We start from the raw sequence: 57,671 nt of genomic DNA, 5'->3' as shown, positions 1-57,671 counted from the left end.
AGCATTCTCTCCGGGCGCATGTCACTTACCGCGCCGGGCGCCGCGCAGCCGCTGGTGACCGCGGATAACATGCGTCTTGATGTCGCGCTCATCCCGCTCTTGTCCCATCAGCTCCAGGTCGAACAGGTGATGCTGAAGGGCGCGGTGATCCAGCTTACGCCACAAACTGAAGCCGTTCGTCAGGCGGATGCCCCGGTCGAACCGCATGAAAACACCTTGCCTGACGTCCCGTCTGATGCTGGCTGGTCGTTCGATATTGGTAGTCTGAAGGTCGCTGACAGCGTGCTGGTTTTCCAGCATGAGGACGACGAGCAGATCACCGTACGCAATATCAACCTCAGGATGGAGCAGGACGCCAGCCATCACGCCACCGTGGAGTTCTCCGGGCGGATCAACCGCAATCAGCGCGATCTCAACCTGTCGATGAACGCGAACGTAAACGCTTCGGACTACCCGCATCAGCTGACGGCGGATATTCAGCAGCTCAACTGGCAGCTGACCGGCGCGGATTTACCCACAAAAGGTATCGCTGGCCAGGGTACGATGCAGGCGGTCTGGCATGAAGAGCGCAAACAGCTGGAACTGAACGCGCTAAACCTCCAGGCGAACGACAGTACTCTTAAAGGACAGGCGAGCGTCACGCTTGATGAAAAACCTAAGTGGGTGCTGGATCTGCAATTCGACAGGCTGAACCTTGAGAATCTGCTTCCGTCGCAACCGGTGAACGCAGCAGATGAGGGGGTCACGCAGGTAGGGCAAAGCCAGGTCACGCAAACGCGTCCGGTGATCTCCTCCAATCTCGATCGGCCTGACTACAACGGCCTGCGAGGCTTTACCGCCGACATCCTGCTGAAAGCGAACAGCGTGCGCTGGCGTGGGATTGATTTTACCGACGTCAGCAGCCAGATGTTCAACCACAATGGCCTGCTGGTTATCTCTGAGCTCAGCGGAAAAATGGGGGCCGGGAATATCTCCCTGCCGGGCACGCTGGACGTACGCAAAGACGTTGCCAGCGCCGCGTTCCAGCCGCGTCTGGAAAACGTTGAGATTGGCACCATCCTGAAAGCCTTTAACTATCCGATTGCCCTGACGGGGCAGCTGTCGCTGGCGGGGGATTTCTCCGGCACGAAGATTGATGCGGACGCCTTCCGCCGGAGCTGGCAGGGGCGGGCGCACGTTGAGCTGAAAGATTCGCGCATGGAAGGGCTGAACTTCCAGCAGCTGGTGCAGCAGGCGGTAAAGCGCAGCAGCAGCGTGAAGGCGAATGAAAACTACGACAGCGCCACCCGTCTCGACAGCTTTACCAGCGAGCTTGCCCTCGACAACGGTCAGCTCTCGCTCGACGAGATGCAGGGAGCCTCGTCTCTGCTGGCGCTGACCGGCAACGGTGCGCTGGATCTGGTGAAAGAGACGGCTGACACCCGCTTTAACGTCCGCGTGAAGGCCGGCTGGGAAGGTGAAGGCCAGCTTGTTGAGTTCCTGAAAGAGACGCCAATACCGCTGCGCGTCTACGGAAAGTGGCAGGCGCTGAACTACAGTTTACAGGTCGATCAGATCCTGCGTAAGCATCTTCAGGATGAAGCGAAACGTCGGCTGAATGACTGGGCGGACCGCAATAAAGAGTCCCAGTCAGGTAAGGATGTGAAAAAGCTGCTCGATAAGCTCTGATGCCTGTTGTGCCGGATGGTGGCTTCGCCTTACCCGGCCTACAACAGCCAGACACCGTAGGCCGGGTAAGCGAAGCGCCACCCGGCTTTTTTACACCTCAAAATCCCTCTCATCGTCACCGCGCAGCGGGATCAGCTGCACCTTCTGCACGCGATGGCTTTCCACCTGCAAGGTTTTAATCATGTAATCCCCCACCTGAACCTCTTCGCCCGGCTGCGGAATACGTTGCAGATATTCCATCAGCAAACCGGCGATGGTGTGGTATTCGCGCTTCTCGTCCAGCGGAAGCGGAACGAACTGCACCAGATCTTCAAGCGGCATGTGGCCGTTAGCGGTCCAGCTGCCGTCGGCGTTTTTCTGAATATCGTGGCGCGCGTCGATCTCATCCACCTCATTTGGCAGATTACCGGCGATGGTTTCCATAACGTCGCTGAGCGTCACCAGCCCTTCCACAGAGCCAAATTCATCCACGACAAACGCGAAGTGGGTCCGCGCATTACGGAACTGCTCCAGCGCGGAGAGCAGCGGCAGCGCTTCCGGGAAGACCAGCGGCTGGCGCACCAGCGCGCGCAGGTTGAGCGGCTCACCGTGCAGCTGCTGTTGCAGCAGGTCGATCACGTGCACCACGCCCAGCAGCTCTTCTTCCTCGTCCCCGCCGGTGACGACCACGCGGGTGTGCTGGTTTTTATCCAGCAGGGCGCGGATCTGCTCTTCCGGCGCCGTCAGATCTATATGCTCAATGTCGTGACGGGAGGTCATGATGCTGCTGACGGAGCGCTGGTTGAGATTGAGCACGCGCTCTATCATCCGGCGCTCCTGCGGGTTGAAGATCTGCCCGTCGCTGTGGTCGGCAAGCATCGCCGCGGACTCGGCGTCCAGCTCGGCATCCTCTTTCCTGCCGCTCAGCAGGCGCATCACCGTATCGGCGGTGCGCTGTCGTAGCGTTTGGTTTGCGGAGAGAAAGCGGCGGCGGTTGAAGATGGCCAGCTGGTTCAGGAACTCTATCAGCACCGAGAAGCCAATTGCGGCGTACAGATAGCCTTTCGGGATATGGAAGCCGAAGCCATCCGCAACGAGGCTAAAGCCAATCATCAGCAGGAAGCTGAGGCACAGGATCACGATGGTCGGGTGGCTGTTTACAAATCGCGTCAGGGCCTTGCTGGCGAGCACCATCAGGGTAATGGCGATGATCACGGCGGCCATCATCACGGCCAGGTGGTCAACCATCCCGACGGCGGTGATCACCGAGTCGAGAGAGAAGACGGCGTCCAGCACCACGATTTGCGCGACCACCGGCCAGAATTTAGCGCCGCGTCGCTGGGTGGGGTTTTCGCTGTCTTTCCCCTCCAGCCGCTCGTTAAGCTCAACGGTGGCCTTGAACAGCAGGAACAGTCCGCCGAAAAGCATGATCAGATCGCGGGCGCTAAAGCTCAGGCTTTGAACGGTGAAAAGGGGTTTGGTCAGCGTAACCAGCCAGGAGATAGAGGCCAGCAGCAGCAGACGCATCACCATGGCGAGCAGAAGGCCCGTCACGCGGGCGCGGTCGCGCTGCGAGGGAGGCAATTTATCCGCAAGGATGGCGATAAACACCAGGTTATCAATCCCGAGCACTAATTCAATGACGACGAGCGTCACCAGCCCGGCCCAGATTGATGGATCGGCAATCCATTCCATAGTAAACGCAATACCTTCTGTTATATGACGAATGTCACACTTCGATCATGGATAAAGCCGACCAAAATTGCAATGCCGGGGTGAGATTTCTCTTAATGCTACACTGAGGTAAAACCGATTTAGGGCGCGCTGTAAATAAGTTAATTGCGAAGATTTAATTACAATGAACGATAATTAGGATATATCGCAGGAAATGGTTTGGCGCGCAATTTTGTCAATATAAAGAAAATCCGAAAACCTCAAAACTTTGCTCTTAATATTAATCTTAAAAACGAATATTAGGACGGTTGTCTCCTTGCCTGCTAATAGGTTAGCTGCAACAATTCTCCCAGCATCAAATGTTAAATTTCCTTGTTGCTATTTTTGTTTCGGTCTTTAGTGAAGGTAATTCATTATCAACCGTGCCTTTGACGTGGTTGATATATTCTACAAAAGGCCATGTTCAGAAGGGTGTCTATCCATAACGCATTGTTTAGTCAGTGTATTGGTAACTGAAAGCCAAGGGCGGTAGCGTGCCTGAAAGCGTGTGAATCAGCCTCAATTATTCTGTCAATAGCCAACAGATGAATAAGCTTACTTTAGGACTGATGCCAGTTATATTGCTAAATGATTAACTGCATTCTGATTGTCACCACGACCCGCGCTTATTTAAATTGCACAGGATAATTACTCTGCCAAAGTGATAAATAATCAATGATGAAATCCAAAATGAAATTGATGCCATTATTGGTGTCTGTGACCTTGATGAGTGGTTGCACGGTCTTTCCCGGCAGCAATATGTCAACAATGGGCAAGGATGTGATTAAGCAGCAGGACGCTGACTTTGATCTCGACAAAATGGTGAATGTTTATCCATTAACCCCACGTCTGGTAGAACAATTGCGCCCGCGTCCAAACGTTGCTCAGCCAAATATGTCGCTGGACCAGGAAATTGCCTCTTACCAGTATCGCGTGGGGCCGGGTGACGTTATTAACGTGACCGTCTGGGATCACCCGGAACTGACCACGCCTGCGGGCCAGTACCGCAGCTCAAGCGACACCGGTAACTGGGTCCAGTCCGATGGCACCATGTTCTATCCGTACATTGGTAAAGTGCACGTTGCGGGCAAAACGCTTGCTGAGATCCGTAGTGATATTACCGGCCGCCTGGCGCAGTACATTGCTGACCCGCAGGTGGACGTTAATATCGCCGCGTTCCGCTCCCAGAAAGCGTATATCTCCGGCCAGGTTAACAAATCCGGCCAGCAGGCTATCACCAACGTACCGCTCACCGTTCTGGACGCGATCAACGCCGCGGGCGGTTTAACCGACGGCGCCGACTGGCGCAACGTGGTGCTGACCCACAACGGTAAAGAGCAGCGCATTTCGCTTCAGGCGCTGATGCAAAACGGCGACCTGACCCAGAACCGCCTGCTTTATCCGGGCGATATTCTTTACGTGCCGCGCAATGACGATCTCAAAGTGTTCGTGATGGGCGAAGTGAAGAAACAGAGCACCCTCAAGATGGACTTCAGCGGTATGACCCTGACCGAAGCGCTGGGCAATGCGGAAGGCATCGATCTGACCGCCTCCAACGCCAGCGGCATCTTCGTGATCCGTCCTATCAAAGGCGAGAACGCGAAGGGCAAGATTGCCAATATCTACCAGCTGGATATGTCCGACGCGACGTCTCTGGTCATGGCAACGTCGTTCCGTCTCCAGCCATACGATGTGGTCTACGTCACCACCGCGCCGGTTGCCCGCTGGAACCGTCTGATCAACCAGTTGCTGCCTACCATCAGTGGCGTTCGCTACATGACGGATACGGCGAGCGACATTCATACCTGGTAAGCCGCGATGTTTAACAAAATTCTGGTGGTGTGCGTGGGGAACATTTGCCGTTCCCCCACGGCTGAAAGGCTGCTGAAAAATTACCAGCCTGCGTTAACGGTCGACTCCGCAGGGCTTGGCGCGCTGGTTGGAAAAGGTGCCGACGAGCGTGCATCAAGCGTAGCCCTTGAACATAACCTCTCACTCGACGGGCACGTTGCCCGTCAGGTCTCTGGCCGGATGTGCCGGGAATATGACCTGATCCTCGCGATGGAAAAACGCCACATTCACGCGCTGTGCGATATCGCACCGGAGATGCGCGGCAAGGTGATGCTGTTTGGTCACTGGGATGGTGAGCGCGAAATTCCCGATCCGTATCGCAAGAGCCGCGAGGCCTTTGAGGCGGTATACACCTTACTAGACCAGTCTGCCCGCCAGTGGGCGCAGGCACTGAAAGCTCAGCAGGGATAACAATGACAGAAAAAACAAAACCTTCTGCCGCCCCGACGTCGGGCAGTGATGAAATCGATATCGGTCGCCTTGTCGGGACCGTTATTGAAGCGAAATGGTGGGTGCTGGGTATTACCGCCGTTTTTGCCGTGGCGGCGATCGTTTATACGCTGTTCGCGACGCCGATTTACAGCGCCGATGCGCTGGTGCAGATCGAACAAAATACCGGTAACTCACTGGTTCAGGATATCGGCTCGGCGCTGGCCAATAAGCCACCGGCGTCGGAAGCCGAAATTCAGCTGATCCAGTCGCGCCTGGTTCTGGGCAAAACGGTTCACGATTTGGGGCTGGATATTGCGGTCACCAAAAATACCTTCCCGGTGTTTGGCGCAGGCTGGGATCGCCTGATGGGGCGCAGTAACGATACGGTAAAAGTTACCGACTTCGTGATTCCAAAAGGGGCAGGGGATCAAACCTTTACCCTGACCGTGCTGGGACCGAAACAGTATCAGCTGACCAGCGACGCGGGCTTGAGCGTGCGCGGAGAGGTGGGGCAGATGCTGACCAAAGACGGCGTGAGCATCCGGGTTGGCGCCATCCACGCGCACGAGGGCGGTGAGTTTACGGTCACCAAGTACTCCACGCTCGGGATGATCAACAATCTGCAAAACAACCTGACCGTTACCGAAAACGGCAAGGACACCGGCGTTCTGAGCATGACCTTCACCGGTGAAGATAAAGATCAAATTCGCGACATCCTGAACAGCATCGCCCGCAACTATCTTGAGCAGAATATCGAGCGCAAGTCTGCGGAGGCCGCGAAAAGCCTGGCGTTCCTCAGTAAACAGCTGCCGGAAGTGCGCGCCCGTCTGGACGACGCCGAAAATAAGCTGAACGCGTACCGTCAGGATAAAGACTCCGTCGACCTGCCGCTGGAGGCGAAATCGGTTCTCGACTCCATGGTCAATATCGACGCGCAGCTGAACGAGCTGACCTTCAAAGAGGCGGAAATTTCCAAGCTCTATACCAAGCGTCACCCGGCGTACCGCACGCTGCTGGAGAAACGCCGCACGCTGGAAGAAGAGAAGGCGAAGCTGAACGACCGCGTGACCGCGATGCCGAAGACGCAGCAGGAAATCGTGCGTCTGACGCGTGACGTGGAATCCGGCCAGCAGGTGTATATGCAACTGCTGAACAAACAGCAGGAGCTGAAAATCACCGAAGCCAGCACCGTCGGCGACGTGCGTATCGTTGACCCGGCTATCACCCAGCCGGGCGTGCTGAAGCCGAAGAAGGCGCTGATTATCTTCGGCAGCATTATTCTCGGCCTGATGCTCTCCATCGTCGGCGTGCTGCTGCGTTCCCTGTTCAACCGCGGTATCGAAAGCCCGCAGGTGCTGGAAGAGCACGGTATCAGCGTTTACGCCAGCATCCCGCTTTCCGAGTGGCAGAAGTCGCGTGACAACGTCAAAACCGTTAAGGGCGTGAAGCGTTACAAACAGAGCCAGCTGCTGGCCGTGGGTAACCCGACCGACCTGGCGATTGAAGCGGTGCGCAGCCTGCGTACCAGCCTCCACTTCGCCATGATGCAGGCCAAAAACAACGTCCTGATGATGACCGGCGTGAGCCCGTCAATCGGTAAAACCTTCGTCTGCGCCAACCTGGCGGCGGTGGTGAGCCAGACCAACAAGCGCGTGCTGCTGATCGACTGCGATATGCGTAAGGGCTACACCCATGAGCTGCTGGGGACCAACAACGTTAACGGCCTGTCCGAAATCCTGCTCGGGAAAGGGGAAATCAGCGAGAGCGCCAAGCCGACGTCGATTCCGAAATTTGACCTGATCCCGCGCGGCCAGGTGCCGCCAAACCCGTCTGAACTACTGATGAGCGAGCGCTTCACGCAGCTGATCGAGTGGGCGAGCAAAAACTATGACCTGGTGCTGATCGATACCCCGCCAATTCTGGCCGTCACCGACGCCGCCGTCGTGGGGCGTCATGCGGGCACCACGCTGATGGTTGCACGCTATGCGGTGAACACCCTGAAGGAAGTGGAAACCAGCCTGAGCCGCTTCGAGCAGAACGGCATCGAGGTGAAAGGGGTCATCCTGAACTCCATCTTCCGCCGCGCGACCGGGTATCAGGATTACGGCTATTACGAGTACGAATACAAGTCTGACTCTAAATAACAAAACACACCCCACACCCCACACCCCTCACCCCGGTCCTCTCCCCTCAGGGGGGAGGGTTAGGGTGAGGGGTGGGGGCAGGAGGAATACATGAGCACACAACGCCCTTTGATTTCTATCTATATGCCGACATGGAATCGTCAGCAGCTGGCGATCCGCGCGATTAAATCGGTCCTGCGTCAGGATTACGATAACTGGGAACTGATTATCGTGGATGACTGTTCCTCCTCTTACGAACAGCTGCAAAAATTTGTTGAAGACCTGAACGATCCGCGCGTGGTGTACACGCACAACGCCATCAACTCCGGGGCGTGCGCGGTGCGCAATCAGGCGATTATGCAGGCGAAAGGGCAGTATCTCACCGGTATCGACGACGATGACGAATGGACGCCAAACCGCCTGTCTATTTTCCTGTCGCACAAGGCGCAGCTGGTGACTCACGCGTTTCTCTATGCCAACGACTACGTCTGTCAGGGCGAGGTGTATTCGCAGCCGGCCAGCCTGCCGCTGTATCCGAAATCACCCTATTCCCGCCGCCTGTTCTACAAGCGCAACATTATCGGCAATCAGGTGTTTACCTGGGCGTGGCGCTTTAAGGAGTGCCTGTTCGATACCGAGCTGAAGGCCGCGCAGGATTACGACATCTTCCTGCGCATGGTGGTGGAGTACGGCGAGCCGTGGAAGGTGGAAGAGGCCACGCAGATCCTGCACATCAACCACGGAGAGATGCAGATCACCTCGTCACCGAAAAAATTCTCGGGCTACTTCCATTTTTACCGCAAGCACAAGGACAAGTTTGACCGTGCCAGCCGGAAGTATCAGCTCTTTACCCTCTATCAGATCCGCAATAAGCGCATGAACTGGCGCACGCTGCTGACGCTGCTGTCGGTGCGTAACGGCAAGCGTCTGGCTGACGGGCTTCGGGGGAAATAATGTTTCTGGAAGATTGCCGCGCAAACAGCTGGAGCCTGCGTCCGTGCTGCATGGTTCTGGCCTACCGTATTGCGCACTTTTGCTCGGTGTGGCGCAAGAAAAACGTACTGAACAATATCTGGGCCGCGCCGGTGCTGGTGCTGTATCGCATCATCACCGAATGCTTTTTTGGCTATGAAATTCAGGCCGCGGCCACCATTGGTCGCCGCTTTACCATTCATCACGGCTATGCGGTCGTCATCAACAAATTCGTGGTCGCGGGTGATGATTTCACCATTCGCCACGGGGTGACGATCGGCAACCGCGGGCCGGACAGCCTGGCCTGCCCGGTCATCGGCAATAACGTCGAGCTGGGGGCGAACGTGGTGATGATTGGCGATATTAGCGTAGGCAATAACGTGACGATTGGCGCAGGCAGCGTGGTGCTGGACAGCATTCCGGACAACGCGCTGGTGGTGGGTGAAAAAGCCCGCGTGAAGGTGATTAAATGAACATTCTGCAATTTAACGTGCGCCTCGCAGAGGGCGGGGCGGCAGGCGTAGCGCTGGATCTGCACCAGCGCGCGCTGCAAAAAGGACTCCAGTCGCGCTTCGTTTACGGTTACGGCAAGGGCGGCAAGAAAAGCGTCAGCCATGATAACTATCCGCAGGTGCTGAAGCAGACGCCGCGTCTGACCTCCATCGCCAATATTGCGCTGTTCCGCCTGTTTAACCGCGATCTGTTTGGCAACCTGAATAATCTTTACCGCACCGTCACCCGCACCAGCGGCCCGGTTGTGCTGCACTTCCACGTGCTGCACAGCTACTGGCTGAATCTGGATGAGGTGGTGGCGTTTTGCGGCAAGGTGAAGGCGCACAAGCCGGATACCCGGTTCGTCTGGACGCTGCACGACCACTGGAGCGTGACCGGACGCTGCGCGTTCACCGACGGATGCGAGGGCTGGAAAAACGCCTGCCAGAAATGCCCCACGCTCAGCAACTACCCGCCGGTGAAGGTGGATCGCGCGCATCAGCTGGTTGAGGGCAAGCGTCAGCTGTTCCGCGACATGCTTTCGCTCGGCTGCACGTTTATCTCTCCAAGCCAGCACGTGGCGGATGCTTTTAACAGCCTTTACGGGGCAGGGCGCTGCAAGATCATCAACAACGGTATTGATGTGGCGACGGAAGAGATCCTGGCCGAACTGACGCCCGTGGCCGTTACCGCCGGCAAGCCGAAAATTGCGGTCGTCGCCCATGACCTGCGCTACGACGGCAAAACCAACCAGCAGCTGGTGCGCGACATGATGGCGCTCGGCGACAAAATTGAACTGCATACCTTTGGCAAATTCTCGCCGTTCGAAGGCGCTAACGTGGTGAATCACGGGTTTGAAACCGACAAGCGCAAGCTGATGAGCGCGCTCAACGGCATGGACGCGCTGGTGTTCAGCTCTCGCGTGGACAACTATCCGCTGATCCTGTGCGAAGCGCTCTCTATTGGCGTGCCGGTGATTGCCACCCACAGCGACGCGGCGCGGGAAGTGCTGGAGAAATCGGGCGGTAAAACGTTCGCCGAGCAGGAGGTGCTGCCGCTGGTGCAGCTGTCGAAGGCCGATATTGCGCAGGCCGTTTTTGGCACGGACCTGGAATCGTTCCGCAACCGCAGCCGCAAAGCATACAGCGGACAACAGATGCTGGAGGAGTATGTCTCGTTCTATCAGAATCTGTAGTTATCTGCTGCTGCCGCTGATTTACCTGCTGGTCAACGTTAAGATTGCCCAGCTCGGTGAAAGCTTCCCGATCACCATCGTCACCTTCCTGCCGGTTCTGCTGTTGCTGTACGTTGACAAGCTTAACCTCAAAAAGCTGATGATTGCGCTGGGGATCGGGTTTGGCCTGACGGCGTTTAACTACATCTTTGGTCAGTCGCTGGATGCCAGCAAATATGTCACCTCCACCATGCTGTTTGTTTATATCGTTATCATTATTGGCATGGTATGGAGTATTCGCTTTAAAACTATTTCTCCGCACAATTATCGGAAAATCCTCAGGTTCTTTTATATTGCCGTTGGGCTGATTGTTATGCTTGCGGCAATGGAGATGGCGCAAATTATTCTCACGGGCGGCAGTAGCCTGATGGAAATAATTTCGAAATATCTTATATACAGTAACAGCTATGTACTGAACTTCATTAAGTTTGGTGGCAAGCGTACTACCGCGCTCTATTTTGAACCGGCGTTTTTTGCTCTGGCATTAATCTCAATTTGGCTCAGCATCAAACAGTTCGGTATCAAAACCCCCAAGACCGATGCTATGATTCTTGCAGGAATCGTTCTGTCTGGGTCGTTCTCAGGGGTAATGACGTTTATCCTGTTTTACCTGCTTGAATGGGCGTTCCAGTACCTGAACAAAGAGGCGATTAAGAAAAAACTGCCGCTGGCGATAATCTCTCTGACGGTATTTTTAGTGGGCGTCATATTCGCGTTTCCGTACATTTCAGAACGTCTGGGTGATTTGGGAACGGAAGGTTCTTCGTCCTATTATCGCATCGTGGGTCCACTGGTGATGGTGGGTTATTCCTTAACCCATATTGATGGCGTAGTAAGATTCGGCTCACTTTACGAATATGTTGCATCATTCGGAATCTTTAACGGTGCGGACGTCGGAAAAACCATAGACAATGGTCTGTATCTGTTAATTATTTATTTTTCCTGGTTCGCCGTACTATTGACACTGTGGTATCTGTTTAAAGTTTTCAAAATGATGATTAACGCGTTTGGTGATAACCAGAACTTTCGCGTGCAACTTTATCTGTTCACACCGGTGTCGCTGTTTTTTACCGGGTCAATATTTAGCCCGGAATATGCTTTCTTAATTGTCTGTCCGTTTATTTTGCGCAAAGCGCTCAATATTACGCGCGTATGACGAAATGAGGTGATTTATGTTTCTTAGCGTCATTACTGTCGCCTTTCGTAACTACGAAGGGGTGGTAAAAACCTGGCGCTCGCTGCGCAACCTGGCGCGCGATCCGAGCCTCACGTTTGAGTGGATCGTGGTCGATGGCGGCTCGAACGACGGCACGGCGGAGTTCCTGGAAAAACTCAACGGTGAGTTCAACTTACGTTACATCAGCGAGAAAGATAAAGGCATTTACGATGCGATGAATAAAGGCATCAGCATGGCGCAGGGGCGCTACGCCATCTTCCTCAATTCCGGCGACGTGTTCCATGAGGATGTGGCGCTGTTTGCCCGCCAGCTGGCGCGCCAGAAAGAAGATGCGATGTTTATCGGCGATGCGCTGCTTGATTTCGGTGAAGGGAAAAAAGTGCTGCGCGGCGCGAAGCCAGGCTGGTATATCTACCACAGCCTGCCGGCCAGCCATCAGGCTATTTTCTTCCCGATGAGCGGCCTGAAAAAACAGCCTTACGATTTGCGCTATAAAGTGTCATCAGATTATGCCCTGGCCGCCAGCCTGTACAAATCCGGCTACCCGTTCCGTCGAATTAAAGGACTGGTATCTGAATTTTCAATGGGCGGCGTGTCAACTTCAAATAATCTGGAATTGTGTCAGGATGCCAAAAACGTGCAGCGTAAAATATTACGCGTGCCGGGGTTCTGGGCGGAATTATCTTATTTCTTACGTCTGAAAACGACGGGTAAAGCGAAAGCCTTATATAACAAAGCCTGAGATATAAGGAAACGTAATGCAGGAATTAAATGGATTCTCCGTGCCGAAAGGTTTTCGGGGCGGGAGCGGTATTAAGGTTCAACTGTGGTGGGCCGTTCAGGCAACGTTATTTGCCTGGTCCCCGCAAATACTGTACCGCTGGCGCGCATTTTTACTGCGCCTGTTTGGGGCAAAAATAGGAAAAAACGTAGTCATTCGTCCTTCGGTGAAAATTACTTATCCCTGGAAATTAACGCTTGGGGATTACGCCTGGGTAGGGGATGACGCAGTGTTATATACCCTTGGCGAGATTACGATTGGCGCAAATTCGGTGGTGTCACAGAAGTGTTATTTGTGCACCGGCAGCCACGATTTTATGAGCCCGCATTTTGATATTACCGCTACGCCTATTGTAATCGGTGAAAAATGCTGGCTGGCAACGGATGTTTTTGTTGCACCCGGTGTTTCTGTTGGCGATGGCACGGTAGTCGGTGCCCGCAGCAGCGTTTTTAAATCGCTACCGGCAAATAAAGTTTGCCGTGGCAACCCCGCAGTGGTGATACGCGAACGCGTTGAAACTGAAAAACTTTGATAAGTACAGAGGAATATAAACATGTCTAAAGTCGCTCTCATCACCGGCGTTACCGGACAAGATGGTTCTTACCTGGCAGAATTGCTGCTGGAAAAAGGGTATGAAGTTCACGGTATTAAGCGTCGTGCCTCTTCATTCAACACCGAGCGTGTCGATCACATTTACCAGGATCCGCATGCGGCAAACCCGAAATTCCATCTGCACTACGGCGACCTGACCGATACCTCCAACCTGACCCGCATCCTGCAAGAAGTGCAGCCGGATGAAGTGTACAACCTGGGGGCGATGAGCCACGTTGCGGTTTCTTTCGAGTCCCCGGAATACACCGCCGACGTGGATGCGATGGGTACGCTGCGTCTGCTGGAAGCGATTCGCTTCCTCGGTCTTGAGAAGAAAACCCGCTTCTACCAGGCATCCACTTCCGAGCTGTACGGCCTGGTGCAGGAAATCCCGCAGAAAGAGACCACACCGTTCTACCCGCGTTCCCCGTACGCTGTGGCGAAACTGTACGCTTACTGGATCACCGTGAACTACCGTGAATCCTACGGCATGTACGCCTGTAACGGCATTCTGTTTAACCACGAATCTCCGCGTCGCGGCGAAACCTTCGTGACCCGCAAAATCACCCGTGCGATCGCCAACATCGCTCAGGGCCTGGAGTCTTGCCTGCACCTCGGCAACATGGATTCCCTGCGTGACTGGGGCCATGCGAAAGACTACGTGAAAATGCAGTGGATGATGTTGCAGCAGGAGCAGCCAGAAGACTTCGTGATTGCGACCGGCGTGCAGTACTCCGTACGTCAGTTCGTTGAGATGGCTGCGGCACAGCTGGGCATCAAGCTGCGCTTCGAAGGCACCGGCGTGGAAGAGAAGGGTATCGTTGTTTCCGTGACCGGCCACGACGCACCGGGCGTGAAGCCTGGCGACGTGATTGTCCAGGTTGATCCGCGCTACTTCCGTCCTGCTGAAGTGGAAACCCTGCTGGGCGACCCAACCAAAGCGCACGAGAAGCTGGGCTGGAAACCAGAAACCACCCTGCAAGAAATGGTATCCGAGATGGTGGCCAAAGATCTTGAAGCAGCGAAAAAACACTCCCTGCTCAAGTCTCATGGCTACGAGGTTGCCATCGCGCTGGAGTCCTGAGAATGACAAAACAACGTATTTTTGTCGCCGGTCATCGCGGAATGGTGGGTTCCGCGATTGTTCGCCAGCTGGAACAGCGCGGCGACGTCGAGGTGATTGTTCGCACGCGCGACGAGCTGAACCTGCTTGACAGCAAAGCGGTGGAGGATTTCTTCGCCAGCGAACGTATCGACCAGGTGTATCTGGCGGCGGCGAAGGTGGGCGGCATTGTCGCTAACAACACCTACCCGGCGGATTTCATCTACGAGAACATGATGATTGAGAGCAACATCATTCACGCGGCGCATCTGCACAACGTGAACAAGCTGCTGTTCCTCGGCTCATCCTGTATCTACCCGAAGATGGCGAAGCAGCCGATTGCCGAAAGCGAACTGTTGCAGGGCACGCTGGAAGCCACTAACGAGCCGTATGCGATTGCGAAAATTGCCGGGATCAAGCTGTGTGAATCCTACAACCGTCAGTATAACCGCGACTATCGCTCGGTGATGCCGACCAACCTGTACGGACCGCACGATAACTTCCACCCGAGCAATTCCCACGTGATCCCGGCGCTGCTACGTCGCTTCCACGAGGCGACTGCCGAAAACGCCCCGGATGTGGTGGTGTGGGGCAGCGGGACGCCAATGCGCGAATTCCTGCACGTGGACGACATGGCGGCTGCCAGCATTCACGTGATGGAGCTGGATCGCGAGGTGTGGCAGGAAAACACCGAGCCGATGCTGTCGCACATTAACGTCGGGACCGGCGTGGACTGCACCATTCGCGAGCTGGCGCAGACCATCGCGCAGGTGGTGGGCTACAAGGGCCGTGTGGTGTTTGACGCGACCAAACCGGACGGCACGCCGCGCAAGCTGCTGGACGTGACCCGTCTGCATCAGCTGGGCTGGTATCACGAGGTCTCACTGGAGCAGGGGCTGGCCAGCACCTACCAGTGGTTCCTGGAAAACCAGCACCGCTTCCGGGGGTAATGATGTTTTTAAGTCAGGAAGATTTTGCCACGGTGGTGCGTTCCACTCCGCTCATCTCAGTTGATTTGATCGTGGAGAACGAACGCGGCGAGTTCTTGCTGGGGAAACGAACCAATCGTCCTGCACAGGGCTTCTGGTTCGTGCCCGGCGGGCGCGTGCAGAAGGATGAGACGCTGGCAAATGCCTTCGAGCGTCTCACTCTGGCGGAACTGGGCCTGCAACTGCCGATGGCAGCGGGCCAGTTTTACGGGGTCTGGCAGCACTTCTATGACGACAACTTTTCAGGCACCGGCTTCACCACGCACTACATCGTGCTGGGGTTCCGCCTGAAGGTGAGTGAGGCAGACCTGCGTCTGCCTGATTCTCAGCATGACGATTACCGCTGGTTAACGCCAGAGGCGCTGCTGGCAAGCGACAACGTCCACGACAACAGTCGGGCGTACTTCCTCGCGGAACGTCAGGCCGAGGTGCCAGGCCTATGAAAATCCTCGTCTACGGAATTAACTACTCGCCGGAATTAACCGGTATCGGGAAATACACCGGCGAGATGGTCGAGTGGATGGCGAGCCAGGGACATGACGTGCGGGTGATTACCGCCCCGCCGTACTACCCGGAGTGGAAGGTAGGCGAACGCTATTCCAGCTGGCGCTATCGCCGCGAAGAGGGGGCCGCGACCGTCTGGCGCTGCCCGCTCTACGTGCCGAAACAGCCCTCGACGCTGAAACGTTTAATTCATCTGGGCAGCTTTGCCCTGAGCAGTTTCTTCCCGCTGATGGCGCAGCGTCGCTGGAAGCCGGATCGCATCATCGGCGTGGTGCCGACGCTGTTCTGCACGCCGGGCATGCGCCTGCTGGGAAAACTCTCCGGCGCGCGCACCCTGCTGCACATTCAGGATTATGAAGTGGACGCCATGCTCGGTCTGGGGATGGCCGGGAAAGGCAAGGGCGGCAAGGTGGCGAAGCTCGCCAGCGCCTTTGAGCGCAGCGGCCTGCACAACGTGGATTATGTTTCGACCATCTCGCGCTCGATGATGAACAAGGCGCAGGAGAAGGGCGTTCCGGCGGAAAAGGTGATCTTCTTCCCGAACTGGTCCGAAGTGGCACGCTTCCGCGATGTAACAGAACACGATGCGCAGGCGCTGCGCGCGAAGCTCGGCTTGCCTGCGGAACAAAAAATTATTCTTTACTCAGGCAACATCGGTGAAAAACAGGGGCTGGAGAGCGTGATTGACGCCGCGCTTCAGCTGAGCGAACACCCGTGGATGTTTGTGATTGTCGGTCAGGGCGGCGGTAAGGCGCGGCTGGAGAAAATGGCCAGCGAGCGCGGACTGACCAACATCCGCTTCTTCCCGCTTCAGTCTTATGACGCGCTGCCCGCGCTGCTGAAAATGGCGGATTGCCATCTGGTAGTGCAAAAACGCGGCGCGGCGGATGCGGTGCTGCCGTCCAAGCTGACCAATATTCTGGCAGTGGGCGGAAACGCGGTGATTACGGCAGAAGCCGGAACCGAATTAGGCCAGCTGTGCAACAGCTACCCGGGCATTGCCGTTTGCGTGGAGCCGGAATCGGTCCCTGCGCTGGTAACCGGAATTGAGCAGGCACTCGCCATGCCAAAAGAGAACACGGTGGCACGTGAATATGCCGAACGCACGCTCGAGAAAGAGAACGTGCTGAGCCAATTTATTGCAGATATACGGGGATAAATCATGAGTCAAACCACTTTGTATCCGGTCGTAATGGCGGGTGGATCCGGGAGCCGGTTGTGGCCACTGTCCCGCGTGCTTTATCCAAAACAATTTCTGTGTCTGAAGGGCGACCTCACCATGCTGCAAACGACGGTTAACCGTCTGCACGGCGTGGAGTGCGAAAGCCCGGTGGTGATCTGCAACGAACAGCACCGCTTTATCGTTGCCGAGCAGCTGCGCCAGCTGAACAAACTGACCGAAAATATCATTCTGGAGCCTGCCGGACGTAACACTGCGCCCGCTATCGCCCTTGCAGCGCTGGCGGCAAAACGCAGCAGCCCGGACTGCGATCCGCTGATGCTGGTGCTGGCGGCTGACCACGTTATCCAGCAGGAAGACGCCTTCCGCGACGCGGTTCGGGCGGCCATTCCTTATGCAGAAGACGGCAAGCTGGTGACCTTCGGCATCGTGCCGGACCTGCCGGAAACCGGCTATGGCTACATTCGCCGCGGCAGCGTAACGCCGGGCGAGGGCGACAGCGTGGCCTTTGACGTGGCGCAGTTTGTCGAGAAGCCTAATCTGGAAACCGCGCAGGCGTACGTGGCCAGCGGTGAATACTACTGGAACAGCGGCATGTTCCTGTTCCGCGCCGGGCGCTATCTGGAAGAACTGGAAAAATACCGTCCGGATATCTTAAGCGCCTGCGAAAAAGCGATGGCGGTGGTGGACCCGGATCTCGATTTTATCCGCGTGGATGAAGAGGCCTTCCTCGCCTGTTCGGAAGAGTCCATCGACTATGCGGTGATGGAACGCACGGCAGATGCGGTAGTGGTGCCGATGGATGCGGGCTGGAGCGACGTTGGCTCCTGGTCATCACTGTGGGAGATAAGCGCACACACCCCGGAGGGTAACGTCCATCACGGTGATGTCATCAGCCACAAAACGGAAAACAGCTACGTTTACGCCGAGTCTGGCCTCGTCACCACGGTCGGGGTGAAAGATCTGGTGGTGGTGCAGACCAAAGACGCGGTGCTGATTGCCGACCGTAACGCCGTGCAGGACGTGAAAAAAGTGGTGGAGCAGATCAAGGCCGACGGCCGTCACGAGCACCATATCCACCGGGAAGTGTACCGTCCGTGGGGGAAATATGACTCCATCGACGCGGGCGAACGTTACCAGGTGAAGCGCATCACCGTGAAGCCGGGTGAGGGGCTGTCGGTGCAGATGCACCACCACCGCGCCGAACACTGGGTCGTGGTGGCGGGTACCGCCAAAGTGACCATCGACGGTGAAGTGAAGCTGCTCGGCGAAAACGAGTCCATTTATATTCCGCTGGGGGCAACGCACTGCCTGGAAAACCCGGGGAAAATTCCGCTCGACTTAATTGAGGTGCGCTCCGGCTCCTATCTGGAGGAGGACGACATTATCCGCTTCCAGGATCGCTACGGGCGCGTGTAGCACTCCGCAACATGCCCGGTGGCGCTGCGCTTACCGGGCCTACGAATGACAAAAATAAATTTGGCCATTAATTGGTCAGGGCCAACTGTTGCCTGAAAAAGGGGTCATCATGGAAAAATTAACCTGTTTTAAAGCCTACGACATTCGCGGCAAGCTGGGCGAAGAGCTGAATGAAGACATCGCGTGGCGCATTGGCCGCGCGTACGGCGAATACCTGAAGCCACAAACTATCGTGCTGGGCGGCGACGTGCGTCTGACCAGTGAATCCCTGAAGCTGGCGCTGGCGAAAGGGCTACAGGACGCGGGCGTGGATGTCCTGGACATCGGCCTTTCCGGTACCGAAGAGATCTATTTTGCCACCTTCCACCTCGGCGTGGACGGCGGTATCGAAGTGACGGCAAGCCATAACCCGATGGACTATAACGGCATGAAGCTGGTGCGCAAGGGCGCGCGTCCTATCAGCGGCGACACCGGCCTGCGCGACGTGCAGCGTCTGGCCGAGGCCAACGACTTCCCGCCGGTGAATGAAGCCAGCCGCGGCAGCTATAAGCAGATCAACCTGCAAAAAGAGTACATCGACCACCTGCTGGGCTACATCAACGTGGCAAACCTCAAGCCGCTGAAGCTGGTGATCAACTCCGGCAACGGCGCGGCAGGCCCGGTTGTCGATGCACTTGAAGCCCGTTTTAAGGCGCTGAACGTGCCGGTAACGTTCGTCAAAGTGCACAACACGCCTGACGGCAACTTCCCGAACGGTATTCCTAACCCGCTGCTGCCGGAGTGCCGCGACGACACCCGCAACGCGGTGATCGAGCACGGTGCCGATATGGGTATCGCCTTTGACGGCGACTTCGACCGCTGCTTCCTGTTCGACGAGAAAGGGCAGTTTATCGAAGGCTACTACATCGTTGGCCTGCTGGCGGAAGCGTTCCTTGAGAAAAACCCGGGCGCGAAGATCATTCACGATCCGCGTCTTTCCTGGAACACCGTCGACGTGGTGAAGGCCGCGGGCGGCGAGCCCGTGATGTCCAAAACCGGCCACGCGTTTATCAAAGAGCGTATGCGCGAGGAAGACGCCATCTACGGCGGCGAGATGAGCGCACACCACTATTTCCGTGATTTTGCCTACTGCGACAGCGGGATGATCCCGTGGCTGCTGGTGACCGAACTGCTGTGCCTGAAAGGGCAGAGCCTGGGTGAGCTGGTGCGCGACCGCATGGCGGCATTCCCGGCCAGCGGCGAGATCAACAGCAAGCTGGCACAGCCCGCCGAGGCCATCGCCCGCGTTGAACACCACTTTGCCCTTCACGCGCTGGAGATAGACCGTACCGACGGTATCAGCATGGCGTTCCCGCAGTGGCGCTTCAACCTGCGCTCCTCAAACACCGAGCCGGTGGTGCGCCTGAACGTGGAGTCCCGGGCCGATACCGCGCTGATGGAAGCGCGAACGAAGGACATTCTGGCGCTGTTGAATCAGTAAAAACTGCCCCTCACCCCAGCCCTCTCTCCAAAGGGGAGAGGGTATTCAAGTTCCCTCTCCCCTTTGGGGAGAGGGGTAGGGTGAGGGGAAAGGTTTAGAACTAAAGGAACAACGATGACAAATCTAAAAAAGCGCGAACGAGCGAGAACGAATGCATCGTTAATCTCAATGGTGCAGCGTTTTTCTGATATCACCATCATGGTCGGCGGACTGTGGGCGGTGTGTTGGGTCAGCGGGCAGTCGTTCTTCTACATGCATTTGCTGATGGCGTTGATCGCGCTGGTGGTGTTTCAGATGATTGGCGGCATGACCGATTTTTATCGTTCATGGCGCGGCGTCAAAATGACCACCGAACTGATGCTGCTGCTCCAGAACTGGACCTTAAGCCTGATTTTCAGCGCAGGCCTGGTGGCGTTCAGCCATGATTTTGATAACCGCCTTGTGACTTATCTCTGCTGGTATCTGTTGACCAGCGTTGGCATGGTGGTTTGCCGTTCGCTGATCCGCTTCGGCGCAGGCTGGTTGCGCAACCGCGGCTATAACCGCCGCTTCGTTGCCGTGGCGGGGGATCTGCCGGTCGGGCAGGTGCTGCTCGACAGCTTCCGCAAAGAGCCGTGGTTAGGTTTTGAAGTGGTCGGGATTTATCACGACGCGAAGCCCGGCGGCGTGCCGTCCGACTGGGCGGGCAACTACGAACAGCTTATCGACGACGCCAAAGCCGGCAAAATTCATAACGTCTACATCGCCATGCAGATGAAAGATGAATCCCGCATCAAGAAACTGATGCGCGAGCTGGCGGATACCACCTGCTCGGTGATCCTCATCCCGGACGTGTTCACCTTCAACATTCTTCACTCCCGTATTGAAGAGGTAAACGGGGTGCCGGTTGTTCCGCTGTACGACACGCCGCTGTCGGGGATCAACCGCGTGCTGAAGCGCGTGGAAGACATTGTGCTGTCGTCCCTGATCCTGCTGCTGATCTCCCCTGTGCTGTGCTGCATTGCGCTGGCGGTGAAGATCAGTTCGCCGGGGCCGATCATCTTCCGTCAGACCCGCTACGGCATGGACGGTAAGCCGATCATGGTGTGGAAGTTCCGCTCCATGAAGGTGATGGAGAACGACAAGGTGGTGACCCAGGCGACGCAGAACGATCCGCGCGTCACCCGCGTGGGCAACTTCCTGCGCCGTACCTCGCTGGATGAGCTGCCGCAGTTCATCAACGTATTCACCGGCGGGATGTCCATCGTCGGGCCACGTCCTCACGCCGTTGCCCATAACGAGCAGTACCGTACCCTGATTGAAGGCTACATGCTGCGCCATAAGGTGAAGCCAGGCATTACCGGCTGGGCGCAGATCAACGGCTGGCGCGGCGAGACCGACACGCTGGAAAAAATGGAAAAACGCATCGAGTTCGACCTGGAGTACATCCGCGAGTGGAGCCTCTGGTTCGATATCAAGATTGTTTTTCTGACCATTTTCAAAGGTTTCGTGAACAAAGCGGCGTACTAAGATGAGCTTACGAGAAAAAACCATCAGCGGCGCAAAATGGTCAGCCATGGCCACCATCGTCATCATCGGCCTCGGGCTGGTGCAGATGACGGTGCTGGCGCGCATTATTGATAACCACCAGTTTGGCCTGCTTACCGTCTCGCTGGTGATTATCGCGCTGGCCGATACGCTGTCTGACTTCGGTATCGCCAACTCCATTATCCAGCGCAAAGAGATCAGCCATCTGGAGCTGACCACGCTCTACTGGCTGAATGTCGGGCTGGGCATCTTCGTTTTTGTGCTGGTGTTCCTCCTGAGTGACGTGATTGCCAGCGTGCTGCATAACCCGGACCTGGCGCCGCTGATGCGCACCCTGTCGTTTGCTTTTGTGGTGATCCCGCACGGGCAGCAGTTCCGCGCGCTGATGCAGAAAGAGCTGGAGTTCAACAAAATCGGCATGATTGAAACCAGCGCCGTGCTGGCGGGCTTTACCTTCACCGTGGTTAGCGCCCATTTCTGGCCGCTGGCGATGACCGCCATTCTTGGCTACCTCGTTAACTCTGCCGTGCGCACGCTGCTGTTTGGCTTCTTTGGCCGCAAGATTTATCGCCCGGGGCTGCACTTCTCGCTGGCGTCTGTTTCGTCCAACCTGCGTTTTGGCGCATGGCTGACGGCAGACAGCATCATCAACTACGTGAATACTAACCTCTCCACGCTGGTGCTGGCGCGCATTCTGGGCGCAAGCGTCGCGGGCGGCTATAACCTGGCGTACAACGTCGCGGTTGTCCCGCCGATGAAGCTTAACCCAATCATTACCCGCGTGCTGTTCCCGGCGTTTGCCAAGATTCAGGACGATACCGAGAAGCTGCGCGTAAACTTTTACAAGCTGCTCTCTGTGGTGGGGATCATCAACTTCCCGGTGCTGCTGGGGCTGATGGTGGTCTCCAGCAATTTCGTGCCGCTGGTGTTTGGCGAGAAGTGGAACAGCATCATCCCGATCCTGCAACTGCTGTGCGTTGTGGGGCTGCTGCGTTCGGTGGGGAACCCGATTGGTTCTCTGCTGATGGCGAAGGCGCGCGTGGATATCAGCTTCAAGTTCAACGTGTTTAAAACCTTCCTGTTTATTCCGGCAATTATTGTGGGCGGCCACACGGCGGGCGCCATTGGCGTGACGCTCGGCTTCCTGCTGGTGCAGATCGTCAATACCGTGCTGAGCTACTTCGTGATGATCAAACCGGTTCTGGGCTCCAGCTACCGTCAGTACATTCTCAGCCTGTGGCTGCCGTTTTATCTCTCATTACCGACGCTTGCGGTGAGCTACGGTCTGGGCGTGGTGCTCAACGGGCATCTGCCGCTGGCGGCGCTGCTGGCGGTGCAGGTGGCGGCCGGCGCGCTGGCGTTCGGCGTGATGATTGTGCTGTCCCGCAATGCGCTGGTGGTCGAGATGAAGCGCCAGTTTTGCCGTAACGAAAAAATGAAAACGCTGCTTCGCGCAGGCTAATTTTACGAGGCCATTATGAAATTACTTATTCTTGGCAACCATACCTGCGGCAACCGTGGCGACAGCGCCATCCTGCGCGGTTTACTGGATGCAATTAACACCCTTAAGCCTGAGACAGAAGTGGATGTGATGAGCCGTTATCCGGTCAGCTCATCCTGGTTACTCAACCGCCCGGTGATGGGCGACCCGCTCTACAGCCAGATGAAACAGCACAACAACGCTGCGGGCGTGATGGGGCGCGTGAAGAAAGTGCTGCGTCGTCGCTACCAGCATCAGGTGCTGCTTTCCCGCGTCACCGATACCGGCAAGCTGCGCAACATTGCCATCGCGCAGGGCTTTACCGATTTCGTGCGTCTGCTGTCCGGTTATGACGCCATTATTCAGGTGGGCGGCTCGTTCTTCGTCGACCTGTACGGCGTGCCGCAGTTTGAGCATGCGCTTTGCACCTTTATGGCGAAAAAGCCGCTGTTTATGATCGGCCACAGCGTCGGGCCGTTCCAGGATCCGCAGTTCAACCAGCTGGCGAACTATGTCTTCGGCCACTGCGACGCGCTGATCCTGCGTGAATCGGTCAGCCTCGACATGATGAAGCGCAGCGAAATCGACACCACCAAAGTGGAGCACGGCGTAGACACCGCCTGGCTGGTGGATCATCAGGATGACAGCTTCCAGGCCAGCTACGCGGTACAGCACTGGCTGGACGTGGCGGCACAGCAGAAAACTGTCGCCATTACCCTGCGTGAACTCGCTCCGTTCGATAAACGCCTCGGCACGACCCAGGCGGCGTACGAAAAAGCCTTTGCCGACGTAGTCAACCGCGTGCTGGACAGCGGTTACCAGGTGCTGGCGCTCTCAACCTGTACCGGTATCGACAGCTACAACAAGGATGACCGCATGGTGGCGCTGAACCTGCGCAACCTGGTGAACGATCCGTCCCGCTACCACGTGGTGATGGACGAGCTGAACGACCTGGAGATGGGCAAGCTGCTCTCCGCCTGCGACCTGACCGTGGGCACGCGTCTGCACTCTGCGATTATCTCGATGAACTTCGGCACGCCGGCCATCGCCATCAACTACGAGCACAAGTCCGCGGGCATTATGCAGCAGCTCGGTATGCCGGAAATGGCCGTCGATATTCGTCATCTGCTGGACGGATCGCTGGGTGCAATGGTGGGCGACACGCTCGGCCAGCTGCCTGCGATCAACGAGCGTCTGGCGGTGGCGGTAAAAGCCGAACGCGAAAAGGGCATTGGGATGGTGAAATCCGTCCTCGACCGCGTCCGGGAGGGGAAATGAAGGTTGGTTTCTTCTTACTGAAATTCCCGCTGTCGTCTGAAACTTTCGTGCTGAACCAAATCACCGCGTTTATCGATATGGGATATGACGTGGAGATTATCGCCCTGCAAAAGGGCGATACGCAGAACACCCATGCGGCGTATACCCAGTATGGGCTGGAGGCGAAAACCCGCTGGTTACAGGACGAACCCGCCGGACGGATGAACAAACTGCGCCATCGCGCCGGCCAGACGCTGCGCGGCCTGCATCGCGCGTCGACCTGGCGGGCGCTGAATATGTCGCGCTACGGGGCGGAGGCCCGCAACCTGATCCTCTCCGCCATTTGCGGGCAAACGGCCCAGCCGTACCGCGCCGACGTCTTTATCGCCCACTTCGGACCGGCAGGCGTAACCGCCGCGAAACTGCGTGAGCTGGGGGTGATTGAGGGCAAAATCGCAACCATTTTCCACGGTATCGATATCTCCAGCCGGGAAGTGCTGAACCACTACACGCCAGAATATCAGCAGCTGTTTCGCCGTGGCGACATGATGCTGCCGATAAGCGATCTGTGGGCCGGACGCCTGAAAACTATGGGCTGTCCGGGCGACAAAATCACCGTTTCCCGCATGGGCGTGGACATGGAACGCTTCACCCAGCGACCGGTCAAGGTACCGGGCAAGCCGCTGCAAATTATCTCTGTGGCCCGCCTGACCGAAAAGAAAGGGCTGCACGTGGCCATCGAGGCCTGTCGCCAGCTGAAGGCGCGCGGCGTGGATTTCCACTACCGCATCCTGGGTATCGGACCGTGGGAGCGTCGTCTGCGCACGCTGATTGAGCAGTATCAGCTGGAAGACGTGGTCGAGATGCCCGGCTTTAAGCCGAGCCACGAAGTGAAGGCCATGCTCGATGACGCCGATGTGTTTCTGCTGCCCTCCGTGACGGGCGCCGACGGCGATATGGAAGGCATTCCCGTGGCGCTGATGGAGGCGATGGCGGTCGGCATTCCGGTTGTTTCGACGCTGCACAGCGGGATCCCGGAGCTGATCACCTCTGAACATTCCGGCTGGCTGGTCCCCGAAAACAACGCGCTGGCGCTGGCGGACCGTCTGGCCGCGTTCAGTGACATCGATCGGCAGACGCTGATCCCCGTGCTGCAAAATGCGCGGCAAAAAGTTGAAGCAGAATTCAATCAGCAGGTGATTAATCGCCAGTTAGCGAGCCTGCTGCAAACGCTGTAACGCTGAGGTTGTATGCTGAAAAAGATTACCCGACGCCGATTTGTCTCTTCATTATCCGTCCTGGCCGCCATGCCGCTGTTGTCGCCCCGCGCTGCGCGGGCGGCGACCGGGAAGACGGTTTCTGTCGATCGCTACAACAATCACGACTGGATCGCCGCCTTTAAGCAGGCCTTTACCGAGGGCGATACCGTTGTTGTTCCCGCCGGGTTAACCTGTGAAAACATCAATACCGGCATTTTTATTCCTGATGGCAAAACCCTGCTGATCCGCGGCGCGCTGAAGGGCAACGGACGCGGGCGGTTTGTGCTCCAGGAAGGCTGCAAGGTCATTGGGGAAGGAGAAGGGCGCACGCATAACATCACGCTGGACGTGCGTGGCTCCGACTGCGTCATTAAAGGGCTGGCGATGAGCGGCTTCGGCCCCGTCACCCAGATCTACATTGGCGGCAAAAAACCGCGAGTGATGCGTAACCTGCTTATCGATCGCCTCACCGTCAGCCAGGCCAACTACGCCATTCTGCGCCAGGGATTCCATAATCAGGTGGACGGCGCGCGCATTACCAACAGCAAGTTCAGCCATTTGCAGGGTGACGCGATAGAGTGGAACGTGGCGATTAACGACCGCAACATCCTGATCTCTGACCACGTCATCGATAACATCAACTGCACCAACGGCAAGATCAACTGGGGCATTGGCATTGGGCTTGCTGGCAGCACCTACGATAATGACTATCCGGAAAAGCAGACCGTTAAAAACTTCGTTGTGGCAAATATCACCGGCAGCAACTGTCGGCAGCTGGTCCATGTCGAAAACGGTAAACACTTTGTGATCCGTAATATCAAGGCCAGCAATATCACTCCTGACTTCAGTAAAAAGGCCGGAATTGATAACGCGACGGTAGCTATTTATGGCTGTGATAATTTCGTTATTGATAATGTCGATATGGTAAACAGCGCCGGAATGTTAATCGGGTATGGCGTGATTAAGGGCGATTATCTGTCGATACCGCAAAACTTCAAGCTTAACGATATTCATCTGGATAACCGACAGCTTGCCTATAAGCTGCGCGGAATTCAGATTTCTTCAGGCAATGCCACGTCGTTTGTCGCCATTACCAACGTCAACATGCAGCGGGCCACGCTGGAGCTGCACAACAAGCCGCAGCACCTTTTCCTGCGTAATATCAACGTGATGCAGGAGTCCACAACGGGCCCCGCGCTGAAGATGAACTTCGACCTGCGCAAAGACGTGCGCGGGAAGTTTATGGCTAAAAACGAGACGCTGCTGTCGCTCGCGAACATAAAAGCGGTTAATGAAAAGGGGCAGAGCTCGGTGGATATTGATCGGGTCGATCAACACGTGGTGAATACGGAACGGTTGAATTTTGCGCTGCCGCACAGGTAATCACACAGACTATTTTGCGACTATTCCTGGAACATAATCGCGATCTATTCAGATTACAACTACTGTAATTTGTGGTGGGGTGACCTAGGATTACGTCATATTTACGGCAAAACATGCTGGCGAAAACAGGTTTAAAAGCTATAATTCGTCAACCATTTTAAGGTGGAAGAAATAATGATTAATTTGAAAGCAGTCATACCGGTAGCGGGTCTGGGCATGCACATGTTGCCAGCCACAAAGGCCATTCCTAAAGAGATGCTGCCGATCGTTGACAAGCCGATGATTCAGTACATCGTCGACGAGATTGTTGCTGCGGGTATCAAAGAAATCGTTCTGGTAACGCACTCTTCAAAGAATGCGGTAGAGAACCACTTCGACACCTCTTATGAACTCGAAGCGCTGCTTGAGCAGCGCGTTAAGCGTCAGCTTCTGGCGGAAGTTCAGTCTATCTGCCCTCCTGGCGTGACCATCATGAACGTGCGTCAGGCACAGCCGCTGGGCCTGGGACACTCCATCTTGTGCGCGCGCCCGGTGGTGGGTGACAACCCGTTCATCGTGGTTCTGCCGGATATCATCATTGATACCGCCTCTGCCGATCCGCTGCGTTACAACCTGGCGGCAATGGTTGCACGCTTCAACGAAACGGGCCGTAGCCAGGTGCTGGCGAAACGTATGAAGGGCGATCTCTCTGAGTACTCTGTCATCCAGACTAAAGAGCCGCTGGAGACGGAAGGGCAGGTGAGCCGTATCGTTGAGTTTATCGAAAAACCCGATCAGCCGCAGACCCTGGACTCCGACCTGATGGCGGTAGGCCGTTATGTGCTGAATGCGGATATCTGGGCTGAGCTGGAAAAAACCGAGCCGGGCGCCTGGGACCGTATCCAGCTGACCGATGCGATTGCTGAGCTGGGGAAAAAGCAGTCGGTTGATGCCATGCTGATGACCGGTGACAGCTATGACTGCGGTAAGAAAATGGGGTATATGCAGGCGTTTGTGAACTACGGTCTGCGTAACCTGAAGGAAGGGGCGAAGTTCAGAAGCCGGATTGAGAAGCTGCTTAAAGAGCACTAAACCTTCGGTATACACCCGCATAGTATCAATCTAAGGTGGTAAGCGTTCACAATGGATAGAACGCTACCGCCTTTTAATGTTTCTGACACAGGCAAGGGCGTTTTAGTACGATCGTCTATAACTTTTTGCTTGTTTCTAAACGAGATACGTCAGACAATTATCCGCATATTTTAGGAACCGGAACTGCGTATTCGGCGTTCAAAAATTTGTTATAGAATATAAGCATGTTGGTAGCTTAGGAGCCAAGGGCGGTAGCGTGGCCCGACCATGTTGAGCGCTGTGGCTCATTCCCTTTATTAGTAATGCTAATATTTTACCTAAAGGCAGATTGATGGCATCTCTGTATTTTTTACTTCCTCTTTTATATATTATTTGCACCATATACTTTATAAAAGGCGTATATATTCGCGTTTTTACTATTTTCTACTTTGTGGTGAATTTTGTATATTATCTATCTGTCTGGATACAGGGTATTCCGCTAGAGGAGGGATATACTCAGGTATTCTGGTTCTCATTCTTAAGCTTATTCGCAATCCATTTATCGTATTTTATAACACCAATAAAAGTGTCCTCACGGTATAATCATTCAGATGATTTATCTAACTTATGGTTCAGAAGTATTAACTCAAGAATATTTGTCGTTTGCGGTCTGATTTTATATATTTTTGCTTTGATGATCTATGTAAAAAATAATGGTGTGGCATTTGGCGGTGGTTACGAAGCTCGTCTTGAACAAAATTCTGGTGGCGGCCTTTCGATTATTCTAATGTACGCATTTGTGCCTTCCTCAATTGTATTCTTTCTTCGTAAACCAACTAAGCTACGCTTTATATTGGCAACCGCATTGGCTATTTTCTGTGGTTCTGTTTACTATTATGTTATAGGCGGCTCAAGAAATGTAATGGGCGCGGCGGTTCTTGCTATAACTTATTTTGCCTATGAGAGAAAAGTACTTCGTATAAATGAAATAGCAATCCTATCAGCATGTTGCTGTGTAGCTTTAATTGTATTAGGTGCTTTACGTTATGGGTCCAGTCTTGATGACGTCATTAGTATGATCCTGTCTGGTTCATCGGTCATGATTTCATTCGCCCTGGATTCTTTCTCTCCGATTTATGCAATAAAAGATATTATTGAATATATTGATAAAACAGGGAATATTCAGTACTTTTCTACCTTCTTCAATGAGTTTGCGATTATTGTTCCTCGTTTTTTATGGGAGTCAAAACCGATTAACTTTTTGAATAACGGCTATTTTTATACAACCTATATCCTAAATATGGATACGCAGTTGACCATATCACCAACGATTGTAGGTAGCTTTATCATTATGTTTGGCACAACTTGGTTTTGGCTTTGGGGACTTATTACAGGAAGTACATTAAAACTCATTGACGCAGTAACCAAAAAAACCAGGATGATTACGATAAAGATTACCTTTATAACCTGCATTGGCTACTGCTTCTTTTGGGTGCGTGACGGTTTAGAAGTGTTTATGTATATCTCATTTAAATTCTTTTTATGCGTAATGATCATTAAAGCGATTAGCACGATAGTTGGTTGTTTATTGAAAAGGCCTTCGAATGAAAATTTTGCTCATAAGTAATATGTATCCAGGTCCGGATACGCCACATCTGGGCGGGTTCGTTAAAAACGCAGCTGATTCGTTGCGTAATAATGGACATGAAATTGAATTGTGTGTTCTTAATAAAATTTCTAAAAGCAAAGTTACTAAAATTTATAACTACCTTGTTTTTTATATCTCCATTTTGGCTAAAGTTCTTTTGACCAAAAGTGATTGTCTTTATTTACACTATGCGTCTCATTGCTATCTGCCGGTAAAAATTGGAAATTGCGTAAGAAGAAAAAAAATTGTGGTGCACGTACACGGTGGTGACGTTAAGCGGCTTAACGGAACCAGCGGCATGTTCTTTCGTATAAAAAAGGCTATTGTGTCCAACGCGTTGAAAAACGCAGTAAAAATAGTGTTTCCCTCAAAGTCTTATCTGGACTTTACCAAAAAAGAGTATCAACTCGATGAACTTAAATGTGCAATAAGCCCCTCTGGCGGCGTTAATACCCAACTCTTTACGTTCAAAAACCGTGAATTCGGTGTTCCGCTTAAACTGCTTTTTGCTGGACGACTCATCAAGAGTAAACGTGTGGATCTGGCAATACAGGCAATTGAAAACCTGTCCGACCACGATAAAAGTAAAATTCATTTAACTATTGTTGGTGATGGTCCAGAACTGAGTTCGTTAGTTAAAAGTGCAGCTCATTTACCAAATATTCAATTTTCTCCTGCCGTAGGGCACGTTCGCTTGGCTGAAATTTTTCAGGAACATGATGTGCTAATCTATCCTTCAGAAAGTGAAAGCCTCGGACTGGTTCCTTTAGAGGCGATGGCTACGGGGATGATTCCACTTTTAAGTAATATCCCCTCTTTCAACGAGTTTGTCGATAATAACCAAAACGGTTTTATTGTTTATGAGGATGGACACTATAAAAATAAAATTGAGCAAATGCTCAATATGTCATCACAAACGCTTCAAGCGATGTCTCATCAGGCTCAGCAAACGGTCTTGAACAGCTATACGAATGAAATAGCGCAAACAAAGCTGCTTGAGGCGTTTAAATGTCTATAATTAATAAATTGATTTGGCTTGGATATACTGTATCTTCTGGAGCAGCAAGGGTTGTGATCTTCTTCTTATTGACTCTTGTGTTTGTCCAAAAAGACATCGCGCTCTTTGCTGTTTATTATTCATTTTTAACTGTTGCAGTGATTTTCCTCGGCCAGGGACTTGGTACAACGCTTATTAAAGACGGCTCTGAAGTGAGCATGAAATACTTTAATTACGTTTTACTCCTTAGTATTGCAGCAGCCTCGATTATTACCTTAGCGTTGGCGACTCCAACGCTAGACTTAAATTCAATTGATACTTTAATATTCGCCGGCTCTCTTGCATGCCTGGCTATCAACCAAATCTTTCGTTATTATTATATTTATTATAAAAAAGCACTGCCCGGCTTAATTTATGATTCGCTTGCGTTGGTTCTTTTCGCGGTAGGTATGCTGCTATGCAAACTACATCTTGTCTCTTTAAAACCTCTTGATATTTTCTTCCTGGCTTACTTTATCGCGACAATCATTAATCAAATTATTTACCATGTATATGTTAAGCGAGCGTGGATAACCGTATCTGATAGCAAGGCTTTTAATAGACTGGATTGGAAGTTCTCCCTAAATGTTGGCTTCGTGGGGCTCATTTCTACAGGGATCGTTTTTCTTTTACCTTACTTTTCGCGAGAGATACTTTCCGATGAATCAATGTCGGTTCTGGGGCTCACTATTAGCATAATTGGGATTATATCTGTCTTCTCACGTGCATACATGAACTACTTTTATCGAGAGTTGGTAGAGTGTGCTAAGTCCAAAGAAGAAAAAGTTTATCGCGCGATCAATAAAAAAGTTATCATCATATCAGCGCTTGTATGCTTTGGTAGCATTCTGCCATTAATCTTTTATGTTAAAATGTCGCTTTCCTACGTTACCTTTAATGAAATAATGGCAATCGTCGTGCCTGTAATGCTTTTTACTCTCTCTTCGCAACTATCATTAGTGCAGTCAAATATAATCTTATTCCTTGGCAAAGAAAAAATCTCACTGATATTTAACTTTTTTGTATTTATTGTGGTTTTGTCATTGTTTTTAGTATGGCAATACTTCATTACTATTTCGGTGATATATCTTATCCCAGTAATGTCTTTATTCCTGATGGTTTTATATTTAATCAGATACGCTTATTTTAGAACCCTGATCAGGACGGCTTTTAAGAATGGAGAAGCAGTTTAACATGAACAAAGAGGATAGCGCTTTATTCATTTACGGCGAGGGAGGACACCGAGCCCAGATGAACAGATTGATGAAAAGAATTGGTGGAGATATAAATAAAAATAAAATCAGTCTCTCAGATTATAAAATTAAGGAAGAGTGGTCTGATAAGCATTATGTCACTCGTGAATTTAGAAATAAATACTCAACGTTTACTAGTGTGCTTCGCTTCAATCAGTTACATCAGATCAAGGTCTGTCTACAGATCCACAAAACTCATCGAATAAAAGTGGTGGTTTCAACTGGACCCGGTGTAGCTCTTATTCCCGCTTTTTATTTTAAATATATCGTCGGCGCAAAAATAATCCATCTCGAAACATGGTCCAGATTCGAAACGAAGTCCTTCACTGGTAGAATCATGTCTTTAATTGCGGATGAGTTTTATGTTCAGCATAAGACGCTTTTAAAACAGTATAAAAAAGCCAAATTTTCCGGAGTGCTATGAAAATTTTAGTGACCGTAGGCACCACTCGGTTTGATAAACTTATCAAGCAAATTGCATCACTTTCAGCGCTTCCACATATGGCCAACCATTTTTTTATGTGTCAAAAGGCGAATGGCCTGTCAAACCCGGAAACGAAAAATTACAAGGAAGTTGAATTTATTCAATCTATTGAAAATGAATATTCTAAATATGATCTTGTAATCAGTCATGCAGGCGCTGGATCAATATTTTCTCTATTAGATCACGAGAAGAAAATCATCATTGCCCCAAATTTAGATCGTTTAGATAAGCATCAGTCTGATATTGCTAAGTATATGGGTGAAAAAGAGTTTGCAATGATTTGTTGGGATATCGACGATCTCGAAAATCTAATCATTAATGCAAGTTCCTTCCAGCCAAAGAAATTTGAGCTAGTGCGATTTTTCAAAAATGATGAGTTTATTGACCATATAAATAACGCGTGATAGTGCTCGTTCGCTACAGTCATTTAATAAAATTTGCAGGTAACTTTTGATCATAAAAAATAGTTAATGCTTTTTGAAATTATTTGATAACGACTTTAGTATTGTTTAGAGTTATGAGAAGTGATTCCCAAGCCGCTATCATTCGCGGCGACCACACCTGACAGGAGTATGTAATGTCCAAGCAACAGATCGGCGTTGTCGGTATGGCAGTGATGGGGCGCAACCTGGCGCTCAACATCGAAAGCCGTGGTTATACCGTCTCCGTTTTCAACCGCTCCCGTGATAAGACCGAAGAAGTCATTGCTGAGAATCCAGACAAGAAACTGGTTCCTTTCTACACGGTTAAAGAGTTCGTTGAGTCTCTGGAAACACCTCGTCGTATCCTGTTAATGGTGAAAGCGGGCGCAGGTACCGATGCAGCCATCGACTCCCTGAAACCGTATCTGGATAAAGGCGACATCATCATTGATGGCGGTAATACCTTCTTCCACGACACCATCCGTCGTAACCGTGAACTGTCTGCTGAAGGCTTCAATTTTATTGGCACCGGTGTATCCGGCGGTGAAGAGGGTGCCCTGAAAGGTCCATCCATTATGCCTGGTGGACAGAAAGAAGCGTACGAACTGGTCGCGCCAATCCTGACCAAAATCGCAGCCGTTGCTGAAGATGGCGAGCCGTGCGTGACCTACATCGGTCCTGACGGTGCTGGTCACTATGTGAAGATGGTTCACAACGGCATCGAATACGGCGATATGCAGCTGATTGCTGAGGCATACTCGCTGCTGAAAGGCGGCCTGAACCTCTCTAACGAGGAACTTGCAGAGACGTTCACCGAGTGGAACAAAGGCGAGCTTAACAGCTACCTGATCGACATCACCAAAGATATCTTCACCAAGAAAGATGAAGAGGGTAAATACCTGGTTGATGTGATTCTGGATGAAGCCGCGAACAAAGGCACAGGTAAATGGACCAGCCAGAGCTCTCTGGATCTCGGCGAGCCGCTGTCCCTGATCACTGAATCCGTTTTCGCGCGTTATATCTCTTCTCTGAAAGAGCAGCGCGTTGCGGCATCCAAAGTGCTGTCCGGCCCGCAGGCTAAACCAGCCGGTGACAAAGCTGAATTCGTTGAAAAAGTCCGTCGTGCACTGTACCTGGGTAAAATCGTCTCTTACGCGCAGGGCTTCTCTCAGCTGCGCGCAGCGTCAGACGAGAACAACTGGGATCTGAACTACGGTGAGATCGCGAAGATCTTCCGTGCCGGCTGCATCATTCGCGCTCAGTTCCTGCAAAAAATCACCGATGCCTATGCTGAAAATGCGGGTATCGCCAACCTTCTGCTGGCGCCTTACTTCAAGCAGATTGCAGACGACTATCAGCAGGCGCTGCGTGATGTCGTTGCCTACGCCGTGCAGAACGGTATCCCGGTTCCAACCTTCTCCGCTGCGGTGGCGTATTATGACAGCTATCGTGCTGCCGTACTGCCAGCAAACCTGATTCAGGCACAGCGTGACTACTTTGGCGCGCATACCTATAAGCGTACCGATAAAGAAGGTGTGTTCCACACCGAATGGCTGGATTAATATACGGTTAGCCATGCCATCAAGCCCGGTAGCGATACCGGGCTTTTTTATCTTGCCCGTCCACCTACTGTTTAATGGAATAGATTGCGTGAAAATTCTAGTTACTGGCGGCGCCGGTTTTATCGGTTCCGCGGTTATCCGACATATTATTAGCAATACTCGGGATAGCGTTGTTAACGTTGATAAATTGACCTATGCCGGTAATCTGGAATCCTTGCGCGAAGTGAGTGATAGCGAGCGCTATGTTTTTGAGCATGCAGATATATGTGATAAAGAGGCAATGGCGCGTATTTTTGCTACCCATCAGCCTGATGCGGTAATGCACCTGGCTGCCGAGAGCCATGTCGATCGTTCTATTACCGGGCCCGCTGCGTTTATTGAAACCAATATCGTTGGCACGTATATCCTGTTAGAAACAAGCCGTGCTTACTGGTCTTCACTGGACGAGGCAGCAAAATCTACCTTCCGTTTCCATCACATTTCAACTGATGAAGTTTACGGCGATCTGCCTCATCCCGATGAATGTCATGATTCTTCCCCTTTACCACTGTTTACCGAGAAAACAGCGTACCAGCCAAGCAGCCCTTATTCAGCGTCAAAAGCGTCCAGCGATCATTTAGTTCGTGCCTGGATACGCACCTATGGTTTACCCGGGATTGTAACGAATTGTTCAAATAACTACGGACCCTTCCACTTTCCTGAAAAGCTGATTCCTCTCGTCATTTTGAATGCGCTGGAAAATAAATCATTACCGATTTACGGTAAGGGCGAACAAATCCGTGACTGGTTATACGTTGAGGATCATGCTCGTGCGTTGTATACGGTTCTCACCAAGGGTAAACCGGGAGAAACGTATAATATCGGCGGTCATAACGAGAAGAAAAATATTGAGGTCGTCCAGACCATTTGCGATCTGTTAGATGAAATGGTACCGAAAGAAACATCTTACCGCGCGCAAATTACTTATGTGGCGGACCGTCCTGGACACGACAGACGTTATGCAATTGATGCCCATAAAATTAGCGACGAACTCGGATGGACTCCTCTGGAAACCTTTGACAGCGGTATTCGTAAAACAGTTGACTGGTATTTGAATAACCAGGAATGGGTTTCGAACGTGAAAAGCGGCGCCTATAAGAGCTGGATTGAGCAAAATTATGGGGAGCGGAACTGAATGACGAAACGTAAAGGTATTATATTAGCTGGTGGATCGGGTACACGTCTTTATCCCGTCACAATGGCCGTAAGTAAGCAATTGTTGCCAATTTACGATAAGCCAATGATCTATTATCCACTCTCTACGCTCATGCTGGCAGGTATACGGGATATTCTGATTATCAGCACGCCTCAGGACACTCCCCGATTTGAACAACTGCTCGGAAACGGTAGCCAGTGGGGATTGCATATCCAGTACAAAGTGCAGCCGAGCCCGGATGGCCTTGCTCAGGCGTTTATTCTGGGTGAAGAGTTCATCGGTGAGGATAATTGTGCGTTGGTATTAGGCGATAACATTTTCTACGGACACGATCTTCCTCGCCTGCTTGAAGGCGCAGCAAGCCAGCAAGAAGGGGCGACCGTCTTCGCCTATCACGTCAGCGACCCCGAACGCTATGGCGTCGTTGAGTTTGATAAAGACGGTACCGCGATTGGCCTTGAGGAGAAACCTCAACAGCCCAAGAGTAATTATGCAATAACCGGTCTCTATTTTTACGATAACGATGTTATTGAGATGGCCAAAAGTTTAAGCCCGTCCGATCGTGGTGAACTGGAAATTACCGACATCAACCGCATCTATATGCAGCAGGGGCGATTGTCCGTCGCGATGATGAGACGCGGTTACGCCTGGCTGGATACCGGCACGCACCAAAGTATGATCGAGGCGAGCAATTTTATTGCCACTATCGAAGAGCGACAGGGTCTCAAGGTTTCTTGCCCTGAAGAGATCGCATTCCGTCGAGGCTTTATCGATGCTGAACAACTTCGTGTGCTTGCTGAGCCACTGAAGAAGACCGGATATGGTCAATATCTGCTGAATCTTACCAAGGGATTAGTCTGATTTGACGCAGTAAGCAGTATTCATTTGCGGACTGGCGAGTGCCCTTTAAGGTCTTATTGTCGCTGAAAAACAGGTACTTTGCTTAGTGTGGCGATAAGCCGTTATGATGAGCAAAAACATTTTTCAAAAATCCTGAAACCTTGACAGTGAATGAGTATTAGCGCTAAAAAACTCCTAGTTAATCATTGTGGTGGCCGGAATAAGGCCATCAAAAACTCAAACGTGTAAAAGTCAAACAAATGAAAATAACCATCTCCGGAACAGGCTATGTTGGTCTTTCAAACGGTATCCTGATTGCACAAAACCATGAAGTGGTTGCGCTGGATATCGTGCAGGCAAAAGTGGACATGCTTAACCAGAAGAAGTCCCCAATCGTCGATAAAGAGATTGAAGAATACCTGGCGACCAAATCGCTGAACTTCCGCGCTACCACGGACAAAGAAGACGCATACCGCGATGCGGATTTCGTCATCATTGCCACCCCAACAGACTACGATCCTAAAACCAACTACTTCAATACCTCTACCGTTGAAGCGGTGATTAAAGACGTTACGGCAATCAACCCTAACGCAGTGATGATCATCAAGTCGACGATTCCAGTGGGCTTCACCAAATCTATTAAAGAAGAGTTGGGTATTGATAATGTCTTCTTCTCGCCGGAATTTCTCCGCGAGGGCAGGGCGTTATACGATAACCTGCACCCATCCCGTATCGTGATTGGCGAGCGTTCCGAGCGTGCGGAGCGTTTTGCTGCACTGCTTCAGGAAGGCGCAATCAAAAAAGACATTCCGGTGCTGTTCACCGATTCCACTGAGGCTGAGGCGATTAAGCTTTTCGCTAACACCTATCTGGCCATGCGCGTGGCTTACTTCAACGAGCTGGACAGCTATGCGGAGAGCTTAGGGCTGAACACCCGTCAGATCATCGAAGGCGTGTGTCTTGACCCGCGTATCGGTAACCATTACAACAACCCGTCATTTGGCTACGGCGGTTACTGCCTGCCAAAAGATACCAAGCAGCTGCTGGCAAACTATCAGGCGGTGCCGAACAACCTGATTTCCGCCATTGTGGACGCGAACCGCACGCGTAAAGACTTCATCTCGGATTCCATTCTGGCGCGCCAGCCGAAAGTGGTGGGCGTGTATCGCCTGATCATGAAGAGCGGTTCCGATAACTTCCGCGCCTCTTCCATTCAGGGGATCATGAAGCGTATTAAGGCGAAGGGCGTGCAGGTCATTATTTATGAACCGGCAATGCAGGAAGATGAGTTCTTCCACTCTCGCGTCATTCGCGATCTGGATGCGTTCAAGAAAGAAGCGGACGTCATTATCTCCAACCGCATGGCGGAAGAGCTCGCGGACGTGAAGGATAAAGTCTATACCCGCGATTTGTTCGGCAGTGACTGATTTAAACTGTGATATAAAAACCCGGCAATTAGCCGGGTTTTTTATTTTAAACGTTATAGAAGTTGCGGTACCAGTCGACGAAGTTTTTCACGCCTTCTTTCACGGAGGTCTGTGGTTTAAACCCAATGACGTCGTACAGCGCTTTAGTATCCGCGCTGGTCTCCAGTACGTCACCCGGCTGGATCGGCATCATATTTTTCACGGCTTCTTTGCCCAGCGCCTCTTCGAGCGCGGTGATGTAATCCATCAGTTCGACAGGTGAACTGTTACCAATGTTATACACGCGATACGGGGCAGAGCTGGTTGCCGGCGAACCGGTTTCGACTGTCCAGTCGGCATCAGCCTGAGGAATGACGTCCTGCAAGCGAATAATTGCCTCTGCAATATCATCGATATAGGTGAAGTCACGTTTCATCTTACCGTAGTTGTATACGTCGATGCTGTTGCCTTCAATCATGGCTTTAGTGAATTTGAACAGCGCCATATCCGGGCGTCCCCACGGGCCATAGACGGTAAAGAAGCGCAGGCCAGTGGTCGGCAGGTTGTACAGATGCGAATAGGTATGCGACATCAGCTCATTGGCTTTTTTGGTTGCCGCATACAGGGATACCGGATGGTCCACGGAGTCGTCAGTAGAAAACGGCATCTTACGGTTGAGGCCGTAAACGGAACTGGATGACGCATACAGAAGATGCTGAACCTTGTTATGGCGACAGCCTTCCAGCACGTTCAGGTGACCTACCAGGTTAGCATCCGCGTAGGCATGCGGGTTTTCCAGCGAGTAACGCACACCCGCCTGTGCAGCAAGATGGATCACGCGGTCAAACTTCTCATCAGCGAAGAGGTTTGCCATGCCCTCGCGGTCCGCTAAGTCCAGCTTATGGAAGGTGAAATTCACGGATTTGAGCAGTTCGAGGCGAGCGAGCTTGAGGTTCGGATCATAGTAATCATTCAGGTTATCAATCCCAACAACCTTATGTCCTGCATCAAGCAGGCGCTTGCTGACATGAGAACCGATAAAGCCCGCCGCGCCAGTTACCAGAAATTTCATAGCTTCCCTCATTCACAGTGTTCTTGTTGATGCTCCAGAGCATCAGAATGCGACTATGATAGCGCGTCGCCTTGAACTTACATAACCCATCTTTCCGATATAACTCATCGGATTCTTATAGAAAATTCTTCAGCAACAGATACACTAAGGGAACAAGATTATTTTTGCCCTTTTTTCATCTGTTAGGGATTGTATGACGCAAAACAACAATAACCTGGTCGCACGTAACAATGACCCGGAGCAAATTGATTTACTTGATGTAATGTTACAGCTGTGGCGTGGTAAGTGGATGATAGGGGCTTTTATTGCTGCTTTTATCGTTCTTGCTGGCGTTTACATCACTGTAGCCAAAGAGAAATGGACGTCATCTGCCATCATAGCCCAGCCTGATGCGGCTCAAATTGCCACCTATTCCAATGCATTGAATATCCTCTATGGCGGGGCAGCACCTTCCATGTTGGACATTCAGAATCGTGCTATTGGACGTTTTAATTCCTCCTTCTCAGCATTAGCTCAGGCGCTGGAGAATCAGGAAGATCCGGAAAAACTGACTATTGAGCCTACCGTTAAAGGACAAAGTTTGCCTTTAACCGTTAGCTATCAGGGCGAATCCGCTGAAGCCGCTCAAAAGCAATTAGCGCAATACATCCAGCAGGTTGACGAGCAGACGGCAAAAGAACTGACGCTTGACCTCAGAGACAATCTCAAGCAGCAGATTACAACCCTGAACGACTCTCTCCAGAACCAGGAGAAGGTCGCACAGGAACAAAAAGACCTGCGTATCAAGCAGATTACCGAGGCGCTGAAGAATGCAGAAGCTGCGAAGATCAGCACCCCGCAGCTTCAGCAGACTCAGGATGTTACTCAGGAAACCATGTTCCTGTTGGGTACCGTAGCGCTGAAATCAATGGTTGATAACGAAGCGTCTCGCCCCCTGGTGTTCTCAGGCGCTTACTACCAAACGAAACAGAATTTGCTGGATATTCAGAACCTCAACGTTAACCCAGAGACTATTCACGTCTATCGTTACGTTATGAAGCCAAATCTGCCTATCCGACGCGACAGCCCGAAAATTGCTATTACCCTTATCCTTGCCGTTCTCCTCGGTGGGATTATCGGTTCTGGTGTCGTCCTCGGCCGTAACGCGCTGAGAAACTACAAGCCAAGATCCTGATTTACAGACAAAAAAAGACCGGGTTTCCCCGGTCTTTTTTATTTGTGCCGTTTCCGCAAGTTCTCAATCACCGTCGTTAAATCCAACTCCTGATCCTGAAGCAGCACCAGCAGGTGATACATCAAATCAGACGCTTCGTTCGTCAGCTCCTCCCGGTCATGCACGGTGGCCGCCAGCGCCGTTTCAACGCCTTCCTCACCCACTTTCTGCGCAATCCGTTTGGTTCCGCTGGCGTAAAGCTTCGCCGTGTACGAGCTCTCAGGATCCGCTGATTTACGCTCTGCCAGCAATTGTTCCAGCTGATAGAGGAACAGCCACTGGTGGCTCGCCTCGCCGAAGCAGCTGCTGGTGCCTTTATGGCAGGTTGGCCCAATCGGGTTGACCAGCACCAGCAGGGTGTCGTTGTCGCAGTCTGGCGTAATGCTGACCACGTTCAGGAAGTGACCCGAGGTTTCCCCTTTTGTCCACAGGCGCTGTTTGGTGCGCGAGAAAAACGTCACCTTGCCGCTGTCGATGGTTTTCTCCAGTGCCTCCTGGTTCATGTATCCCAGCATCAGCACTTCGCCTGAGACGGCATGCTGTACAACCACCGGCAGTAATCCGTCAGTTTTTTCCCAGTCCAGCTGCGCCTGTTGTTGTTCTGTTAACATACCCTGATCTCCACGCCCTGGTCGGCCAGGTACGTTTTTAACTCACCAATATTGATAATCTGTTTGTGGAACACGGAAGCGGCCAGCGCGCCGTCCACGTTCGCATCTCGGAAGGCTTCCAGGAAGTGTTCCATGGTGCCCGCGCCGCCGGAGGCAATCAGCGGCACCTGGCACACCGTGCGCACTTTTTTCAGCTGTTCCAGGTCGTAACCGCTACGTACGCCGTCCTGGTTCATCATATTCAGCACAATCTCACCCGCGCCGCGTTTTTGCACTTCCTGTACCCAGTCCAGGGTCTCCCACTGGGTTACGCGCGTGCGGCTTTCGTCGCCGGTGTACTGGTTGACGTGATATTTGCCCGTCGCGGCATCAAACCAGGTGTCGATCCCGACGACGATGCACTGCACGCCGAAGCGATCCGCCAGACGCGTAATCAGATCCGGGTCGGCCAGAGCAGGGGAGTTAATGGAAATTTTGTCTGCACCGAAAGAGAGAATTTTCGCCGCATCGTCAGCAGATTTAATTCCGCCCGCCACGCAGAAGGGAATATCAATCACCTCTGCCACGCGCGCCACCCAGCTTTTGTCCACCACGCGGCCATCGCTGGAGGCGGTGATATCGTAAAATACCAGCTCGTCTGCGCCTTCATCGGCATAGCGTTTAGCCAGCGGAACAATGTCGCCAATGATCTCATGGTTGCGGAACTGCACGCCTTTCACAACCTGACCGTCGCGCACGTCCAGGCAGGGAATTATCCGTTTTGCCAGCATTGAATCGCCTCCTTCACCGTAAATTTGTCTTCAAGCAGCGCACGGCCTACGATCACGCCGCGCACGCCGGTTCCGCGCAGAGCGGCGATATCCGCCAGGTCGCCGATACCGCCAGAGGACTGAAACGCCACCTGCGGATAACGCGCGCAAACCTCGTCATACAGCGAGACGTTAGAGCCTGCGAGCGTACCATCGCGTGAAATATCCGTGCACAGCACGTGCTTCAGCCCCACGGGGAGATAAATTTCGACCAGCTCTTCCAGCGTGACGCCGGAGTTTTCCTGCCAGCCGCTGACCGCGACCTGCTTGTTACCCTGCTCGTCGATGCGCACATCCAGCGCCAGCACCAGCGCATCCGCGCCGAAGCGGCGGAACCAGCCCTTGACCATTTCAGGTTCTTTTACAGCAGTCGAGCCGACCACCACGCGCGCCACGCCCGCCTCCAGTAGGGCTGCAACATCGGCTTCCGTACGCACGCCGCCGCCCACCTGCACCGGGACGTCCACGCCAGCCACCAGCTTTTTAAGCAGTGGGATCTGGCGCTTCGCCGGATCTTTCGCGCCGGTGAGATCGACCAGGTGCAACACCTCAGCCCCCTCGGCAGCATAAGCCTGTAAGCGCGGCAGCGGATCGTTACCGTAGTCGCGCTGCTGCCCGTAATCGCCCTGATGGAGACGAACAACCGTGCCGTCAATTAAATCTAAAGCGGGAATTATCATCACATCTCCAGGAAATTTTTCAGCAGCTGCGCGCCGGCGGCGCCAGAGCGTTCCGGGTGAAACTGCACGCCGTAAAAATTATCTTTTTGCACCGCGGCGGTGAACGCCTCGCCGTAATTGCACTGGGCGATGGTGTAGGTATTCACGGGCATGGCGTAGCTGTGGACGAAGTAGAAGTACGCGCCGTCTTCAATACCCTGGAACAGCCTGTTGCCCGCTTTGGGATAAACGCGGTTCCAGCCCATGTGCGGCAGCGGCAGGCCGTGGTCGGTCATTTTCGGCACGTCTTCTTCTATAATGCCCAGCAGATTGACGCCGTTGCTCTCTTCGCTGCGGCGGCCAAGCAGCTGCATGCCGAGGCAAATGCCCAGCACCGGTTGAGTACAGGCTTTGATGAGATCCACCAGCTCGCGCTCATGGATCTGATCCATTGCCGCCTGAGCGGTGCCCACGCCCGGCAGAAAGAGTTTATCCGCGCGCAGCACCACGTCCGGGTCGCGGCTCACTACCGGCTCGTAACCGTGGCGCATAATCGCCGACCGTACGGAGTTCAGGTTGGCGCATCCGGTATCCAGAATCACCACGTTCATTACAGCACTCCTTTCGACGAGGGAAGGGCATCACCTTCAACGCGGATCGCCTGGCGCAGGGTACGGCCAAAGGCTTTGAACAGGCTCTCAACGCGGTGGTGATCGTTTTTGCCTTTCGTTTTCAGGTGCAGCGTCAGGCCCATGGTGTAAGAAAGCGAGCGGAAGAAGTGCTCCACCATTTCGGTGCTGAGATCGCCCACGCGCTGGTAGGTAAAGTCGGCTTTGTATTCCAGGTGCGGACGCCCGGAGATATCCATCGCGCAGCGCGCCAGGCACTCGTCCATCGGCAGGACAAATCCAAAACGGTTGATGCCGCGCTTGTCGCCGAGCGCCAGCTTCAGGGCTTCGCCCAGCGCCAGGCCGGTATCTTCTACGGTGTGGTGATCGTCGATATACAGGTCGCCCTTAACGGCGATCTCCATGCGGAAACCGCCGTGGGTGGCGATTTGATCCAGCATGTGGTCGAAGAAACCGACGCCGGTGTGGATCTTGCTGCCGCCTTCGCGATCGAGCCAGACCTTCACGTCGATCTGCGTCTCTTTCGTGTTGCGTTCCACGTGGGAATAACGGTCGCGTTTGGTCAGCTGCTCGCCAATCATCGCCCAGTTAAGCGCGTCCCGGCTGTAGCGCAGGCCCGCAATGCCCATGTTTTCCGCCAGCGTGATGTCCGTGACGCGATCGCCAATCACATAGCTGTTGCCTTTATCCAGCGCCTCTTCCGCCAGATAGCGTTCAACAAGCTTCACTTTTGGCTTACGGCAGTCGCATTCGTCGGCAGGCATGTGCGGGCAGATCAGCACCTCGTCGAAGACGATGCCCTGAGAGGTCAGCACCTGCATCATCAGGTTGTGCGGGCCGTCAAAGTCTGCCTGCGGGAAACTGTCGGTGCCCAGACCATCCTGGTTGGTGATCATCACCAGCTTATAGCCCGCTTGCTGAAGCTTCAGCAGCACCGGGATCACGTCGGGCTCAAACGCCAGTTTGTCGAAACGATCGACCTGAAAATCGCTGGGTGGCTCCGATATGAGGGTGCCGTCACGATCGATAAAGAGATACTTCTGACTCATACTTTCTCCGCTTTCAGGGCGTCAATCACGCGCTGGCTCTCCGCGCGGGTGCCGACGGTAATACGCAGGCAGCCGCTCAGGGTAGGTTGTTTATTCTGGTCTCGTAAGATAATGCCCTGATCCCACAACGATTTAAATATCGCGCTTGAGGCGGTGAAGCGCACCAGGATGTAGTTGGTTTCCGAGTCGAACACCTGCTCCACACACGGAATTGCTTTCAGGGCCTCGACAAGATACTGACGCTCTTCCAGGATTTGCGCCACGCGCTCGCGCATCGCGCTGATGCCCTGCGGAGCCAGCGCCTGTGCCGCAATATCGGCAACCGGCGTCGAGAGCGGATACGGGGCGATCACTTTCAGCAGCAGGTCGATAACCGCTTTATTTGCCAGCGTAAACCCGCAGCGAAGGCCGGCGAGGGCGAACGCTTTCGACAGGGTACGCAGCACGACGAGATGCGGATACTCTTCAAGCCAGCCGGCAAGCGTGGCCTGCGGGCAAAACTCAATATAGGCTTCGTCGGCCACGACCAGCGCTTTGCCGCGCGTCATTTCCAGCAGGGCACGAATATCCTGCGGATTGATCATCTGCCCGGTCGGGTTGTTCGGGCTACAGACAAACACCACTTTCACCCCGTCGAGGTTATCGGCGATGCCCTGCAAATCCAGTTGCCAGTTATCGAGTGCCTGCACGTTGCGGCAGGCCACGCCGAAGGTTTCGGCGCTGACGCTGTACATGCCGTAGGTCGGCTGGCAGTACATCACCGCATCTTTACCCGGCTCGCAGAACGCGCGGATCAGCAGCTCAATCCCTTCATCCGCTCCGCGGCTGACCAGCACCTGCTCAGGCTTCACGCCCGCGTACTGCGCGTAGTTCTCGATCACCGCTTTTGGCTGACACTCCGGGTAGCGGTTCAGAGTCTGCTGCGACAGCTCAAAGGCCACTGCCGTGGGATATTCGTTGGCGTTCAGCCAGACGTCGCCGTTCCCGCCCAGACGACGCGCAGACTGATAGGGCGTCAGGCGACGGACATTTTCGCGGGCTAATTCTTCGATGTTCATGCTTGCTCCTTCAGGGCGGCAACGCGCAGCGTCACGGCATTTTTGTGGGCAGTCAGGCGCTCGGCGGCGGCCAGAGTTTCAATGGTCGACGCCAGCGAGGCAAACCCTTCGCGGGTGAGCTCCTGCACGGTCATGCGCTTCTGGAAATCCGCCAGCCCCAGGCTGGAGCAGGTTGAGGTATAGCCATACGTCGGCAGCACGTGGTTAGTGCCGGAGGCGTAATCCCCGGCGGATTCTGGCGACCAGTCGCCGAGGAACACCGAGCCTGCGCTGGTGATGCTGTCGACCAGATCGCGCGCGTTGCGGGTCTGAATGATCAGGTGCTCGGGGCCGTACTGGTTAGAGATGGCGATGCACTGGTCGAGATCGCGGGCCACGATCAGGCGGCTGGCAGACAGCGCCTGACGTGCTGTTTCCGCGCGCGGCAGGTCGGCCAGCTGACGCTCAACGGCTTCGCCCACGCGTTTTGCCATGTCGGCATCCGGCGTCAGTAAAATCACCTGCGAGTCCGGCCCGTGCTCGGCCTGCGAGAGCAGGTCAGAGGCGACGAAATCCGGCGTGGCGCCGCTGTCGGCAATCACCAGCACCTCAGACGGCCCGGCAGGCATATCAATGGCCGCGCCGTCCAGACGCTGGCTGACCTGGCGCTTCGCTTCGGTCACATACGCATTACCCGGACCAAAAATTTTGTCGACTTTGGGAATGGACTCGGTCCCGAACGCCAGGGCGGAAATCGCCTGCGCGCCGCCGACTTTATACACCGCCTGCACGCCGCAGAGTTTTGCCGCGTAGAGGATCTCATCGGCGATCGGTGGCGGAGAGCAGAGCACCACGTTCTGACAGCCGGCAATGCGCGCCGGGGTGGCCAACATCAATACGGTCGAAAACAGCGGGGCGGAGCCGCCGGGAATATACAGGCCGACGGACGCCACCGGGCGCGTCACCTGCTGGCAGCGCACGCCGGGCAGGGTTTCCACATCCACCGTCTGCAATGTCTGCGCGGTGTGGAAGGTATCAATATTTTTCACCGCGACGGCCATCGCCTGCTTGATGTCATCACCCAGACGACTGCTGGCATCAATGATTTCCTGCTCGGTAACCCGTAAAGCGCCGACTTCGGTTTTATCAAACTTCGCGCTGTATTCACGCAGGGCGTCATCGCCACGGGCCTTGACGTTATCAAGGATCTCCGCCACGGTGCGGGTGATGCTCTCCGAGGCGGAGATTGCCGGGCGCATCAGCAGTTCGCGCCGTTGCGCGTCGCTACAGGTATTCCAGTCGATGATTGTGTTAAAGCTCATGGTCGTTACTCCATCATCTTCTCAATTGGCAGCACCAGAATGGAGCTTGCGCCCAGCGCCTTCAGTTTTTCCATGGTTTCCCAGAACAGGGTTTCGCTGCTGACCATGTGCATCGCCACGCGCTGCTGGTCACCCGCCAGCGGCAGAATGGTGGGGCGCTCTGCGCCCGGCAGAAGGGCAATGACTTCCTCGAGACGCTCGGTTGGCGCATGCATCATGATGTATTTGGATTCACGCGCCTGAATCACGCCCTGAATGCGGGTCAGCAGTTTGTCGATGAGCTGCTGTTTGGCCTCGGCCATCTCACCGTCGCGCTGGATAAGGCACGCTTTGGAGCGGTAAATCACCTCCACTTCGCGCAGGCCGTTCGCTTCCAGCGTGGCGCCGGTCGAGACGAGGTCACAGATGGCATCGGCCAGGCCCGCGCGCGGCGCCACTTCAACGGAGCCGTTCAGCAGACAGGATTTAAACTGCACGCCTTTTTGATCGAGGTAACGCTTCAACAGGTGAGGGTAAGAGGTGGCGATACGTTTGCCGTTCAGCGCGGCCGGGCCGTCCCAGGCTTCATCGACCGGCGTGGCCAGCGACAGGCGGCAGCCGCCGAAGTCCAGACGACGCAGGGTAAAGTAGCGCGGATCTTCGCCCTGCGCGCGGCGGGTTAATAGCTCTTCTTCCAGTACGTTTTCGCCGATGATGCCGAGGTCAACGACGCCATCCATTACCAGGCCCGGGATATCGTCATCGCGTACGCGCAGAATGTCGATCGGCATATTTTCAGCCAGGGCAATCAGGCGCTGGGTGTGCAGGTTGATTTTAATCCCGCAGCGGGCCAGCAGTTCGCGTGAATCGTCGCTTAAACGGCCTGATTTCTGAATAGCTATGCGTAAACGTGAGTTATCTAACATTCTGTGTTCCTCGTTAACCTGTTTTAACCTGTCTGAATGCGGTCCAAAAAAAAGCCCCCGGAAGATGATCTTCCGGGGGCTTTTTCATGCGTTCATGCACCACTGGAAGATCCAAATGTCTTCCAGCACACATCGCCTGAAAGACTAGTCAGGATGATGGTGATGATGGTGGTTTTTAAAAGGAACGCGTGTCATATAAATTCTCGTTGAATGCTTATGCATTTGATGTCTTTTAACCTAAACCAGTTATACGCCATAAAGCAAGGGCTTTTTTTGATCATTAATTCATTTCATATTGATGGTATGAATTGTGCGTTCCACCAGGCTGGCGTAGCCTTATAACAGGGGTAGTTAAGCGGAGAATGTACATGAAAAAGGTCGCGATTGTCGGGTTAGGGTGGTTAGGAATGCCGCTGGCGATGTCATTAGCCGCGAAAGGCTGGCAGGTGACAGGGAGTAAGACCACCCGAGATGGGGTTGAAGCGGCACGCATGTGCGGCATTGACGGTGTCGAGCTGCGCCTCGAACCCGAGCTTATCTGCGATACCGACGAGCTGGACGAACTGATGAATGTGGATGCGCTGGTCATAACCTTACCGGCGCGACGCAGTGGGCCGGGCGAGACGTTTTACTTGCAGGCGGTGCAGGAGATTGTCGACAGCGCCCTGGCGCATCATATTCCGCGTATCATTTTTACCAGCTCGACCTCCGTCTATGGCGATATCGACGGTACGGCGAAGGAGAACACCGAGCGCCGTCCGGTGACCGCCAGCGGTCGGGTACTGAAAGAGCTGGAAGACTGGCTGCACAATCTGCCCGGCACGCAGGTGGATATTTTACGTCTGGCCGGGCTGGTGGGGCCGGGGCGCCATCCGGGGCGCTTCTTTGCCGGTAAATCCGCGCCGGATGGTCAGCACGGGGTTAACCTTGTGCATCTTGAAGATGTTGTCGGCGCAATAGAACTGCTTTTACAGGCTCCGAAAGGGGGGCACATCTATAATATATGTGCGCCTTCGCACCCGGCGCGCAGCACCTTTTATCCGCTGATGGCACGCCAACTTGGCCTGGCGCCGCCGGTGTTCAGTGATGCGCAGGGGGAACGCAAAGGCAAAATTATTGATGGCAATCGTATTTGCCATGAACTGGGATTTGAGTATCAGTATCCCGATCCGCTGGTTATGCCCATGGAATAACTGCATCAGCGGAGACAATCGCACACCGCAAGGGGGCGAAGATGAAACCGCTGCTGGATGTTCTTGTTATTCTGGATGCGCTTGAAAAAGAAGGGAGCTTTGCCGCCGCCTCGGCGAAGCTCTATAAAACGCCTTCAGCTCTGAGCTATACCGTGCAAAAGCTCGAGAGCGATCTTAATATCCAAATCCTTGACCGTTCCGGGCATCGCGCGCGATTCACCCGTACAGGGCAGATGCTGCTGGAAAAAGGGCGTGACGTGCTGCATGCGGTGCGCGAGCTGGAAAAGCAGGCCGTTAAGCTTCACCAGGGCTGGGAAAATGAGCTGGTGATTGGAGTTGATGATACTTTCCCTTTTTCACTGCTTACCCCGCTTATCGAGGCGTTTTATCAGCGCCATAGCGTCACGCGCCTGGTTTTTATCAACGGCGTGCTGGGCGGTTCATGGGACGCCCTGACCCAGGGCAGGGCGGATATTATCGTTGGAGCCCTGCACGAGCCTCCTCAGCTGAGTGAATTTGGTTTCGCCCGGCTGGGTGTGCTGGAGCAAATTTTTGCCGTTGCGCCTCATCATCCGCTGGCGAATGAACCGGAGCCAGTTTCAAGACGCGTCATCAAAAACCATCGCGCCATTGTGGTGGGAGACAGCTCGCGTCCCGAGTGCGGTATTTCATCGCAGCTTCTGGATGAGCAGGAGGCCATCACCGTTTTTGATTTTAAAACCAAGCTGGAGCTGCAAATAAGCGGCCTCGGGTGCGGTTACCTTCCCCGTTATTTAGCTCAGCGGTTTATAGACAGCGGCGCGCTGGTGGAAAAACAGGTTTTAGCGCAGAGCAGTAACGAATCGGTATGGGTAGGCTGGAATGAACAGACCGCCGGGCTTGCCAGCGCCTGGTGGCGAGACGAAATTTTAGCAAATAGTGCTATCGCGACAGTTTACACTCAGGCAGATGATGGTAAATCAACCAGTTAGAAAAATTATTTTATGGGCACGTTTCTCAATGTATTGCCTTTTGTATCTTGAATAGGGCAAAATGCCGCCGCTGCAAACAAATAAATAATCGACGATATAAAAGGCGTCGGTTATTTTTTTTTGCATGTACGAAACGAAACTAAAAACCAAGAGGCCGGGCTTCGTACCGGATAGATACTTACTAAAATCCGACAGTTGTTGTCGCTGAGGAAGAAAGAAATGGGGCAATTTTTCGCTTACGTGGCGGTTATCACCGTAAAGGAGAATAACTATGTCGCATAACGCAACTCCAAACACCTCTCGCGTGGAATTACGTAAAACGCTTACGTTGATTCCGGTTGTCATGATGGGCCTTGCCTATATGCAACCGATGACGCTGTTCGATACATTCGGTATCGTATCAGGCCTCACGGACGGTCATGTGCCGACGGCTTACGGCTTTGCACTGGTTGCGATCCTCTTTACCGCGCTCAGCTACGGTAAACTGGTGCGCCGCTATCCGTCTGCCGGTTCCGCCTACACCTATGCCCAGAAATCCATCAGCCCGACGGTCGGCTTTATGGTGGGCTGGTCTTCGCTGCTCGACTATCTGTTCGCGCCGATGATCAACATTCTGCTGGCAAAAATCTATTTTGAAGCGCTGGTGCCATCGATTCCATCCTGGATGTTCGTCGTGGCGCTGGTGGCCTTTATGACGGCCTTTAACCTGCGCAGCATCAAGTCCGTTGCCAACTTTAACTCCGTTATCGTTGTGCTTCAGGTTGTATTGATTGCCGTGATCCTCGGCATGGTGATTTACGGTGTGTTCCACGGCGAAGGCGCGGGCACTCTGGCGAGCAGCAAGCCGTTCTGGTCTGGTGATGCGCATGTGATCCCGATGATTACCGGGGCGACGATTCTGTGCTTCTCCTTTACCGGTTTTGACGGTATCAGCAACCTGTCTGAAGAAACGAAAGATGCAGAGCGCGTGATTCCGCGTGCAATCTTCCTGACGGCGCTGATTGGTGGCCTGATCTTTATTTTCTCGACCTATTTCCTCCAGCTGTACTTCCCGGATATCTCTCGCTTCAAAGATCCGGATGCTTCTCAGCCGGAAATTATGCTCTATGTGGCGGGTAAAGCGTTCCAGGTCGGCGCGCTGATCTTCTCCACCATCACCGTACTGGCGTCCGGTATGGCCGCGCATGCAGGCGTTGCGCGTCTGATGTACGTTATGGGTCGCGATGGCGTATTCCCGAAAAGCTTCTTCGGCTACGTGCATCCAACATGGCGTACCCCGGCGATGAACATCATTCTGGTCGGTGCGATCGCGCTTCTGGCGATTAACTTTGACCTGGTGATGGCAACGGCGCTGATTAACTTTGGTGCGCTGGTGGCGTTCACCTTTGTTAACCTGTCGGTGATCTCTCAGTTCTGGATCCGTGAAAAGCGTAACAAGACGCTGAAAGACCACTTCCAGTATCTGTTCCTGCCGATGTGTGGTGCTATGACCGTGGGCGCGCTGTGGGTTAACCTGGAAGAGAGCTCAATGGTGCTTGGCCTGATTTGGGCAGGTATCGGCCTGGTTTACCTGGCCTGCGTGACGAAGAGCTTCCGCAACCCGGTTCCTCAGTACGAAGACGTCGCGTAAGACTGTGTCGGGAGGCGGCTACGCCTTACCCGACCTGAATACCCCGTAGGCCCGCGTAAGCGAAGCGCCACCGGGCAAAAAAAACCGGAGACGATGGTCTCCGGTTTTTTTATCTCTGCATTTCAGATGAGCTCTTGCGCATACTGGTATAGCGCTTTCAGCAGCGCCTGTTTCTCGGCATTCCCTTCATACTGGCCGTAAAGCATCTCCAGCTCCTGAGCGTAGCTGTTGAGAAATTCCGGGGTAAAGACGTTGCGTCGATGCTGTAGCCAGCGCTCCTGCTCAGCCTCATCCAGCGTGCCGGGATAGTTGCGCGCCCGGTAGTTAAACATCAGCTTCTCAATGCGCGTGTCCGCAAAGGTGATATCCAGCGCGGGCAGATTCCGCGGGTCGGTTTGCAGCACGATATTCATCGCCGCGCGGTCGGCGTCGCTGAAGAAGCCGTTATAAAGCTGCGCATCCACGTTTTCAGACGGCACGAACGGCTCTGCTTCGGCAAAAATGGCGACGACTTTCTCACGCACCTGCGGGTTGTCGCGCAGCACTTTCAGGTTATCGAGGCAGTGCTGACGGTTAATCCCCAGCCGGTCGGCGTCTTCCGGGCGCAGCGTATTGGCCTGGGCCAGCACCGGACATTTATTGATGTGCACCAGTTTAACCGGTACAGCGGGCAGGTCACCCAGCGCCTCTTTCGGCGTATACAGCCGTTCACGCAAGGTGTCGCTGTCAAGCTCAAGCAGCGGGGAGATATCCCCGGCAAGATCCACCATGATGACGGCGTTACGGTTATCCGGGTGCCAGGCGAGGGGCGCTACCCAGCTCGTGTTCCCGCGCCACGCCCCGAACATCCCTGAAATATGCACCAGCGGTTTCATCTGCGGCACATCAATCAGCGTCATCAGCTTCTGCTTGCTGCGGTGGCTTAACAGATACTCAAACAGGCGCGGCTGCGCGGTTTTAACGAGTTTCGCCATAGCGATGGTCGCGTAAACGTCTGCCATCGCGTCGTGGGCATTGCTGTGCTCGATGCCGTTGGCGCGCGTCAGGTGCTCAAGCCTGAAGCTCGGCAATACGTCGTCGTTCTCCGGCCAGTTAATCCCTTCCGGGCGCAGCGCATAACAGGCGCGCATAATATCCAGCAAATCCCAGCGTGAATTGCGGTTCTGCCAGCTCCAGGCGTACGGATCGTAGAAGTTGCGGTAGAAGATATTACGCGTCACTTCATCGTCAAAGCGGATGTTGTTGTAACCCACCACGCAGGTATTGGGCACCGTGAACAGATCGTGGATGCGACGGGCAAATTCCGCTTCGCTAACGCCTTTATCCCGCGCTTCCTGAGGCGTGATGCCTGTCACCATCACTGCGCCCGGCTGCGGCAGATAGTCATCGGCAGGCTTGCAGTAAAACACCTCGGGTTCGCCGATGATGTTAAATTCGTCATCGGTACGGATAGCCGCAAACTGCGCCGGTCGGTCCAGCGCCGGATGGGTGCCAAAGGTTTCGTAATCGTGGAACAAAAAAGTCGGGCGCGCGGCAGAGTCAGACACCAGTAATCTCATCCTGTTAAAAATTGACGTCTCTATGGTAAACGATTGGGGTGAGCAGTCCGAATAAAAAGCACGGTCAGGCAAGAAATTTGCGAGATCTGTTCCAGAAAATTTTGCGCAGTGTCACATTTTTTTGCAATTAAGGCAGGTAACGACATCAGAACTGCCGTAAAAAGGTCATCGATTTTTACTGACCTGAGGATATACCGTTGAAACGCCGTCTGTTTATTGCTGTTTCTTTACTCGCTTCGAGTATTTCATCCGCGCTGGCCGCCGAGCCGCTGGATTTTTCACCTCAGCCGCCTGCTATTCAGGCAGGATCCTGGGTATTGATGGATTACACCACGGGTCAAATCTTAACGGCGGGCAACGAACATCAGCAGCGCAATCCGGCGAGCCTGACCAAACTGATGACGGGGTACGTTGTCGATCGCGCCATTGATAGCCACCGTATCAGCCCCGATGACATTGTGACGGTCGGACGTGACGCCTGGGCAAAAGGCAATCCGGTCTTTGACGGTTCATCGCTGATGTTTCTGAAGGAGGGCGATCGGGTTTCCGTGCGCGATCTCAGCCGCGGCCTGATTGTTGATTCCGGCAATGACGCCTGCGTAGCGCTGGCGGATCACGTGGCGGGCGGTCAGCCGCAGTTCGTCAGAATGATGAATGACTACGTCGAAAAGCTGAACCTGCGCGATACCCACTTCGAAACCGTACACGGGCTGGATGCTCCGGGTCAGCACAGCTCCGCTTTCGATCTCGCCGTGCTTTCCCGTGCCATCATTCACGGCGAACCTGAGTTCTACCACATGTACAGCGAGAAAAGCCTGACCTGGAACGGCATCACCCAGCAGAACCGTAACGGGCTGCTGTGGGATAAGACCATGAACGTGGATGGCCTGAAAACGGGGCACACGTCGGGCGCGGGCTTCAACCTGATTGCCTCCGCGGTGGACGGTCAGCGTCGGCTGATTGCGGTGGTGATGGGCGCAGACAGCCCGAAAGGGCGTGAAGATCAGGCGCGCAAGCTGCTGCACTGGGGACAGCAAAATTTCGATACGGTGCAGATCCTGCATAACGGCAAAAAAGTGGGTACCGAACGTATCTGGTACGGCGATAAAGAGCAGATCGCGCTGGGCACGGATCAGGACTTCTGGCTGGCCTTGCCCAAAACGGAAGTGCCGAATATCAAGGCAAAATACGTGATGGACAAAAAAGAGCTGGAAGCGCCGATTGCCGCGCACCAGCGGGTAGGGGAGATCCAGCTGTACGATCGCGACAAGGTGGTTGCGCACTGGCCTCTGGTTACGCTGGAAAGCGTTGAAAAGGGCGGCCTTTTCTCCCGTCTCGGCGATTATCTGCATCATAAGCTCTAACCTTTCGGGCAGACTGGCACTGTTGCGAGTCTGCTCGCATAATAAACATTCCCGGTTTGCCGATAATCGCGATCCTGCTTTATAGTGTATGTATATACAGTGATAAACGGAGGCAGCATGGACTACAGCGTCAGGCAGCAACAGAAACGTAAAATCGCAGGCTTTCATCTCGTGGGGCCGTGGGAAAAAACGGTCAAGCAGGGGTTCGAACAGCTCGTGATGTGGGTAGACGGGCGTCATATTCAGCCGCAGGAATGGGTAGCCGTTTATTACGACAACCCGGATGACGTGCCGGCGGAAAAGCTTCGCTGCGATACCGCCGTCACGGTCCCTGATGATTTCACTGTACCTGAGAACAGCGAAGGGGTGATGATGACCGAAATCGCTGCCGGGGACTATGCTATCGCCGCTGCCCGTGTGGAAAATCATGATTTTGCCACCCCCTGGAACCAGTTCTTCAACTCCCTTCTCCAGGACAACGCCTACCAGATTGCGCCAAAACCGTGCTTCGAACGTTATCTGAATGATGGCAATGCAGACGGCTACTGGGACATTGAGATGTTTGTACCGGTAGAACACAAGGTGGGATAAACCTGCGAAACGCAGGGTTTTTGAGGCGGGTGCGATCCACCCGCCTCAAAACACAGTACAATTGTGGTTTGCCGTAAAGCTGGAGACGGGTGTGCGCCCCGACAAGTCATTAACCCCCTTTGAAATTCGGTTATACAAACATTATCGCGTGGTGCACGGTTGCCGCATTGCGCTGGCGTTTGTGTTGACCTTCGTACTGGTTCGTTTGCTGGATATCCCGGAAGGAACGTGGCCGCTGATCACGCTGGTGGTGGTGATGGGGCCGATCTCATTCTGGGGGAACGTGGTTCCTCGTGCCCTCGAACGCATAGGCGGCACCGTTCTAGGCTCGGCGCTTGGGCTTATCGCCCTGAAGCTGGAGCTGATTTCATTCCCGATCATGTTGCTGTGGTGCGCGGGGGCAATGTTTCTTTGCGGGTGGCTGGCGCTGGGCAAGAGGCCGTATCAGGCGTTGTTGATTGGCATTACGCTTGCGGTTGTGGTCGGCGCGCCGGCGGGTGATATGACCACCGCACTGTGGCGAAGCGGGGACGTTATCCTCGGCTCGTTGCTCGCCATGCTGTTTACCGGCATCTGGCCGCAGCGCGCCTTCCTGCACTGGCGCATTCAGATGGCAAGCTACGTCACGGCATTTAACCGCGTCTATCAGGCCGGGTTTTCGCCGAATCTGATCGAACGCCCACGGCTGGAAAAGCACCTGCAAAAAATCCTCAATGACGTGGTCAAAATGCGCGGGTTGATTACCCCGGCAAGCAAAGAAACGCATATCCAGAAAGCCATTTTTGAAGCCATTCAGACGGTGAGCCGTAATCTGGTCTGTATGCTTGAACTGCAAATCAATGCCCACTGGGCTTCACGCCCCAGCCACTTTCTGATGCTCAACGCGCATACGCTGAAAGAGACGCAGCAGATGACGCAGCAAACCCTGTTGACCATCGCCCATGCGCTCTACGAAGGGAATCCACAGCCCATACGGGCAAACAGCGAGCGGCTGAACGAAATCGTCGCCGAGCTGAAACAGCTGATGAATGAGCGTCAGGCCGACAATGTGGCGGAAACGCCCATCCACGGCTATGTCTGGCTGAGTATGGAGCTGGCACGACAGCTGGAATTATTATCGCAGCTGATTTGCCGGGCACTGCGCAAATAAAAAGCGTACGTGATGCCTGCTGCTTCGATTCAGCAGCAATTAGGGTTATGATGGTTTTAAACGATATACTCATTGTCATTCGCAGCCGCTGTCTGTTAAAACGGTTGTCTTAACGAATCCGAATCTCACATTATCAGGGGTGTAAAAATGGAAACTATTAAGCCTTCGTTCCAGGATGTTCTGGAGTTCGTCCGCCTGTTCCGCCGCAAAAACAAGCTACAGCGTGAAATCCAGGACGTAGAGAAGAAGATCCGTGACAACCAGAAACGTGTCCTGCTGCTGGACAACCTGAGCGACTACATCAAGCCGGGCATGAGCGTTGAAGCTATTCAGGGCATCATCGCCAGCATGAAGAGCGATTACGAAGATCGCGTTGATGACTACATCATCAAAAATGCTGAGCTGTCCAAAGAGCGTCGCGATATCTCCAAAAAGCTGAAGGTGATGGGCGAAATCAAAAACGTCGACGCTAAAGGCGAGTAATCGCGCAATCTGTTGCCCGGTGGCGTTGCGCTTACCGGGTCTGCGATTCCGTAGGTCGGGTAAGGCGAAGCCGCCTCCCGACAATTTTACCGAACGCAGAAAAGCAAAAAGCCTGCTTTGAAAGCAGGCTTTTTAAATGTGGCTCCTCTGACTGGACTCGAACCAGTGACATACGGATTAACAGTCCGCCGTTCTACCGACTGAACTACAGAGGAATCGTTGTGGAGGCTTATCTTAGCGGCGAAAAAACTTTTGTCAAACCTCATCTTAGGCAAAAGTGACTGATTGATGATTCTGTCGTCATTTTGTTGCCATTTCAGACATAATTTAATGGAAAATACTTTGCAGGATATGCATTTCTGCCCCATCATTTGAAATGGAGTTTCAACTTTCTCGCTAAGGTCCATTTTGAACGTCACCGCACCCATACGCCAGGCGATTATGCGCACGCCCTGGTATGCCAAACGTAAAAGTTATCGAGTTCTGTTCTGGCGTGAAATCACCCCCCTTGCCGTGCCTATTTTCCTGGAGAATACCTGTGTCCTGCTGATGGGCGTTCTCAGCACCTTCCTGGTGAGCTGGCTCGGCAAAGAAGCGATGGCCGGGGTAGGGCTGGCGGACAGTTTCAACATGGTGGTGATGTCCTTCTTTGCCGCCATCGATCTTGGGACGACGGTGGTGGTAGCGTTTAGCCTCGGCAAACTCGATCCGAAACGCGCCCGGGAAGCGGCCAGACAGTCGCTGATGATCATGACGATTTTCTCGATCGTTCTTGCGGCGGTCATTCATTACTACGGGAAAGAGATCATCGATATCGTCGCCGGCGAAGCGACCGGTGAGGTGAAGGCGCTGGCGCTCACCTACCTTGAAATGACGGTGCTGAGCTATCCGGCGGCAGCCATCGCGCTGATTGGCAGCGGCGCGCTTCGTGGCGCAGGCAATACCAAAATTCCGCTGCTGATAAACGGTGGGATGAACATCCTGAACATTATCATCAGCAGCGTTTTGATTTACGGTGTCTTCTCCTGGGATGGCCTGGGCTTTGTCGGTGCCGGTTTAGGGCTGACGATTTCCCGCTATATTGGTGCGGCGGCGATCATTGGCGTCCTCATGGCGGGCATCACGCCGTCGCTGCGCCTGACACTGAAAAGCTATTTCCGTCCGCTTAACTTCGCCATTATCTGGGAAGTGATGGGCATCGGGATCCCGGCCAGCATCGAATCCGTGCTGTTTAACGGCGGGAAACTGCTAACGCAGATGTTTGTTGCCGGGATGGGCACCGACGTCATCGCCGGCAACTTTATTGCCTTCTCCATCGCCTCGCTGATTAACCTGCCGGGTAACGCGCTGGGCTCGGCGTCGACCATTATTACCGGTAAACGCCTCGGCAAGGGGCAGATAGGGCAGGCGGAACGGCAGCTTCGCCACGTCTTCTGGCTTTCAACCATCGGGCTGACCGCGATTGCATGGGGTACCGCGCCGTTTGCCGGACTGATGGCCTCGTTTTATACCCACGAAAACGACGTAAAAGAGGTGGTGAAGGTGCTGATTTGGCTCAACGCGGCGTTTATGCCGATCTGGGCCGCGTCCTGGGTACTTCCTGCCGGGCTGAAAGGGGCGCGCGACGCCCGCTTTGCCATGTGGGTCTCTATGCTCGGCATGTGGGGCTGCCGCGTCGTGGCGGGATATACGCTGGGGGTGATGCTAGGCATGGGCGTGGTCGGCGTCTGGCTGGGGATGTTCCTTGACTGGGCCGTGCGCGGCGCGCTGTTCTACTGGCGTATGGTGAGCGGACGCTGGCTGTGGAAATATCCGCGAAAAAAAGCGGAACAGGCGGTTTCGGAAACCGCAAACGCCTGACAAATGCGCGAAGTGGAGAATAAATCGGCAAACGATTGAAAATCTGCATTCACCCTTTGACATCCTCAGGGCGCA

Annotated in this window: 53 protein-coding genes, 1 tRNA gene and 1 other annotated feature (1 of these 55 running past the window's edge); of the genes, 41 read left to right on the top strand and 13 right to left on the bottom strand. The window is 53.8% G+C overall.

The window, feature by feature from the left end; translation table 11 throughout:
- On the top strand, window positions 1–1,668 hold the 3' portion of the coding sequence (gene asmA / locus N5C09_RS09000) for an outer membrane assembly protein AsmA (protein ID WP_279748895.1). Its footprint begins 183 nt before the window's first position; the window shows 1,668 of its 1,851 coding nt (coding positions 184–1,851); the start codon falls outside the window, past its left edge; the stop codon is at window positions 1,666–1,668.
- 90 nt (window positions 1,669–1,758) lie between these two features.
- On the opposite strand, the gene N5C09_RS08995 is transcribed toward asmA, so the two are convergent.
- Window positions 1,759–3,342 (bottom strand): TerC family protein, encoded by a 1,584-nt coding sequence (locus N5C09_RS08995; RefSeq protein WP_063868350.1) that lies wholly within the window; start codon window positions 3,340–3,342, stop codon window positions 1,759–1,761.
- A 693-nt stretch (window positions 3,343–4,035) separates the two neighbouring features.
- Between N5C09_RS08995 and N5C09_RS08990 the strand changes: the two genes are divergently transcribed.
- From N5C09_RS08990 to ugd, 30 genes are all read left to right on the top strand, one after another.
- Window positions 4,036–5,172: a polysaccharide export protein gene (locus N5C09_RS08990; RefSeq protein ID WP_022648641.1), complete on the top strand. Its 1,137-nt coding sequence runs from the start codon at window positions 4,036–4,038 to the stop codon at window positions 5,170–5,172.
- A gap of 6 nt (window positions 5,173–5,178) precedes the next feature.
- Complete coding sequence (wzb, locus tag N5C09_RS08985; protein WP_063450260.1) at window positions 5,179–5,622, top strand: low molecular weight protein-tyrosine-phosphatase Wzb; 444 nt, start codon at window positions 5,179–5,181, stop codon at window positions 5,620–5,622.
- 2 nt (window positions 5,623–5,624) lie between these two features.
- Window positions 5,625–7,787: a tyrosine-protein kinase Wzc gene (gene wzc, locus N5C09_RS08980; RefSeq protein WP_279748894.1), complete on the top strand. Its 2,163-nt coding sequence runs from the start codon at window positions 5,625–5,627 to the stop codon at window positions 7,785–7,787.
- A gap of 90 nt (window positions 7,788–7,877) precedes the next feature.
- Window positions 7,878–8,720, top strand: a complete 843-nt coding sequence (gene wcaA, locus N5C09_RS08975) for a colanic acid biosynthesis glycosyltransferase WcaA (protein ID WP_006811246.1) — start codon at window positions 7,878–7,880, stop codon at window positions 8,718–8,720.
- Window positions 8,720–9,211, top strand: a complete 492-nt coding sequence (wcaB, locus tag N5C09_RS08970; protein WP_063866528.1) for a colanic acid biosynthesis acetyltransferase WcaB — start codon at window positions 8,720–8,722, stop codon at window positions 9,209–9,211. The genes wcaA and wcaB overlap by 1 nt, the downstream gene beginning before the upstream one ends.
- Window positions 9,208–10,425 (top strand): colanic acid biosynthesis glycosyltransferase WcaC, encoded by a 1,218-nt coding sequence (wcaC, locus tag N5C09_RS08965; protein ID WP_063450256.1) that lies wholly within the window; start codon window positions 9,208–9,210, stop codon window positions 10,423–10,425. Before wcaB ends, wcaC begins: the two co-directional genes overlap by 4 nt.
- The gene (gene wcaD, locus N5C09_RS08960) at window positions 10,400–11,620 is read left to right on the top strand and encodes a colanic acid polymerase WcaD (protein WP_063450255.1); all 1,221 of its coding nucleotides are present in this window, start codon (window positions 10,400–10,402) and stop codon (window positions 11,618–11,620) included. The genes wcaC and wcaD overlap by 26 nt, the downstream gene beginning before the upstream one ends.
- A 16-nt stretch (window positions 11,621–11,636) precedes the next feature.
- The gene (gene wcaE / locus N5C09_RS08955) at window positions 11,637–12,383 is read left to right on the top strand and encodes a colanic acid biosynthesis glycosyltransferase WcaE (RefSeq protein WP_063450254.1); all 747 of its coding nucleotides are present in this window, start codon (window positions 11,637–11,639) and stop codon (window positions 12,381–12,383) included.
- A 16-nt stretch (window positions 12,384–12,399) separates the two neighbouring features.
- The gene (gene wcaF / locus N5C09_RS08950) at window positions 12,400–12,954 is read left to right on the top strand and encodes a colanic acid biosynthesis acetyltransferase WcaF (protein WP_063450253.1); all 555 of its coding nucleotides are present in this window, start codon (window positions 12,400–12,402) and stop codon (window positions 12,952–12,954) included.
- Between the two features lie 21 nt (window positions 12,955–12,975).
- Window positions 12,976–14,097, top strand: a complete 1,122-nt coding sequence (gmd, locus tag N5C09_RS08945; RefSeq protein WP_003863514.1) for a GDP-mannose 4,6-dehydratase — start codon at window positions 12,976–12,978, stop codon at window positions 14,095–14,097.
- A gap of 2 nt (window positions 14,098–14,099) precedes the next feature.
- Window positions 14,100–15,065 (top strand): GDP-L-fucose synthase, encoded by a 966-nt coding sequence (locus tag N5C09_RS08940; RefSeq protein WP_063450251.1) that lies wholly within the window; start codon window positions 14,100–14,102, stop codon window positions 15,063–15,065.
- Window positions 15,066–15,067: 2 nt separating this feature from the next.
- On the top strand, window positions 15,068–15,547 hold the full coding sequence (locus N5C09_RS08935) for a GDP-mannose mannosyl hydrolase (RefSeq protein ID WP_204643621.1): 480 nt from the start codon (window positions 15,068–15,070) through the stop codon (window positions 15,545–15,547).
- Complete coding sequence (gene wcaI, locus N5C09_RS08930) at window positions 15,544–16,767, top strand: colanic acid biosynthesis fucosyltransferase WcaI (RefSeq protein WP_112793236.1); 1,224 nt, start codon at window positions 15,544–15,546, stop codon at window positions 16,765–16,767. Before N5C09_RS08935 ends, wcaI begins: the two co-directional genes overlap by 4 nt.
- A gap of 3 nt (window positions 16,768–16,770) precedes the next feature.
- A complete protein-coding gene (gene cpsB, locus N5C09_RS08925; RefSeq protein ID WP_279748893.1) occupies window positions 16,771–18,207 on the top strand; it encodes a mannose-1-phosphate guanyltransferase in 1,437 nt (478 codons plus the stop codon).
- Between the two features lie 109 nt (window positions 18,208–18,316).
- Window positions 18,317–19,687 (top strand): colanic acid biosynthesis phosphomannomutase CpsG, encoded by a 1,371-nt coding sequence (cpsG, locus tag N5C09_RS08920; protein ID WP_063450247.1) that lies wholly within the window; start codon window positions 18,317–18,319, stop codon window positions 19,685–19,687.
- A gap of 114 nt (window positions 19,688–19,801) precedes the next feature.
- On the top strand, window positions 19,802–21,196 hold the full coding sequence (wcaJ, locus tag N5C09_RS08915; protein WP_063866523.1) for an undecaprenyl-phosphate glucose phosphotransferase: 1,395 nt from the start codon (window positions 19,802–19,804) through the stop codon (window positions 21,194–21,196).
- 1 nt (window position 21,197) lies between these two features.
- Entirely contained in the window at window positions 21,198–22,676 is a 1,479-nt protein-coding gene (gene wzxC, locus N5C09_RS08910; RefSeq protein ID WP_131637772.1) for a colanic acid undecaprenyl disphosphate flippase WzxC, read from the top strand.
- A gap of 15 nt (window positions 22,677–22,691) precedes the next feature.
- Window positions 22,692–23,972, top strand: coding sequence for a colanic acid biosynthesis pyruvyl transferase WcaK (wcaK, locus tag N5C09_RS08905; protein WP_064910358.1), 1,281 nt, complete (start codon window positions 22,692–22,694; stop codon window positions 23,970–23,972).
- Window positions 23,969–25,189 (top strand): colanic acid biosynthesis glycosyltransferase WcaL, encoded by a 1,221-nt coding sequence (gene wcaL, locus N5C09_RS08900; protein WP_279748892.1) that lies wholly within the window; start codon window positions 23,969–23,971, stop codon window positions 25,187–25,189. Before wcaK ends, wcaL begins: the two co-directional genes overlap by 4 nt.
- A gap of 12 nt (window positions 25,190–25,201) precedes the next feature.
- Window positions 25,202–26,593 carry a colanic acid biosynthesis protein WcaM gene (gene wcaM / locus N5C09_RS08895; protein WP_279748891.1) on the top strand — a complete coding sequence of 464 codons (1,392 nt, stop codon included), beginning with the start codon at window positions 25,202–25,204 and terminating at the stop codon, window positions 26,591–26,593.
- A 174-nt stretch (window positions 26,594–26,767) separates the two neighbouring features.
- Window positions 26,768–27,664: a GalU regulator GalF gene (gene galF / locus N5C09_RS08890; protein WP_048244533.1), complete on the top strand. Its 897-nt coding sequence runs from the start codon at window positions 26,768–26,770 to the stop codon at window positions 27,662–27,664.
- Between the two features lie 331 nt (window positions 27,665–27,995).
- Complete coding sequence (locus N5C09_RS08885) at window positions 27,996–29,270, top strand: WzyE family oligosaccharide polymerase (RefSeq protein WP_279748890.1); 1,275 nt, start codon at window positions 27,996–27,998, stop codon at window positions 29,268–29,270.
- A complete protein-coding gene (locus N5C09_RS08880) occupies window positions 29,248–30,309 on the top strand; it encodes a glycosyltransferase family 4 protein (RefSeq protein WP_226848101.1) in 1,062 nt (353 codons plus the stop codon). Before N5C09_RS08885 ends, N5C09_RS08880 begins: the two co-directional genes overlap by 23 nt.
- Window positions 30,300–31,520, top strand: a complete 1,221-nt coding sequence (locus N5C09_RS08875; protein ID WP_193033654.1) for a hypothetical protein — start codon at window positions 30,300–30,302, stop codon at window positions 31,518–31,520. Before N5C09_RS08880 ends, N5C09_RS08875 begins: the two co-directional genes overlap by 10 nt.
- The gene (pssD, locus tag N5C09_RS08870; RefSeq protein ID WP_193033655.1) at window positions 31,504–32,004 is read left to right on the top strand and encodes a PssD/Cps14F family polysaccharide biosynthesis glycosyltransferase; all 501 of its coding nucleotides are present in this window, start codon (window positions 31,504–31,506) and stop codon (window positions 32,002–32,004) included. Before N5C09_RS08875 ends, pssD begins: the two co-directional genes overlap by 17 nt.
- Window positions 32,001–32,468, top strand: a complete 468-nt coding sequence (pssE, locus tag N5C09_RS08865; RefSeq protein ID WP_193033656.1) for a PssE/Cps14G family polysaccharide biosynthesis glycosyltransferase — start codon at window positions 32,001–32,003, stop codon at window positions 32,466–32,468. Before pssD ends, pssE begins: the two co-directional genes overlap by 4 nt.
- A 173-nt stretch (window positions 32,469–32,641) precedes the next feature.
- Window positions 32,642–34,048 (top strand): NADP-dependent phosphogluconate dehydrogenase, encoded by a 1,407-nt coding sequence (gene gndA, locus N5C09_RS08860; protein WP_063868360.1) that lies wholly within the window; start codon window positions 32,642–32,644, stop codon window positions 34,046–34,048.
- A gap of 88 nt (window positions 34,049–34,136) precedes the next feature.
- Window positions 34,137–35,222 carry a dTDP-glucose 4,6-dehydratase gene (gene rfbB / locus N5C09_RS08855; protein WP_279748889.1) on the top strand — a complete coding sequence of 362 codons (1,086 nt, stop codon included), beginning with the start codon at window positions 34,137–34,139 and terminating at the stop codon, window positions 35,220–35,222.
- Complete coding sequence (gene rfbA, locus N5C09_RS08850; RefSeq protein WP_063868362.1) at window positions 35,223–36,104, top strand: glucose-1-phosphate thymidylyltransferase RfbA; 882 nt, start codon at window positions 35,223–35,225, stop codon at window positions 36,102–36,104.
- 239 nt (window positions 36,105–36,343) lie between these two features.
- Entirely contained in the window at window positions 36,344–37,510 is a 1,167-nt protein-coding gene (gene ugd, locus N5C09_RS08845) for a UDP-glucose 6-dehydrogenase (protein WP_102751413.1), read from the top strand.
- A 46-nt stretch (window positions 37,511–37,556) separates the two neighbouring features.
- Here the strand turns inward: ugd and N5C09_RS08840 are convergent, their stop codons facing one another.
- Complete coding sequence (locus tag N5C09_RS08840; protein ID WP_193037991.1) at window positions 37,557–38,561, bottom strand: NAD-dependent epimerase; 1,005 nt, start codon at window positions 38,559–38,561, stop codon at window positions 37,557–37,559.
- Window positions 38,562–38,754: 193 nt separating this feature from the next.
- Here N5C09_RS08840 and wzzB point away from each other — a divergent pair, with 193 nt between their 5' ends.
- On the top strand, window positions 38,755–39,735 hold the full coding sequence (gene wzzB / locus N5C09_RS08835) for an LPS O-antigen chain length determinant protein WzzB (protein ID WP_193528204.1): 981 nt from the start codon (window positions 38,755–38,757) through the stop codon (window positions 39,733–39,735).
- Between the two features lie 38 nt (window positions 39,736–39,773).
- On the opposite strand, the gene hisIE is transcribed toward wzzB, so the two are convergent.
- The 9 genes from hisIE to hisL all read right to left on the bottom strand — a co-directional run bounded on the left by hisIE (window position 39,774) and on the right by hisL (window position 46,990).
- Window positions 39,774–40,385: a bifunctional phosphoribosyl-AMP cyclohydrolase/phosphoribosyl-ATP diphosphatase HisIE gene (gene hisIE / locus N5C09_RS08830; RefSeq protein WP_279748888.1), complete on the bottom strand. Its 612-nt coding sequence runs from the start codon at window positions 40,383–40,385 to the stop codon at window positions 39,774–39,776.
- The gene (gene hisF / locus N5C09_RS08825) at window positions 40,379–41,155 is read right to left on the bottom strand and encodes an imidazole glycerol phosphate synthase subunit HisF (protein ID WP_279748887.1); all 777 of its coding nucleotides are present in this window, start codon (window positions 41,153–41,155) and stop codon (window positions 40,379–40,381) included. Before hisF ends, hisIE begins: the two co-directional genes overlap by 7 nt.
- Window positions 41,137–41,874, bottom strand: coding sequence for a 1-(5-phosphoribosyl)-5-[(5-phosphoribosylamino)methylideneamino]imidazole-4-carboxamide isomerase (gene hisA / locus N5C09_RS08820; protein ID WP_279748886.1), 738 nt, complete (start codon window positions 41,872–41,874; stop codon window positions 41,137–41,139). Before hisA ends, hisF begins: the two co-directional genes overlap by 19 nt.
- The gene (gene hisH / locus N5C09_RS08815; protein ID WP_279748885.1) at window positions 41,874–42,464 is read right to left on the bottom strand and encodes an imidazole glycerol phosphate synthase subunit HisH; all 591 of its coding nucleotides are present in this window, start codon (window positions 42,462–42,464) and stop codon (window positions 41,874–41,876) included. Before hisH ends, hisA begins: the two co-directional genes overlap by 1 nt.
- Window positions 42,464–43,531, bottom strand: coding sequence for a bifunctional histidinol-phosphatase/imidazoleglycerol-phosphate dehydratase HisB (hisB, locus tag N5C09_RS08810; RefSeq protein WP_279748884.1), 1,068 nt, complete (start codon window positions 43,529–43,531; stop codon window positions 42,464–42,466). Before hisB ends, hisH begins: the two co-directional genes overlap by 1 nt.
- On the bottom strand, window positions 43,528–44,589 hold the full coding sequence (gene hisC, locus N5C09_RS08805; RefSeq protein WP_279748883.1) for a histidinol-phosphate transaminase: 1,062 nt from the start codon (window positions 44,587–44,589) through the stop codon (window positions 43,528–43,530). The genes hisB and hisC overlap by 4 nt, the downstream gene beginning before the upstream one ends.
- A complete protein-coding gene (gene hisD / locus N5C09_RS08800; protein WP_279748881.1) occupies window positions 44,586–45,890 on the bottom strand; it encodes a histidinol dehydrogenase in 1,305 nt (434 codons plus the stop codon). Before hisD ends, hisC begins: the two co-directional genes overlap by 4 nt.
- A gap of 5 nt (window positions 45,891–45,895) precedes the next feature.
- Complete coding sequence (gene hisG / locus N5C09_RS08795) at window positions 45,896–46,795, bottom strand: ATP phosphoribosyltransferase (RefSeq protein WP_006811208.1); 900 nt, start codon at window positions 46,793–46,795, stop codon at window positions 45,896–45,898.
- Window positions 46,796–46,840: 45 nt separating this feature from the next.
- Window positions 46,841–46,964, bottom strand: a sequence feature (His leader region).
- Entirely contained in the window at window positions 46,940–46,990 is a 51-nt protein-coding gene (gene hisL / locus N5C09_RS08790) for a his operon leader peptide (RefSeq protein ID WP_099516347.1), read from the bottom strand. It overlaps the preceding feature by 25 nt.
- 173 nt (window positions 46,991–47,163) lie before the next feature.
- Between hisL and N5C09_RS08785 the strand changes: the two genes are divergently transcribed.
- The 4 genes from N5C09_RS08785 (at window position 47,164) to plaP (ending at window position 50,589) form a co-directional block, all read left to right on the top strand.
- A complete protein-coding gene (locus N5C09_RS08785; RefSeq protein ID WP_063868371.1) occupies window positions 47,164–47,988 on the top strand; it encodes an SDR family oxidoreductase in 825 nt (274 codons plus the stop codon).
- Between the two features lie 41 nt (window positions 47,989–48,029).
- Entirely contained in the window at window positions 48,030–48,959 is a 930-nt protein-coding gene (locus N5C09_RS08780) for a LysR substrate-binding domain-containing protein (RefSeq protein WP_279748880.1), read from the top strand.
- 219 nt (window positions 48,960–49,178) lie between these two features.
- Window positions 49,179–49,241 carry a membrane protein YoeI gene (yoeI, locus tag N5C09_RS08775; protein ID WP_099458931.1) on the top strand — a complete coding sequence of 21 codons (63 nt, stop codon included), beginning with the start codon at window positions 49,179–49,181 and terminating at the stop codon, window positions 49,239–49,241.
- The gene (plaP, locus tag N5C09_RS08770) at window positions 49,231–50,589 is read left to right on the top strand and encodes a putrescine/proton symporter PlaP (protein WP_279748878.1); all 1,359 of its coding nucleotides are present in this window, start codon (window positions 49,231–49,233) and stop codon (window positions 50,587–50,589) included. The genes yoeI and plaP overlap by 11 nt, the downstream gene beginning before the upstream one ends.
- Before the next feature lie 122 nt (window positions 50,590–50,711).
- On the opposite strand, the gene sbcB is transcribed toward plaP, so the two are convergent.
- Window positions 50,712–52,139: an exodeoxyribonuclease I gene (sbcB, locus tag N5C09_RS08765; RefSeq protein WP_279749023.1), complete on the bottom strand. Its 1,428-nt coding sequence runs from the start codon at window positions 52,137–52,139 to the stop codon at window positions 50,712–50,714.
- A gap of 200 nt (window positions 52,140–52,339) precedes the next feature.
- On the opposite strand from sbcB, the gene dacD reads away from it, so the two are divergent.
- The 4 genes from dacD to N5C09_RS08745 all read left to right on the top strand — a co-directional run bounded on the left by dacD (window position 52,340) and on the right by N5C09_RS08745 (window position 55,736).
- On the top strand, window positions 52,340–53,512 hold the full coding sequence (dacD, locus tag N5C09_RS08760) for a serine-type D-Ala-D-Ala carboxypeptidase DacD (protein ID WP_279749022.1): 1,173 nt from the start codon (window positions 52,340–52,342) through the stop codon (window positions 53,510–53,512).
- A gap of 117 nt (window positions 53,513–53,629) precedes the next feature.
- Window positions 53,630–54,103 (top strand): DNA gyrase inhibitor SbmC, encoded by a 474-nt coding sequence (gene sbmC / locus N5C09_RS08755; protein WP_063450220.1) that lies wholly within the window; start codon window positions 53,630–53,632, stop codon window positions 54,101–54,103.
- 91 nt (window positions 54,104–54,194) lie between these two features.
- Window positions 54,195–55,253, top strand: a complete 1,059-nt coding sequence (locus N5C09_RS08750; protein WP_279748876.1) for an FUSC family protein — start codon at window positions 54,195–54,197, stop codon at window positions 55,251–55,253.
- A gap of 147 nt (window positions 55,254–55,400) precedes the next feature.
- Window positions 55,401–55,736: a DUF496 family protein gene (locus N5C09_RS08745; RefSeq protein ID WP_063450218.1), complete on the top strand. Its 336-nt coding sequence runs from the start codon at window positions 55,401–55,403 to the stop codon at window positions 55,734–55,736.
- Window positions 55,737–55,875: 139 nt separating this feature from the next.
- Here N5C09_RS08745 and N5C09_RS08740 read toward each other — a convergent pair.
- A tRNA-Asn gene (locus N5C09_RS08740) sits at window positions 55,876–55,951 on the bottom strand.
- A gap of 190 nt (window positions 55,952–56,141) precedes the next feature.
- Here N5C09_RS08740 and emmdR point away from each other — a divergent pair.
- On the top strand, window positions 56,142–57,596 hold the full coding sequence (emmdR, locus tag N5C09_RS08735) for a multidrug efflux MATE transporter EmmdR (RefSeq protein ID WP_242672234.1): 1,455 nt from the start codon (window positions 56,142–56,144) through the stop codon (window positions 57,594–57,596).
- Window positions 57,597–57,671 lie beyond the last annotated feature (75 nt).

This window comes from Enterobacter sp. GD03975, from assembly GCF_029838645.1.
Classification (GTDB): Bacteria; Pseudomonadota; Gammaproteobacteria; order Enterobacterales; family Enterobacteriaceae; genus Enterobacter; species Enterobacter quasihormaechei.
Note: the sequence above shows the minus strand (reverse complement) of the source record. Positions and strands in the feature narration are given on the sequence as shown.

Bases quoted from the DNA above. Each gene is read 5' to 3' on its own strand.
- N5C09_RS08745 (WP_063450218.1), top strand. From the start codon at position 55,401: ATGGAAACTATTAAGCCTTCGTTCCAGGATGTTCTGGAGTTCGTCCGC.
- wzb (WP_063450260.1), top strand. From the start codon at position 5,179: ATGTTTAACAAAATTCTGGTGGTGTGCGTGGGGAACATTTGCCGTTCC.
- hisF (WP_279748887.1), bottom strand. From the start codon at position 41,155: ATGCTGGCAAAACGGATAATTCCCTGCCTGGACGTGCGCGACGGTCAG.
- N5C09_RS08990 (WP_022648641.1), top strand. From the start codon at position 4,036: ATGATGAAATCCAAAATGAAATTGATGCCATTATTGGTGTCTGTGACC.
- hisD (WP_279748881.1), bottom strand. From the start codon at position 45,890: ATGAGCTTTAACACAATCATCGACTGGAATACCTGTAGCGACGCGCAA.
- wzxC (WP_131637772.1), top strand. From the start codon at position 21,198: ATGAGCTTACGAGAAAAAACCATCAGCGGCGCAAAATGGTCAGCCATG.
- rfbA (WP_063868362.1), top strand. From the start codon at position 35,223: ATGACGAAACGTAAAGGTATTATATTAGCTGGTGGATCGGGTACACGT.
- wcaM (WP_279748891.1), top strand. From the start codon at position 25,202: ATGCTGAAAAAGATTACCCGACGCCGATTTGTCTCTTCATTATCCGTC.
- N5C09_RS08840 (WP_193037991.1), bottom strand. From the start codon at position 38,561: ATGAAATTTCTGGTAACTGGCGCGGCGGGCTTTATCGGTTCTCATGTC.
- N5C09_RS08885 (WP_279748890.1), top strand. From the start codon at position 27,996: ATGGCATCTCTGTATTTTTTACTTCCTCTTTTATATATTATTTGCACC.
- wcaC (WP_063450256.1), top strand. From the start codon at position 9,208: ATGAACATTCTGCAATTTAACGTGCGCCTCGCAGAGGGCGGGGCGGCA.
- wcaF (WP_063450253.1), top strand. From the start codon at position 12,400: ATGCAGGAATTAAATGGATTCTCCGTGCCGAAAGGTTTTCGGGGCGGG.
- N5C09_RS08995 (WP_063868350.1), bottom strand. From the start codon at position 3,342: ATGGAATGGATTGCCGATCCATCAATCTGGGCCGGGCTGGTGACGCTC.
- wcaI (WP_112793236.1), top strand. From the start codon at position 15,544: ATGAAAATCCTCGTCTACGGAATTAACTACTCGCCGGAATTAACCGGT.
- wcaL (WP_279748892.1), top strand. From the start codon at position 23,969: ATGAAGGTTGGTTTCTTCTTACTGAAATTCCCGCTGTCGTCTGAAACT.
- sbmC (WP_063450220.1), top strand. From the start codon at position 53,630: ATGGACTACAGCGTCAGGCAGCAACAGAAACGTAAAATCGCAGGCTTT.
- hisC (WP_279748883.1), bottom strand. From the start codon at position 44,589: ATGAACATCGAAGAATTAGCCCGCGAAAATGTCCGTCGCCTGACGCCC.
- wcaD (WP_063450255.1), top strand. From the start codon at position 10,400: ATGTCTCGTTCTATCAGAATCTGTAGTTATCTGCTGCTGCCGCTGATT.
- N5C09_RS08935 (WP_204643621.1), top strand. From the start codon at position 15,068: ATGTTTTTAAGTCAGGAAGATTTTGCCACGGTGGTGCGTTCCACTCCG.
- cpsB (WP_279748893.1), top strand. From the start codon at position 16,771: ATGAGTCAAACCACTTTGTATCCGGTCGTAATGGCGGGTGGATCCGGG.
- N5C09_RS08940 (WP_063450251.1), top strand. From the start codon at position 14,100: ATGACAAAACAACGTATTTTTGTCGCCGGTCATCGCGGAATGGTGGGT.
- N5C09_RS08780 (WP_279748880.1), top strand. From the start codon at position 48,030: ATGAAACCGCTGCTGGATGTTCTTGTTATTCTGGATGCGCTTGAAAAA.
- wcaE (WP_063450254.1), top strand. From the start codon at position 11,637: ATGTTTCTTAGCGTCATTACTGTCGCCTTTCGTAACTACGAAGGGGTG.
- hisB (WP_279748884.1), bottom strand. From the start codon at position 43,531: ATGAGTCAGAAGTATCTCTTTATCGATCGTGACGGCACCCTCATATCG.
- pssD (WP_193033655.1), top strand. From the start codon at position 31,504: ATGGAGAAGCAGTTTAACATGAACAAAGAGGATAGCGCTTTATTCATT.
- hisA (WP_279748886.1), bottom strand. From the start codon at position 41,874: ATGATAATTCCCGCTTTAGATTTAATTGACGGCACGGTTGTTCGTCTC.
- wcaB (WP_063866528.1), top strand. From the start codon at position 8,720: ATGTTTCTGGAAGATTGCCGCGCAAACAGCTGGAGCCTGCGTCCGTGC.
- N5C09_RS08875 (WP_193033654.1), top strand. From the start codon at position 30,300: ATGTCTATAATTAATAAATTGATTTGGCTTGGATATACTGTATCTTCT.
- wcaJ (WP_063866523.1), top strand. From the start codon at position 19,802: ATGACAAATCTAAAAAAGCGCGAACGAGCGAGAACGAATGCATCGTTA.
- N5C09_RS08785 (WP_063868371.1), top strand. From the start codon at position 47,164: ATGAAAAAGGTCGCGATTGTCGGGTTAGGGTGGTTAGGAATGCCGCTG.
- wcaK (WP_064910358.1), top strand. From the start codon at position 22,692: ATGAAATTACTTATTCTTGGCAACCATACCTGCGGCAACCGTGGCGAC.
- gmd (WP_003863514.1), top strand. From the start codon at position 12,976: ATGTCTAAAGTCGCTCTCATCACCGGCGTTACCGGACAAGATGGTTCT.
- wzc (WP_279748894.1), top strand. From the start codon at position 5,625: ATGACAGAAAAAACAAAACCTTCTGCCGCCCCGACGTCGGGCAGTGAT.
- wzzB (WP_193528204.1), top strand. From the start codon at position 38,755: ATGACGCAAAACAACAATAACCTGGTCGCACGTAACAATGACCCGGAG.
- wcaA (WP_006811246.1), top strand. From the start codon at position 7,878: ATGAGCACACAACGCCCTTTGATTTCTATCTATATGCCGACATGGAAT.
- N5C09_RS08880 (WP_226848101.1), top strand. From the start codon at position 29,248: ATGAAAATTTTGCTCATAAGTAATATGTATCCAGGTCCGGATACGCCA.
- hisG (WP_006811208.1), bottom strand. From the start codon at position 46,795: ATGTTAGATAACTCACGTTTACGCATAGCTATTCAGAAATCAGGCCGT.
- galF (WP_048244533.1), top strand. From the start codon at position 26,768: ATGATTAATTTGAAAGCAGTCATACCGGTAGCGGGTCTGGGCATGCAC.
- plaP (WP_279748878.1), top strand. From the start codon at position 49,231: ATGTCGCATAACGCAACTCCAAACACCTCTCGCGTGGAATTACGTAAA.
- hisIE (WP_279748888.1), bottom strand. From the start codon at position 40,385: ATGTTAACAGAACAACAACAGGCGCAGCTGGACTGGGAAAAAACTGAC.
- gndA (WP_063868360.1), top strand. From the start codon at position 32,642: ATGTCCAAGCAACAGATCGGCGTTGTCGGTATGGCAGTGATGGGGCGC.
- ugd (WP_102751413.1), top strand. From the start codon at position 36,344: ATGAAAATAACCATCTCCGGAACAGGCTATGTTGGTCTTTCAAACGGT.
- cpsG (WP_063450247.1), top strand. From the start codon at position 18,317: ATGGAAAAATTAACCTGTTTTAAAGCCTACGACATTCGCGGCAAGCTG.
- pssE (WP_193033656.1), top strand. From the start codon at position 32,001: ATGAAAATTTTAGTGACCGTAGGCACCACTCGGTTTGATAAACTTATC.
- hisH (WP_279748885.1), bottom strand. From the start codon at position 42,464: ATGAACGTGGTGATTCTGGATACCGGATGCGCCAACCTGAACTCCGTA.